At 38.3% G+C, this 57671-nt stretch carries 43 protein-coding genes and 2 tRNA genes (1 of these 45 running past the window's edge); 22 read left to right on the top strand and 23 right to left on the bottom strand.

What is annotated here, in order from left to right:
• From RUH60_RS01470 to RUH60_RS01450, 5 genes are all read left to right on the top strand, one after another.
• Positions 1-4866, top strand: partial view of a GEVED domain-containing protein gene (locus RUH60_RS01470; RefSeq protein WP_313804345.1) — the 3' portion only. The gene continues 723 nt to the left of window position 1, outside the view; only the last 4866 of its 5589 coding nucleotides appear in the window; its start codon lies off the left edge, out of view; its stop codon occupies positions 4864-4866.
• A gap of 587 nt (positions 4867-5453) precedes the next feature.
• Positions 5454-11384 (top strand): GEVED domain-containing protein, encoded by a 5931-nt coding sequence (locus RUH60_RS01465; protein WP_313804342.1) that lies wholly within the window; start codon positions 5454-5456, stop codon positions 11382-11384.
• A gap of 181 nt (positions 11385-11565) precedes the next feature.
• Entirely contained in the window at positions 11566-12153 is a 588-nt protein-coding gene (locus tag RUH60_RS01460; RefSeq protein ID WP_313804339.1) for a hypothetical protein, read from the top strand.
• Positions 12154-12338: 185 nt separating this feature from the next.
• Positions 12339-14303, top strand: a complete 1965-nt coding sequence (locus tag RUH60_RS01455; RefSeq protein WP_313804335.1) for a hypothetical protein — start codon at positions 12339-12341, stop codon at positions 14301-14303.
• Between the two features lie 138 nt (positions 14304-14441).
• Complete coding sequence (locus RUH60_RS01450; protein WP_313804332.1) at positions 14442-15995, top strand: hypothetical protein; 1554 nt, start codon at positions 14442-14444, stop codon at positions 15993-15995.
• Here RUH60_RS01450 and RUH60_RS01445 read toward each other — a convergent pair.
• Positions 15992-16318 (bottom strand): hypothetical protein, encoded by a 327-nt coding sequence (locus tag RUH60_RS01445; RefSeq protein ID WP_313804329.1) that lies wholly within the window; start codon positions 16316-16318, stop codon positions 15992-15994. The genes RUH60_RS01450 and RUH60_RS01445 overlap by 4 nt on opposite strands.
• Before the next feature lie 28 nt (positions 16319-16346).
• Here RUH60_RS01445 and RUH60_RS01440 point away from each other — a divergent pair, with 28 nt between their 5' ends.
• The 5 genes from RUH60_RS01440 (at position 16347) to RUH60_RS01420 (ending at position 21660) form a co-directional block, all read left to right on the top strand.
• Complete coding sequence (locus tag RUH60_RS01440; protein ID WP_313804326.1) at positions 16347-16532, top strand: DUF5522 domain-containing protein; 186 nt, start codon at positions 16347-16349, stop codon at positions 16530-16532.
• Positions 16533-16757: 225 nt separating this feature from the next.
• On the top strand, positions 16758-18743 hold the full coding sequence (locus tag RUH60_RS01435) for a urocanate hydratase (protein ID WP_313804323.1): 1986 nt from the start codon (positions 16758-16760) through the stop codon (positions 18741-18743).
• A 61-nt stretch (positions 18744-18804) separates the two neighbouring features.
• The gene (locus tag RUH60_RS01430) at positions 18805-19338 is read left to right on the top strand and encodes a DUF4136 domain-containing protein (protein WP_313804320.1); all 534 of its coding nucleotides are present in this window, start codon (positions 18805-18807) and stop codon (positions 19336-19338) included.
• A gap of 114 nt (positions 19339-19452) precedes the next feature.
• Positions 19453-19839: a group III truncated hemoglobin gene (locus RUH60_RS01425; RefSeq protein ID WP_313804317.1), complete on the top strand. Its 387-nt coding sequence runs from the start codon at positions 19453-19455 to the stop codon at positions 19837-19839.
• Between the two features lie 63 nt (positions 19840-19902).
• Positions 19903-21660 carry an aromatic amino acid hydroxylase gene (locus tag RUH60_RS01420; RefSeq protein WP_313804314.1) on the top strand — a complete coding sequence of 586 codons (1758 nt, stop codon included), beginning with the start codon at positions 19903-19905 and terminating at the stop codon, positions 21658-21660.
• A 60-nt stretch (positions 21661-21720) separates the two neighbouring features.
• Here the strand turns inward: RUH60_RS01420 and RUH60_RS01415 are convergent, their stop codons facing one another.
• The 11 genes from RUH60_RS01415 to alaS all read right to left on the bottom strand — a co-directional run bounded on the left by RUH60_RS01415 (position 21721) and on the right by alaS (position 33771).
• Positions 21721-22410 carry a DUF4230 domain-containing protein gene (locus tag RUH60_RS01415; RefSeq protein WP_313804311.1) on the bottom strand — a complete coding sequence of 230 codons (690 nt, stop codon included), beginning with the start codon at positions 22408-22410 and terminating at the stop codon, positions 21721-21723.
• A gap of 53 nt (positions 22411-22463) precedes the next feature.
• Positions 22464-24542, bottom strand: a complete 2079-nt coding sequence (locus tag RUH60_RS01410; RefSeq protein ID WP_313804308.1) for an OmpA family protein — start codon at positions 24540-24542, stop codon at positions 22464-22466.
• Positions 24543-24552: 10 nt separating this feature from the next.
• The gene (locus tag RUH60_RS01405; protein WP_313804305.1) at positions 24553-25209 is read right to left on the bottom strand and encodes a response regulator transcription factor; all 657 of its coding nucleotides are present in this window, start codon (positions 25207-25209) and stop codon (positions 24553-24555) included.
• A gap of 1 nt (position 25210) precedes the next feature.
• Positions 25211-27097, bottom strand: coding sequence for a sensor histidine kinase (locus tag RUH60_RS01400; RefSeq protein WP_313804302.1), 1887 nt, complete (start codon positions 27095-27097; stop codon positions 25211-25213).
• A gap of 4 nt (positions 27098-27101) precedes the next feature.
• Positions 27102-27380 (bottom strand): hypothetical protein, encoded by a 279-nt coding sequence (locus tag RUH60_RS01395; protein WP_313804299.1) that lies wholly within the window; start codon positions 27378-27380, stop codon positions 27102-27104.
• A gap of 24 nt (positions 27381-27404) precedes the next feature.
• Positions 27405-27530 carry a hypothetical protein gene (locus RUH60_RS01390; protein ID WP_313804296.1) on the bottom strand — a complete coding sequence of 42 codons (126 nt, stop codon included), beginning with the start codon at positions 27528-27530 and terminating at the stop codon, positions 27405-27407.
• Between the two features lie 205 nt (positions 27531-27735).
• Complete coding sequence (locus RUH60_RS01385; protein WP_313804293.1) at positions 27736-28689, bottom strand: GSCFA domain-containing protein; 954 nt, start codon at positions 28687-28689, stop codon at positions 27736-27738.
• 32 nt (positions 28690-28721) lie between these two features.
• Complete coding sequence (locus RUH60_RS01380; protein WP_313804290.1) at positions 28722-29489, bottom strand: hypothetical protein; 768 nt, start codon at positions 29487-29489, stop codon at positions 28722-28724.
• Between the two features lie 284 nt (positions 29490-29773).
• On the bottom strand, positions 29774-30547 hold the full coding sequence (locus RUH60_RS01375; protein WP_313804287.1) for a hypothetical protein: 774 nt from the start codon (positions 30545-30547) through the stop codon (positions 29774-29776).
• Between the two features lie 128 nt (positions 30548-30675).
• The gene (locus tag RUH60_RS01370; protein ID WP_313804284.1) at positions 30676-31119 is read right to left on the bottom strand and encodes a hypothetical protein; all 444 of its coding nucleotides are present in this window, start codon (positions 31117-31119) and stop codon (positions 30676-30678) included.
• Positions 31120-31134: 15 nt separating this feature from the next.
• Positions 31135-33771, bottom strand: a complete 2637-nt coding sequence (gene alaS, locus RUH60_RS01365; protein ID WP_313804281.1) for an alanine--tRNA ligase — start codon at positions 33769-33771, stop codon at positions 31135-31137.
• Between the two features lie 268 nt (positions 33772-34039).
• On the opposite strand from alaS, the gene RUH60_RS01360 reads away from it, so the two are divergent.
• From RUH60_RS01360 to RUH60_RS01340, 5 genes are read left to right on the top strand one after another with little or no spacing between them, the layout of a single operon-like run.
• Positions 34040-35017: a M23 family metallopeptidase gene (locus RUH60_RS01360; RefSeq protein ID WP_313804278.1), complete on the top strand. Its 978-nt coding sequence runs from the start codon at positions 34040-34042 to the stop codon at positions 35015-35017.
• The gene (locus RUH60_RS01355; RefSeq protein WP_313804275.1) at positions 35017-35346 is read left to right on the top strand and encodes a MerR family transcriptional regulator; all 330 of its coding nucleotides are present in this window, start codon (positions 35017-35019) and stop codon (positions 35344-35346) included. Before RUH60_RS01360 ends, RUH60_RS01355 begins: the two co-directional genes overlap by 1 nt.
• Before the next feature lie 32 nt (positions 35347-35378).
• A complete protein-coding gene (locus RUH60_RS01350) occupies positions 35379-35996 on the top strand; it encodes a LemA family protein (protein WP_313804272.1) in 618 nt (205 codons plus the stop codon).
• Positions 35996-36433 (top strand): TPM domain-containing protein, encoded by a 438-nt coding sequence (locus RUH60_RS01345; protein ID WP_313804269.1) that lies wholly within the window; start codon positions 35996-35998, stop codon positions 36431-36433. Before RUH60_RS01350 ends, RUH60_RS01345 begins: the two co-directional genes overlap by 1 nt.
• Before the next feature lie 48 nt (positions 36434-36481).
• Positions 36482-37240, top strand: a complete 759-nt coding sequence (locus RUH60_RS01340) for a TPM domain-containing protein (RefSeq protein WP_313804679.1) — start codon at positions 36482-36484, stop codon at positions 37238-37240.
• 84 nt (positions 37241-37324) lie between these two features.
• On the opposite strand, the gene RUH60_RS01335 is transcribed toward RUH60_RS01340, so the two are convergent.
• The 3 genes from RUH60_RS01335 to era form a co-directional block, all read right to left on the bottom strand.
• A complete protein-coding gene (locus tag RUH60_RS01335) occupies positions 37325-40105 on the bottom strand; it encodes an outer membrane beta-barrel protein (RefSeq protein ID WP_313804266.1) in 2781 nt (926 codons plus the stop codon).
• Between the two features lie 98 nt (positions 40106-40203).
• Positions 40204-41514, bottom strand: a complete 1311-nt coding sequence (gene der, locus RUH60_RS01330) for a ribosome biogenesis GTPase Der (RefSeq protein ID WP_313804263.1) — start codon at positions 41512-41514, stop codon at positions 40204-40206.
• Between the two features lie 120 nt (positions 41515-41634).
• The gene (gene era / locus RUH60_RS01325) at positions 41635-42519 is read right to left on the bottom strand and encodes a GTPase Era (protein ID WP_313804259.1); all 885 of its coding nucleotides are present in this window, start codon (positions 42517-42519) and stop codon (positions 41635-41637) included.
• A gap of 118 nt (positions 42520-42637) precedes the next feature.
• Here era and RUH60_RS01320 point away from each other — a divergent pair.
• The 5 genes from RUH60_RS01320 to RUH60_RS01300 all read left to right on the top strand — a co-directional run bounded on the left by RUH60_RS01320 (position 42638) and on the right by RUH60_RS01300 (position 45105).
• Positions 42638-42710, top strand: a tRNA-Met gene (locus RUH60_RS01320).
• Between the two features lie 32 nt (positions 42711-42742).
• Positions 42743-42815 (top strand) — tRNA-Met (locus RUH60_RS01315).
• Between the two features lie 46 nt (positions 42816-42861).
• Positions 42862-43314 (top strand): KTSC domain-containing protein, encoded by a 453-nt coding sequence (locus tag RUH60_RS01310; RefSeq protein WP_313804256.1) that lies wholly within the window; start codon positions 42862-42864, stop codon positions 43312-43314.
• A gap of 104 nt (positions 43315-43418) precedes the next feature.
• The gene (locus RUH60_RS01305; protein WP_313804253.1) at positions 43419-43901 is read left to right on the top strand and encodes a DUF1761 domain-containing protein; all 483 of its coding nucleotides are present in this window, start codon (positions 43419-43421) and stop codon (positions 43899-43901) included.
• Between the two features lie 58 nt (positions 43902-43959).
• The gene (locus tag RUH60_RS01300; RefSeq protein WP_313804250.1) at positions 43960-45105 is read left to right on the top strand and encodes a GNAT family N-acetyltransferase; all 1146 of its coding nucleotides are present in this window, start codon (positions 43960-43962) and stop codon (positions 45103-45105) included.
• A 62-nt stretch (positions 45106-45167) separates the two neighbouring features.
• Here RUH60_RS01300 and RUH60_RS01295 read toward each other — a convergent pair whose 3' ends face one another.
• Entirely contained in the window at positions 45168-47072 is a 1905-nt protein-coding gene (locus RUH60_RS01295; RefSeq protein ID WP_313804247.1) for an ATP-binding cassette domain-containing protein, read from the bottom strand.
• Between the two features lie 65 nt (positions 47073-47137).
• On the opposite strand from RUH60_RS01295, the gene RUH60_RS01290 reads away from it, so the two are divergent.
• Positions 47138-47530 (top strand): DUF983 domain-containing protein, encoded by a 393-nt coding sequence (locus RUH60_RS01290; protein WP_313804244.1) that lies wholly within the window; start codon positions 47138-47140, stop codon positions 47528-47530.
• Here the strand turns inward: RUH60_RS01290 and RUH60_RS01285 are convergent.
• The 7 genes from RUH60_RS01285 to topA all read right to left on the bottom strand — a co-directional run bounded on the left by RUH60_RS01285 (position 47527) and on the right by topA (position 57088).
• Entirely contained in the window at positions 47527-48582 is a 1056-nt protein-coding gene (locus RUH60_RS01285) for an FAD-dependent oxidoreductase (protein WP_313804241.1), read from the bottom strand. The genes RUH60_RS01290 and RUH60_RS01285 overlap by 4 nt on opposite strands.
• Positions 48583-48640: 58 nt before the next feature.
• Positions 48641-49558, bottom strand: a complete 918-nt coding sequence (gene gldN, locus RUH60_RS01280; protein ID WP_313804238.1) for a gliding motility protein GldN — start codon at positions 49556-49558, stop codon at positions 48641-48643.
• A gap of 44 nt (positions 49559-49602) precedes the next feature.
• Positions 49603-51144, bottom strand: a complete 1542-nt coding sequence (gene gldM, locus RUH60_RS01275; RefSeq protein WP_313804235.1) for a gliding motility protein GldM — start codon at positions 51142-51144, stop codon at positions 49603-49605.
• 41 nt (positions 51145-51185) lie between these two features.
• Positions 51186-51824, bottom strand: coding sequence for a gliding motility protein GldL (gldL, locus tag RUH60_RS01270; protein WP_313804232.1), 639 nt, complete (start codon positions 51822-51824; stop codon positions 51186-51188).
• 55 nt (positions 51825-51879) lie between these two features.
• Positions 51880-53292 carry a gliding motility lipoprotein GldK gene (gene gldK, locus RUH60_RS01265; protein ID WP_313804229.1) on the bottom strand — a complete coding sequence of 471 codons (1413 nt, stop codon included), beginning with the start codon at positions 53290-53292 and terminating at the stop codon, positions 51880-51882.
• A 140-nt stretch (positions 53293-53432) separates the two neighbouring features.
• Positions 53433-54581, bottom strand: a complete 1149-nt coding sequence (locus tag RUH60_RS01260) for a formimidoylglutamase (protein ID WP_313804226.1) — start codon at positions 54579-54581, stop codon at positions 53433-53435.
• Positions 54582-54586: 5 nt separating this feature from the next.
• Positions 54587-57088, bottom strand: coding sequence for a type I DNA topoisomerase (topA, locus tag RUH60_RS01255; protein ID WP_313804223.1), 2502 nt, complete (start codon positions 57086-57088; stop codon positions 54587-54589).
• Between the two features lie 195 nt (positions 57089-57283).
• Here topA and RUH60_RS01250 point away from each other — a divergent pair, with 195 nt between their 5' ends.
• Entirely contained in the window at positions 57284-57586 is a 303-nt protein-coding gene (locus RUH60_RS01250; RefSeq protein ID WP_313804220.1) for a helix-turn-helix transcriptional regulator, read from the top strand.
• The last annotated feature ends 85 nt before the right edge of the window (positions 57587-57671 follow it).

Below are 57671 nucleotides of genomic sequence, written 5' to 3'. Positions count from 1 at the left end.
GCAACAACCGCTACTCATATAGTTACTGTTGATGGAAACACAGGATTTGACGCAGTAATTGGTGCTTTTACAGCTTGTGGAAGTGCAACTACCCCAACTGGTGGCGCATGTACAGATGCAACCTTTGATGCTGGAGTAGAAACCATGACCTTAACCGGGTTGACTATCGGAAACTGGTATTATGTGCAAGTTTACGATTGGGGCGGAGACCAAATGGCAAATGCTTTTACAATTTGTGTGCAATCTGTAGCGCCATGCACAACACCAACAGCATCACCTACAGCTTTAAACTTAACACCTGTTAGTGGTACTATAAACGGTACATTTACAGCAGCTGCACCTGCCCCATCAAATTATTTAGTTGTTTATAATACAACTGGAGCAACTCCTTCACCAGTAGATGGAACTTCATATACAGTTGGAGGAACTATTGGCGCTGGAAATATTGTAGCCGATATTGATGCGAATACAAACTTCTCGGTTACTGGATTAAATCCAGTAACTACATATTATTTCTTTGTGTTCTCCTACAACAACAATGCTTGTTCAGGAGGTCCACTTTACAGAACAACCGCTCCTGCGACAGCAAACACAACAACAGCAATGTTCTATTGTACTCCTGCACCAACAAGTGTAGACGGTACAGGTATTACCAATTTTACGATGGGAACTATCAACAATACAACTGGAGCTGAAGCAGGGAATTATGGCAACTACAGCGCCATGACCTCAACGCATACACAACTATCTACAGTTAACTTCAGTATTACATTCCAAACTGCTACATATGATTATAATACAAAAATATGGGTAGATTGGAACAATGACGGAGACTTTGCCGATGCTGGTGAAGAAGTATACACTGGTTTATCAACAACAACAAGTCCAAACACATTAAATGGAAGTTTTGTTGTTCCTGCCGGAGCATCAATAGGTAATCACAGATTAAGAATAGGAGCTGCTGACTCTGCAACTCCAATACCATGTTATACAGGTTCATTTGCTGCATACGAAGATTATACAATTATCGTTGCATCTTCTGGTCCTTGTACAACCCCTACAGCACAGCCAACTGCTTTAGTATTAACTCCTGATGGAAACAGTGTTTCTGGAGCATTCACAGCAGCTTCACCTGCTCCAAACAGCTATTTAGTTGTTATGAATACTACAGGCGCAGTTCCTTCTCCAGTAAACACAACCACCTACACAATAGGTGGAACAGTTGGAGCTGGTAATACTGTAGTTGATATTGATTCCAATACTTCTTTTACTGCAACAGGTTTAACACCGTTAACGCAATACTATTTCTTTGTGTTTTCATATAACAATGCCTGTACAGGAGGTCCATTATATTTAACGACTTCACCATTAAATGGAAACACCACAACTTTAGCCGGTTCATACTGTAGTTCAACATCTACTGGTTCATCTTATTTTATTAATCAGTTTTCTACAACTGGTGGTTCTACAAACATTACAAACAATGCTTCTGGATATTCTGCAACGGGATTCGGTAACTTTACCGCAATGAACGTAAGTCAGGCTCCTTATGGCACAGTAAACTTTTCCTTTACACTTACCGGAGGTTCTTCAGGTGTAAACATTTGGGTTGACTGGAATAATGATTTTGATTTTGATGATGCCGGTGAAAAAGTATATGGTTCAAACGGTTATGTAGCCAATGCAACAGGAAGTTTCACCATCCCTTATACTGCTTCTTTAGGAAATCACAGAATGAGAATCCGTTCAAACTATTTGGATTCAACGCCTGATGCTTGCGGAAGCATTACAAGTGGTGAAACAGAAGATTACACTTTAACAGTAACCTCAATGCCTTGTGCTGGAAGCGTTACAACTGTAACTGTAGCTCCTGTTGGAACCACAACTGCTACGGTAAGCTGGACTGCAGCTACACCTGCTCCTGCCAATGGATATGACTACTATGTAACTACTGTCGGAACAATTCCTGGTCCTGGTCAAGCACCAACAGGAAGTGTTGGAGCTGGAGTTACAACTGTAAACTTAACTGGTTTAACCAACAACACATATTATATGGTTTACATCAGAACCCGTTGTGGTGCTGGTGCGGGACAACAAGGTGTTTGGGTTGGACCAACTGGATTTACAACAGGTGTTACAGCTCCATTAACAACAGGTGCTACAATTTGTCAAGGTGCAGCTAGCACAACTGTTTCTGCAAGTGGATCTTGTGCTTCAAATGCTAACTTAGGAACAACTATTAATGGTGCTTGGAACGCAGCAACAGACCCAGTAGCCTTACAACCTCTAATCTTTATTTCAAGTGGGGATCCATGTGCTTTCGACACGGAAACTGCAAACTATACTGTAACCAACTTCCAAATTAGTGTTACTGGAACATATACTTTCGCAATGCCTGACACTGCCGCATATGATGGTATGGGCTACATTGTCACAGGACCATTTACACCAGGTTCTTGTGCAACCGGTACTTGGATTGCAGGTGATGATGACGGAGGTGCTACATCACTTGAAGCTGAAATTACAGCTAACTTGATAGCTGGTGTTAATTACCAACTAATTACTACTGTTTATTCTGCAAGTAACACTACCATTACAAACACTTATTCTTGGAATATTACTGGTCCTGGTTTCTTAACAAATGGCCTAGGTGGCTCAATAGAATGGTATACTTCGGCAACTGGTGGAACACCAATCGCTAACGGAAACTCTTTCAACCCAGTTGGAACTCCTGGTTCAGGATTAGTTAATACAAACACACCTGGAACTTATACTTATTATGCAGCTTGTTCATCAAACGCTGGTGTAAGAACTCCTGCTAACTTTGTAATTAACGGACCAACTGCAGTTATGTCTGGTTCTGGATCAATTTGTAATCCTACAAATAATATTACTGTAACTTTAACAGGACAACAACCTTGGAGTTTTACCTATTCTGACGGAATCAATCCTCCTGTAGCTATTACTGGTGTTACAAGTTCACCTCACGTATTCTCAGTTTCACCTTCTGTAGCCACAACTTACACTCTTTTATCTGTATCAGATGCTTCAGGATGTAGTGCTATCGCGGCTAATAGAACAGGAAGTGCTGTCATCACTGGTGGAAAAACATGGAGTGGAGCTACCAACACTAACTGGAATACTGCTTCAAACTGGTCAGGTGGTGTAATTCCTAACAATACCGATTGTGTTGTTATTCCAAACACCGTAAACAAACCTATCATTTCCGGAGCTGCTTACACTGGTTATGCAGGCAACCTAACAATTCAAAGTGGAGCTACACTTACTGTAAATTCAAACAACAATTTAGCTGTTACTGATTGGGTTAACATTAATGCAGGTGGTGATTTAATCATTCAGGATGATGCTTCGTTACTTCAAACAAACAATGTTGCAAATACGGGAACAGCTCATATTGCTCGTGTATCTGCTCCTATGTATCGTTTAGATTATACATACTGGAACTCTCCTGTTACAACGGCTTCTAACTTTACAGCTGGTAACTTAACATCAGGAACTAACCATATATACCGCTACACTCCTACCCAAGCAGGTGGAAATGGAATCTGGACACAAGTAGCAGCGGCTACAGCAATGAATCCAACTTTTGGTATTATTGCAAGAGCTCCGGGAACATTCCCTACAACAGGTCCTAAACAAACGTTTACTACAAACTTTACAGGTACGCCAAACAATGGAAATATTTTAATGCCTATTTCGAAAGGAACCAATGCAAACGTTGGTAGTACAACGCCAAGTGGCGGATCAACCGCTGTTACCAATGCAGATGACGAATGGAACTTAATCGGAAACCCATACCCTTCGGCTATTGATATTGCTTTATTCTTATCAGATCCAGCTAACACACCGGTTGTTGATGGAACAATTTACCTTTGGACACATAATACTGCTCCAGCGGCGGCTGTAACCGATCCATTCTATGGCAATTATGTTGAAAATTACACTGTAAACGACTATGCAACCGTAAACCAAGCTGGGGCAACAACAACTGCTCCTTCTGGTGGAACAGCTCCGACACAATACATTGCATCTGGTCAATCGTTCTTCATCAGTGCCGATGACGGTATGGCTAACGGAACTACTCAAAATGTGACCTTCCGAAACTCAATGCGTGTTGCAAACCAGAATACTAATTTCTTAAGAGCAAGTAACCCAAGCAGCAACTTTAATGCTGATGGTGTTACTAGCCAGAGAGTTTGGTTAAACTTAGCAGGTAACGGAGGATTTAGCCAAATGTTAGTCGGTTACATTGAAGGTTCTAGCCTTGGATGGGACAGAGGTTTAGACGGAGAAGCTTTAGCAGGTAATGCAGTTCGTTTCTACTCTTTAGGTGCTGACACCAAATTGACAATCCAATCTCGTTTTTGGCCATTTGACCAAACGGATTTGGTCCCACTTGGATACAAAGCTACAGGTCAAGGAAACTACACTATCGGAATCGACCATTTCGACAGTGCTTTCAACAACCAAAATATTTATTTGGAAGACCGTGATTTAGGGATCATCCACGATTTGAAAGCGGCGGCATACAGCTTCACTTCAAACGCGGGAGAATTCGAAAATCGTTTCATCTTACGTTATACTAATACAACTTTAGGAAACGATGATGTTACACTTGAAAATTCTGTAATCATTTATACAGATAATCATTTGAATGTAAAATCAACTTTACAGCCAATCAAAGAAATCAAAGTATACGACGTTTTAGGTAAATTGTTATTAGACAACACTAAAGTAAATGCTAATGAATTTATGGCGGCTACTTTAAGTCCGAAACAAAATGCTTTAATTGTCATGGTTACTCTTGAAGATGGTTCTATAGTAAACAGAAAAGTGATTTTCTAAAAATCCATAACATCTCATAAATTCAAAAAGACCTTTCAAAAAAATGAAAGGTCTTTTTTTCTTTTAAAACTTCATCAATTTATAATTTTGAAAATCTTGTGTTAAAAAAATTATTTTAAAAAATTTGACACAAAAACTGTTGCAAAAAAATATTTTTTGAAATTTTGAAACAACTCTTGTTGCAAAATATTTTTTCTTGTAAAATTGCAACAAGTTTACATCTACACAAAGCTCATTGCTAACATAACTCACTAAAGAAAGTATTCAGGTTTTTCAAAAACCATTATAATAACTTCAAATTCAAAACATTAACTACCAACCTCTTTGATGAAAAAAACTCACTTTGTCGGTAATTTCTATCTTTTCATCAATATTTCTGTCTTTATAAAAATTGACCTAAAAAAAACTTCTAATTTTATTATATCAAACACCACTACAGAATATTTGAGCATAAACTAAAGTTGCTTTGTTTCTATCGTCAAGCAGTGCTCCAATTACTCCATAATACACTTTTACCAAAACAGTAAAAGTTGATTTTGACCCAAACACTATAAACAAACTATGTTCAAAAGTTAAAGGTCAATCGTATGAAAAAGAACAATTACTCAAGTAAAGGAATACTATCGATAAAAAACAATTTATTATCAAACCTGATAGTAATTTCAATTTGCCTTCTTTCAACAAAAGCTTTGGCACAATTCCCTGGAAATGACAATTCCCCAACATTAGGAACACCAAGAACTTTTAATGTTCCAGCAAATGTAACCCACGTAACCGCCACAACTTGGGGTGGCGGTGGCGGTGGCGGTGGCTCAAGTTCTAATGATGACGGTGGAAATGGCGGAGGCGGAGGCGGCGCTACGACTTACTTAAATCTTCCTGCACCAACCGGTACTATGTTTACATATACTATAGGTCAAGGAGGTAATGGTGGTAATTCAGGAGGTGGAACAGGTGGAAACGGGGTTCTTTCAACAATAAACGGAGGCTCAATTTCACTAACTGCTAACGGAGGTACTGGTGGTAGAGGCAATCAGCAACCCCTCAACTTACCTACAAATAGTCAAGGTGGAAGTGCCACAGGCGGTACTGCAAATAACAGTGGAAACAATGGAGCGCTAGGCGGAAACTCCGGTGGTGACGGCGGAGATTCCGGAACTATCAGTGGAGTTTTTGGAGCTGGTGGAAATGGAAATCAGAATGCAGTTGGAGATCCCGGAAGTAATCCTGGCGGAGGCGGAGGCGGAGGCGAAAGAGGATTTGGAAACACCAATCGCGCTGGTGGTGCCGGTGCAAGTGGTAGGGTCACATTCAACTTTATTAGTGTAAGTTCTATCTCAGTAGCTCCAGTTTGCATTGGGGAAACTATCACAATAACCGGAACTAATTTTGCAACTAGCGGAAGTACTACCGTTACCATAAACGGCATTCCTTGTACAAGTGTTACTGTTGTTAACAATACAACCATAACTGCAGTTGTGGCGGCTACAACAACCAACGGAACTGTAATAGTGAGCAATCCAAACGGAATTAATGATGGTCACAGCCTAATCATCAACGCTGCGCCAAACAATCCTCCTAATCCAACCAGCGATTCGCCTCAGTGCAATCCTCCTGGGGTAACTATCACACAATCCGGATCTGCCTCCGTTGGTGAAACATGGTATTGGCAAACTACAGCTAACGGAACATCAACCGCAAATGAAGCAAGCACTCCTTGGGTTGTAACAGCATCCGGAACTTATTATATTCGTTCTTTTGACGGTACCTGTTGGAGTCCTGGCGCTGGAAGCAGAGCTGTGGTTGTCACGCCAATTGCAACAATTACGACGCAACCCGCGACACCATTACCGGTTTGTGCAGGAAATGGCATTGCAACAATTTCAGTAGTTGCGTCAAACGCACTTACCTACAGATGGAGGCTAAATGGGACAAATCTTAATAATGGTGGAGTTTATGCAGGTACAACAACCGCAACTTTAACAATTACAAATCCAGGCATCGCCCTTAATGGCGGTGTTTACGACGTTGTCATTAATGCTGGTCCTTGTGAAACTATTTCAACAACGGTTATTTTAACAGTTAATCCATTACCAGCAATAACTACGCAACCTGTTAACACAACTATTTGTACTGTAGGAACAGGAAATTTCAGTGTTGTGGCTACTGGAAACGGATTGACCTATCAATGGAGAAGAGGCATTACAAACTTATCCGACAACGCTGTCTTCAGTGGAACAAATTCTGACATACTAACCATTACAAATCCAACAACTGGCGATGCTGCAAACAATTACAATGTAGTTGTAAGCAATGTAGAAGGCTGTTCGGTAACATCTGCAAACAGAACGCTTACCGTGAATGTTACTCCAACGATTAACGTTCAACCGGTTTCACCAGCCCCTGTTTGTGAAGGCCAAGGAACCAGAACCATTACAATAAACGCAACAGGTGTAACCTCATACAGATGGCGAAAAAATGGTGTCCTTCTTAATAATGGCGCACCCTACGGAGGAGTAACAACAGCTACTCTAACAATAACCAATCCAACAATGGTTGCGGACGATGATTATGACATCGTGCTAAATGCTGCAACCTGTCCTGTATACTCAAATACCGTTCATCTCACTGTCAATCCATTACCTGTTATTACAGTTCAACCTGTAAACACAACCATTTGTAGTAATGCAACTGGCGGATTCAGTGTAACAGCAACTGGAACTGGTTTAACGTATCAATGGCGAAGAGGAACAACAATTCTAAACAACGATGCCATATACAGTGGTACTACATCGGCAAACTTAGTAATTACAAATCCGACTGCTGGAACTGCGGATAACGATTACAATGTTGTAGTGACAAACGCAAGCGGCTGTACTGCAACAACTCCAAACAGAACTTTAATAGTTACACAGGCAGTTACAGCAGTTGCCGGTACTCCTGCCCCAGCCAACAATGCTACCGGAGTTTGCTATGGCGGATACAATGCACTTTCCCTACTTAATTGGGGGAATGTAGCCAATGCAACATCCTATGAAGTATATTTCGGAGCTGGTGCATTACCCGGAACTCCAACGGCAACAGTTACCAATTCCGATTATACCATACCTGCAGGAACCTTATTACCAAACACAACTTACTATTGGCAGATTATTCCTTTAAACTCCTGCGGAATTACGTCAGGAACACCAATAACGTGGTCTTTTACAACTGCTTCGGGTGTTTGTTACTGCAGCCCATCCTCAGGAACTTTAATAACTGCTTACATTAGTGGTATTACCTCGGTCGGCACACTTAATGATGTTTCAAATGCTCCAACGGGTCGCTCCGGTGGTGGGTTTGGCAACTTTACCAACATCACTATCGCTACGCAAATTGCAGGTGGTGGTATTAACATTAACATTGAGCTTACCGGAAGCAGTGGTCAATTTATTATAGCATTTGTAGACTGGAATTCAGATGGTGATTTTGCTGATGCTAACGAACAAGTCTATACTACAGGCAACATTGCTACCGACGATACTTCTTTTGGCTTCATTGTTCCATTAGCTCAATCAATAGGTAATTACCGCATGAGAATACGTACTCGAAGCTTCTTCGAATCCAGCACAATTGACCCTTGTACAACAGGGTATGCGTCTGGTGAAACCGAAGATTACACTATAGCTGTAGTGCCCGATTGTCCATCAAAAATAACCAGCGTTGTCAACGGTGAAGTTTGCGGTTCAGGAAATACCGTAAATCTGACAGCAGTTGGCACCGGTGGAACAACCGAATACCGATGGTATGCTTCTGATACAGCTCCTACTCCACTTAGCGTAACGCCAACCGGCTCATGGACAACTGGAGTATTAGCTTCAACCACTGTTTTTTATGTAACAGCTTTTAACGGAACTTGTGAATCTCTAACAAGAACTCCTGTTACTGCAACAATAAAACCAACAACCAATATAACTTTCACACCTGACAATCCAATTCTTTGTGGAGATAATCAAGTAATCAGCATCAATGTATCCGGAGATGTTGCAACTGACGAGTTATTCTTTGAGAACTTTGAAAGTGGTATTGGCGGATTCACTGTTACAACTCCAACCAATACGAATGGTGGATCCGATTCTCCATGGAGTGTAAAAACTAGTACTTATGCACCAAATGCTACAACTGTATGGATTCCCGCAATCAATTCAGGGGCATTAGGTACTATTGGAAACCGTTTTGCATTTACAACATCGGATTATCAAAATTCAGTATTAATTACCCGATTAAGTACAAGTTCTAACATTAATACAACAGGATATTCTACTTTAACTTTAACATTCAATCAATACTACTCTTATTATGGAGGTGATAGTGGAATTTTACAAGTTTCTATAGATGGCGGAACAAATTGGACAGATGTTCAAACGTACAATTCTGATTTGGGTTCGGCTTCTAAATTTATTGAAACAACCGCAGATTTAACACCATACACCAACAACGCTTCGTTAAGATTCCGCTTTACTTATAACGGAACTTGGGACGACGGCTGGGCAATAGACAATATAAAACTGATTGGAGTGAGACCGTTAAACACCACCTTCACCTGGTCTGGCGGATCGGTTAGTGCGTTTACGGATGCTGCTTGTACAAATCCATACACCAACCAACCGGTGACTGTTATTTACATTAAGCCTAATCCAATGCAAATTGAATTACCAAGCTGGAATTTCACCGCAACCACGACTCTATCCAATGGTTGTCTGGCATCAAAATCAATATTAATTACAAACAATACTAAAACCTGGGACGGAATAACTACCAATTGGAGCGATCCAAACAATTGGAAACCATCCGGAGTTCCTACAATTGACAATTGTGTAATCATTCCAAGCACATCCATTATTTCTGGAGCAAATTATAATGCGTATGCAAACAATTTAACCATCAAACCTACCGGTTCACTTGAAATTACTTCAGGTAATAATTTAAATGTTCTTAATGCTTTAGATATTAATCCAAACGGTGGTTTTACTATCCGAAATAGCGGTAGTTTAATTCAAACAAACGATGTGCCCAATATCGGGATTATGAATATGGAACGCTTAACACAGCCATTGTATCGATTAGATTACACGTATTGGAATTCTCCGGTAACAACGGCGTCGAATTTCCAAGTGGGCAATCTGACTTCGGGTACCAGTAATATTTACCGATACCTTCCTACGCAGTCCAACGGTAATGGAACATGGCAACAAATCTCGACGGCAACAAATATGAATCCTACAACAGGAATCATAGCCCGAGCTCCAGGGTCTTTCCCAACAACAGGTCCGAAACAGACTTATACAGTAACGTTCACTGGAACACCGAATAATGGCGATATATTTATGCCTATTTCCAAAGGGACTGATGCGAATATTGGCACATCTGTTGGCGGTGCCATCATTACAGCTGCCGATGACGAGTGGAATCTTATTGGAAATCCTTATCCATCGGCAATTGATATTGTCAGCTTCCTGAATCATCCAACCAACATTCCGGTTGTAGACGGAACCGTGTACTTATGGACACACAACACGCCTCCTACAGCGGCAGCTCCGGATCCGTTCTACGGAAATTTCACTTACAATTATACAGCAAGTGATTATGCAACAGTGAATTATTTAGGAAACACAACAACATCTACAGGCGGTACAGTACCTTCAAGATATGTTGCGGCCGGTCAGTCTTTCTTTGTTAGCGCTGATGATTCAATGCTTAATGGATCTACCCAAAATGTACTTTTCAACAATAGCATGAGGGTAACAGGCAACAACAATAATTTCTTAAGAATGTCTGAACCATCAGAATCTTTAACTTCAACTGATTTCAACAAACAGCGAATCTGGTTGAACTTATCGAATAACAATGGCGGATTCAGTCAAATACTAGTTGGATATGCCGAAGGTGCTACTCAAAACTGGGACAGAGGTTTTGACGGAGAAGCTCTGGCCAGCAATGCTGTAAAATTGTATTCTTTAGGAGCGGATAAAAAATTAACTATTCAGGGACGACCTTGGCCTTTTGATCAAAACGACTTAGTTCCAATCGGATTTAAAGCAACTGCGCAAGGCAATTACACTATCGGAATCGACCATTTTGACAATCAGTTTAACAATCAGAATATTTATCTTGAAGATCTTAATCTGAATATTATTCACGATTTAAAAGTGGCGGCATACAGCTTTACATCAATCGCAGGTGAATTTGAAAACCGCTTTGTCTTACGATACACCAATTCAACTTTAGGAAACGACGATGTTACTGCGCTTGAAAATTCAGTAATTATTTATGCTGATGTTAATTTGAATATTAAATCTAATGTTCATCTGATTAAAGAAATCCGAATTTATGATATTTTAGGAAAACTTATGTTGGATAGTACAAAAGTCAACGCAAACGAGTTCAAAGCTGTCTCATTAACATCATCACAAAAAACACTTATTGTTAACATAACACTTGATAATGGTGCAATTGTGAAACGAAAAGTCATCTTTTAACTCTTAAATTAGATTCAAAGGCTCTTATTTTTAGAGCCTTTGCTTTTTTATCGACTTTTATGAGCCTTTAATCCAATTTCAAGTTTTAAAAATGTATTATCCTCTAAAATGGTATATCTTTATCATTCCAAAATCCCAAAGTCACGTTTGATATCAATTGCTAATTTTAAAAGTCAACGATATGAAACGAGAAAAATTACTCTTTTTAACATTACTATTCTTTTTTGGAGTAAGTATTTGTTTTTCACAAGTAGGTATAGGAACTACAAATCCATTGGCAAAGCTCGATATTGATGCTACATCAGATGCGATACCTGCGTTTGCTATAAGACCAGTTGTAAGTGCTCCAACAGGAACGTCCGACGGTCAAATTGCCATGATAGACAACTCCCTTTATTTTTATGATAATACAAGGACAAAATGGTTGAGCTCAGAAACAGTAGCTCTGAATTATAGTAATTCTGGAGATACTGATGATGAATACCTCAACAGTAACAGTGTCAATTCTGGCATTAGAATTCCCTATAACGCAACTTTAATTGCTATTACGGCAAGAGCTTCTGGCGGAGATACCTCACGACAATTTAGAGTAAGAAAAAACGGAAGCACGACTAACCTGTTATCTTTTACAGTTACTACTTTTAATTACTCATCTACAACACAAAATTTAAATTTTGACGCAGGTGATTTTATAAATATTTATGTCGACAATGAGTCTGGAGACATCACAAACCCCACAGTAACCTTATGGTTAAAATGGCGTAAATAATGTTATTTTATTCAGAAAAAAGAAACAATAACAGATTTTTACAACACTATAAGTGTTTCGAGTTATAAAAAAGGTAGTTTTTTTCCTTTTTTTATGTATTTCATCGATTAAATATGCTTTTAGTCGATGAAATGATTTTTTGACAATATACCATAGATATATTCGCGGGCAAAATCGTGAAAACTATGTCCAAATTGCTAATCAAACTAACCTTATTAATCACTTTAATAAGTTCAATTTCAACGGCTCAGGTAGGTATTGGAAACACAACACCTCAAGGCGCTTTAGATGTAACTTCAACTACTGACGGATTATTAATCCCGAGAGTATCTCTAACAGCAACAAACCTAGCGACAGTTACTACCCCTACAACCTCAGAAATGGTCTATAACACCAACACTTCTGCGGCAGGCCCTAATCAAGTTACTCCTGGGTTTTACTATTGGAATGGCGCTTTATGGGTGCGATTAGCAACCGGAAGCAGTAGCGATTGGACTACAACTGGAAATGCAGGAACAACAGCAGGAACAAACTTTGTAGGAACAACAGACGCCCAAGATTTAAGATTTAAAACAAATTCAACAGACCGTCTAAACATTTCCAACACTAACGGACAGGTTCAATCATATTTCGCAGGTACTGCCTCGGCTCCGGCATATTCATGGGATGGAGATTCAAACACAGGTGTTTTTCAATCTGCCGCAGATAATATTTCACTTACTACCAATAGTACAGAAGGGTTCCGCATGCGTAATAACGGAAATGTTACAATCGGAACAACTTATGCTTCGGCTAATGCAGCACCAAACAATGGATTACGCGTACAGGGACAAACTGTAATCAGCAAAGCTTCAGGAGAAGACAGTCGCGATATTTTTTCTGCTCACAATTCAGCAACAGCATACCAAAACATTACGGGCTACCCTAACAATACTGCCGCAAGAGCAATCTCAGGCTATGCAGACGGAAATGGCATAGGCCTTTTCGGGTTTGCTAACAGGAGCGGATATGGAGTTGTTGGATTAACTCAACCTGGAACTATTTCAGCTTTCGTACAATCTGGAGAAGGTGTTTTAGGTCAAGCAGATGGAGCAAGTGGAATCACCAATATCCCAATCGGAGTACATGGAATTATTGACGAAGCAGCAGCTGGTTTACTAACTGCAACACCAGTTTTAGGAGAAAACAACAATATCACTAGAGGTACTGGTTTAGGTGGTGGCGCATACAATTCTGCAGCACCGGCTGCATCCGCAGTTTATGGAAACTTTGCAACCAGAAGCACACCGGCAGGAACAGACTCATATCAATTTGGAGTAGTTGGTGACATTCTTTTATTGGGTGTTGCTTCTCAACCAGATGCAACTGGTGGTGTATTGGGAACAAATTCAGCGGGGAGTTTTGGTATTTTAGGTTACAAATCCAGAGGTGGTGCGAATTTCTCGGTATATGGTGGTACAAATAACGGAAGTGTTGCTGCCGGAAACACAGGAAGATCATCTGTTTCAAACAATCCAAATGACCTTATTGGTTTAGGAATTAACGGAGGCTTCATGGGAGGTTATGTTAAAGGAAATCAATATGGTTTAGTTTCTAAAGGAGAAGAATTTGGTATGTATGTACAAGGGAACACCATTGTAAACAAACCTGTTGTTCAACTGTCCGAAGGCAATGGTGGTGAAAGAACAAAAACCTATTTAGCTTCCTCAACAGAAGTAGACATTACAACAAGAGGTGTTGGACAAATGAGCAATGGTGAGGCTTTTATCGCTTTCAAAGATGCTTTCAAAAATAATGTCTCCAAAAATGAGGCTATCAATGTAACTGTAACACCTACGCAAGAGACAAATGGCGTTTATGTTAGCCAAGTAACTTCAGAAGGTTTCTACATAAAAGAAAATCGCAACGGAAATAGTAATGCTTCTTTCAATTGGACGGCAATAGGAACGCGTTCAGGTTTTGAAAATGGTGTTGAACTTTCTTCGACAGTACTATCCAATCAATTTGATGAAAAAATGAATGGTGTTATGGCTAATGATGGAGGAGAAAAAGAAGCAACACCTATATATTATGATGGAAATAATATTCGTTTCGAAAGAATTCCAGAAGGAATGATTAAGCATGCAAAAAAAGAGGCTCCTAAAAAGTAATTTATCATAATACATTTTAAAACAGGTTTGTAATTCAAACCTGTTTTTTTTTGTACCTCATCGGTTTAATTTGCACATTAAAGACTTTTTATAGTTAAGGTGAAATTTTGGAGTAAATTGAGTAAAAACGATTTAGCCATGAAAACAAAACTACCACTTTTACTATTGGCAATCTTCCTTTGCCATAATCAGATATTATACTCACAAGTTGGTATTGGTACAATTGTACCTGATGCTGCATTAGATGTAACCTCAACAGATAACGGTTTATTGATTCCGCGAGTAGCACTAATAGCAAACAATAGTGCAACACCATTGACAACTCCCACAGTTTCTGAATTGATTTATAACACAGCCACGGTTGGAGGTGTAAATGGCGTAATACCTGGGTACTATTATTGGAATGGAACTCTTTGGATTCAATTATCCACAGGAACAAATAACGATTGGTCTATAACTGGGAATTCCGGAACAACTGCCGGAACTAACTTTATAGGAACAACCGACGCACGTGATTTACGGTTCAAAACAGGTGGCGCAGACAGACTTAACATATCAAACACTAATGGCCAATTTCAATCCTATTATTTAGGAACCGCTGCTGTTCCATCCTTTTCTTGGAGTTCTGACCCTAACACAGGAATATTTAGCCCTGCTGGCGATGTTCAAGGTTTTTCCACTAACGGAAATGAACGAATGAGAATTTTAAACGGCGGGGTAGTCATTGGCAATACAGTTGCATTTGCAGGCGATCGATTTTCATCTTATGGTTTAAACAATGAATACTGTATAAACGCTTATGCAATCGGTTCAGGTGGCGCAGCGATTTATGGAGATGGAGATACTAGTTATGGATATATCGGTTTTACCAACAGTGCTAACCGATCTGCATATTATGGCTCCAACTTACATGCCAACGGTACCGGAATTGTCGTTTCAGGAAACAATATAGGTACATCGTTTCTCGCAGCAGGCTCGGGCGGAGCTTTTACCGGTTCAATAACAGGTAGCGCCTCATTTGCCACAAATAACGGAAGTGGTTGGGGAGTTGTAGGAGCTGGAAATAATCTGGGCGTTACTACTATTGCTGGCGGAGGAGGAGGCGCTTTTTCCGGCAACCAATGGGGCGTTTATGGCAACGCAACCATTACCGGTATGGCGAATGCAGGAACGAACAGGGCGGCTTTTGTTGGAACTTTTAACGAGACCTCAACACCAAGAACAGTTTACTTAGGTGCCCGAATTGGAGGTGTTAATTATAAAGTTTTTGGAACAGGAAGTGCTTCCGTATCTACCACAATGCCCACAAGAGATGGAGAAAGAATTCTTTTTGCTCCGGAGGCACCAGAGAATTGGTTCTTCGACATAGGAGAAGTAACCCTGGTTAACGGAAAAGCAACAGTAACCCTTGATCCGGTTTTTCAAGATTGTATATCCGATTCTAAACCTTTTAAAGTATTTGTACAAGGAGGAGAAAACACAATTGGCGCTATCAGAATTACCCGAAATCAGAAAGAAAAAACATTCATCGTGGAAGACATGGGCGGAGCAAGTAACGGAATTGTCCAATATTCAATTTACGGTATTTGGAAACAAAAAGAAAATTTAAGATTTCCGAAATACGAACAGCCTTTCGAAGTAAAAGAATTAAAAACAGAAACCGTTTCTATAACAAAGAAAAAAAGCAACTAAACATACCTCAAAAACCTCCAAAAAGACCTCCTTTTCAAATAATCGAGATCTTTTTCGTTTTCATAAGCTTCCTGCTCAAAAGAAATATTCCGATAAGCTTCCCTCCTATCTTTCAACGCTATCCATCGAATCAGATATTCCACAAAATACCAGACAAAAAAAGGCAAAACCAGCATTTCGAGTTGTTGCCGAATATGAATCAGCTCATGATTCACAAGCACCTTATTCCCCTTATCCCCTTTTTGCGACAAGACAATAAACGGAAACAAAGTAATTCCGCGAAACCCTTTTGGCGTTAAATATTTAAAGACGAGTACAATCATTCGCTGTAAAGTTCCTAAATTTGTCGGTATGAATGAACAAATCAACCCGAATAATTTAAAAGAGGGTGAAGATTTTTATTACACCCCGGAAGGCTACAAATGTTTCACGGAAAAACACCATTTAAAACGCGGCTATTGCTGCAAAAGTGGTTGCCGTCACTGTCCTTACGGATTCAATAAAAACACAGGTCAAATCAGTAAGAATAAAAAATAATCGGGCGTTCCCCTTCGGGTCGGGCTGTACGCAGTACACGGTACTTTGCTGCCATCCCTAACGCAAACCATCATAACACAACACACAACAACAAAATGGACCACTATTTACAATATTACCGAATCAAAATTCACAAATCCTACCATAGGTCGGATATTCGTTATCCCTAGCGTTCGTACTCTTTTACGAATAAACAGATAAACGAATAACCAAAATAGTAAAGAAATGACTTTTCAAGAACAAATACTGGAAGGAATTCCATCGGTTTTACCACAAGTAAAGCCATACGAAGCCAACATCAATCACGCGCCAAAGCGTAAAGAAATATTAACCGCTGAAGAGAAAAAGTTAGCCATTGCAAACGCATTGCGTTATTTCGAACCAAAGCATCACGCCACGCTAATTCCGGAATTCAAGGAAGAATTGGAAAAATACGGTCGTATCTACATGTACCGTTTGCGCCCTGATTACGAAATGAAGGCTCGTCCTATTTCAGAATATCCAGGAAAATCGGAACAAGCCAAAGCCATCATGCTGATGATTCAAAACAATTTGGATTATGCCGTAGCACAACATCCACATGAATTAATTACTTATGGCGGCAACGGAGGCGTGTTCAGCAACTGGGCACAATACCGTTTAACCATGAAATATTTAGCCGAAATGACCGAGGAACAAACCTTGGTGATGTATTCCGGCCATCCAATGGGACTATTCCCTTCGCACAAAGACGCGCCAAGAGTCGTAGTTACCAACGGAATGATGATTCCTAACTACTCCAAACCGGACGATTGGGAAAAATTCAACGCTTTAGGTGTAACGCAATACGGCCAAATGACAGCGGGAAGTTATATGTACATCGGCCCGCAAGGAATCGTTCACGGAACTACTATTACAGTTTTGAACGGTTTCCGAAAAATCAAAAAGAATCCATCAGGAAACTTATTTGTAACTTCAGGTTTAGGCGGAATGAGTGGTGCTCAGCCAAAAGCAGGAACTATTGCAGGTTGTGTTACGGTTTGTGCCGAGGTGAACCCAAAAATCACCAAAATCCGTCACGAACAAGGCTGGATTCACGAAATCATTGAAGATTTAGACGAATTGGTAGCTCGCGTACGCAAGGCGCAAGAAGCCAAAGAAATCGTATCCATCGCTTATTTAGGAAATATAGTAGACGTTTGGGAAAAATTCGACACTGAAAACATTCACATCGATTTAGGTTCCGATCAAACTTCATTACACAATCCTTGGGCAGGCGGTTATTATCCGGCAGACATTTCTTTTGAAGCCGCTAATGAAATGATGGCTAACAATCCTGAACAATTCAAAACAGAAGTTCAGAAAACCTTACGCCGTCATGCAGCAGCAATCAACAAACACACCGCAAAAGGCACTTATTTCTTCGACTACGGAAACGCTTTCTTATTGGAAGCCTCAAGAGCTGGAGCGGATGTTATGTCCGAAAACCCAACATTAGGAAGAGAATTCAAATATCCGTCTTACGTTCAGGACATTATGGGACCAATGTGTTTCGACTACGGTTTCGGACCGTTCCGTTGGGTATGTTGTTCCGGTAAACCGGAAGATTTAGCCAAAACAGACGCTATTGCTTGTGCCGTTTTAGAAGAAATGATGCAAAACTCACCTTCCGAAATCCAACAGCAAATGGCGGACAACATCCAATGGATTAAAGGCGCACAACAAAATAAATTAGTAGTTGGCTCGCAAGCCCGTATTTTATATGCCGACGCGGAAGGAAGAACCAAAATCGCTGAAGCCTTCAACCAAGCGATTGCCAAAGGCGAAATCGGTTATGTAGTTTTAGGACGTGACCATCACGACGTATCCGGAACAGATTCGCCGTATCGCGAAACTTCCAACATCTACGACGGTTCTCGTTTTACAGCCGATATGGCTATTCACAACGTAATCGGTGATAGTTTTAGAGGCGCAACTTGGGTTTCCATTCACAATGGCGGCGGTGTTGGCTGGGGCGAAGTAATCAATGGTGGTTTTGGTATGGTTCTTGATGGTAGTAAAGAAGCCTCAAGACGTTTAGAATCAATGCTTTTCTGGGATGTTAACAACGGAATTTCAAGAAGAAGCTGGGCCAGAAACGAAGGCGCCATGTTTGCCATAAAAAGGGCGATGGAAACGCAACCTTTATTAAAAGTTACCATCCCTAATATAGTAGACGATTCATTATTATAAAAGTTTAGTGTTTAAGGTTCAAACACTAGACTTTATAGGTTTGAACTTTAAACATAAAAATATGAAAACGCTCAAATTAGTATCATTAACACTACTCTTTATCTTAGGAGCTTGTAGTTCTGTAAGAGTGAATTCTGATTTTGACAAAAATGTCGATTTCAGTCAATACAAAACCTATGCGTATCAGAAAAGCGGGATTGACAAAGCCGAAATTTCCGATTTGGACAAAAAGCGAATCCTTAGAGCCATTGATAACGAAATGACTAACAAAGGAATCTCCAAAAGCGAAGCTCCTGATTTGTTGGTAACCATTTTCACCAAAGAAAGAGAACGCGTAGACGTGAGTCAATACAATGCCGGCTGGGGTTACGGCTGGGGCTGGGGTTGGAATCCGTACCTTTGGGGCGGACGAACTTACGTCAGCACCTCAACTGAAGGAACGTTGTATATCGACATCATTGACGCGAAGAAAAAAGAATTGATCTGGCAAGGTGTTGGCTCAGGTTATCTGACGCAAAACACGGATAAAAAAGACGAACGTATCAACGAATTTGTTTCCAAAATACTCAGTCAGTATCCACCGGAGAAAAAATAAAACATTAACAAAAGCTGCTCATTGGGCAGCTTTTTTGGTTAAAAAAATCACAAACTAACAATTATCATATTTCAACGGTAAATTCGATAGTATCTTTACTTCAAATAGTTTAAAATGAACGATATTCAAAATTTAGACGATATCAAACAAATGGTAAATTCGTTTTATCAAAAAGTACAACAGGACGATTTCATCGGACCCATTTTTAATGAGAAGATTCAAGATCGCTGGCCGGAACATCTAGAAAAAATGTACGGCTTCTGGCAAACAGTTTTATTGGACGTACGAGCTTATTCAGGAAGTCCGTTTCCGCCGCATGCGAATTTACCGGTTCAGAAAGAACATTTTGACCGATGGATTGCCATTTTCACCCAAAACATCGACGAACAATTTGCCGGACCTATTGCCGACGAAGCCAAATGGCGTGCTGAAAAAATGGCTGAAATGTTCAACTATAAAATCGAATACTTTAGAAATGCCAATCAAAAACCGCTAACGTAAAAACCGTTGTAATCTGCAGAAACATTTCATAACTTTACAACGAAATACAACACACCACGAATTATGAGTACGAATTACGAAACCAACCCGTTAATCGAAAGACTTCCCGAACATTTAAAACAGTTCATCAAGCCTCAGGATTACGAAGACTACACTCCTATCAATCAAGCCGTTTGGCGTTATGTAATGCGTAAAAACGTTGATTATTTAGGCAGAGTCGCACACAATTCGTATTTGGACGGTTTACGTCAGACCGGAATCGATATTGAAAGTATCCCGAACATGTATGGGATGAACCGTATTTTAAAAGAAATCGGTTGGGCGGCTGTGGCTGTGGACGGTTTCATTCCTCCAAATGCATTTATGGAATTTCAGGCCTATAATGTTTTGGTAATTGCATCAGACATTCGTCAATTGGAACATATTGAATATACACCAGCTCCGGATATTATCCACGAAGGTGCCGGTCACGCTCCTATTATTGCAAATCCGGAATATGCAGAATATTTACGTCGTTTCGGAGAAATTGGATGCAAAGCGATTTCCTCTGCTCATGATTACGAAATGTATGAAGCTATCCGTTTGTTGTCTATTTTAAAAGAAGCGGAAGGCACACCACAAGCCGAAATCGTAGCCGCCGAAAAACAGGTAGACGATTTGCAGAACAATATGGGCGAATTGTCCGAGATGGCTCAAATTAGAAACTTACACTGGTGGACGGTGGAATACGGTTTAATCGGAACTGTGGACAATCCTAAAATATATGGTGCCGGTTTACTTTCTTCGATTGGAGAAAGCGCTTGGTGTATGACCGATAACGTTAAAAAGTTACCGTATGACATTTCCGCAGCCAACCAGAGTTTTGACATCACCAAACCGCAACCACAACTATTCGTAACACCAGATTTTGCGCATTTAAATTCGGTTTTAGAAGAGTTTGCCAATAAAATGGCCTTACGTACCGGTGGATTGAGCGGCATTCAGAAACTAATTAAATCTAAAGCTTTAGGAACGATTGAATTAAGTACCGGAGTTCAGATTTCGGGCGTTTTTACCAATGTTATTGAACACGACGGCAAACCAGTTTATGTTCAGACTACCGGAAAAACGGCTTTATCGTACAGAGAAAAAGAATTAGTCGGTCACGGAACTAATTATCATGCAGAAGGCTTCGGTTCTCCAATCGGAAAACTGAAAGGCATCAATTTGGCTATTGAAGACATGAGTCCGAGAGATTTACGCGCTTATGATATTTACGAAGGAGAGCAAGTTACTTTAGAATTCGAAGGCGATATTACGGTTCAAGGAGAAATCATTACCGGTTCAAGAAATCTTCGTGGAGAAATTATTGTCATTAGCTTTAAAAACTGCACGGTGAAACATAAAGATACGGTTCTTTTCCAACCGGAATGGGGCACTTATGACATGGCTGTGGGTAAAAAAGTGATTGCTGCTTTTTCAGGGCCAGCTGACGTAAACAGTTTTGATATGATTAGCCACGTTCCGTCATCCAAAACCATCAAACAGAAAAAAACTGCGGAACGCGAAGAATTGGAAACTCTGTATAAAAATGTTCGAGAAATCCGCGAAGGCGTGCATGCGGAAATCACTTTAAAAGAAGCTTTTGCTGCTGTTTCAGCTAACCATCCGAACGATTGGTTATTATCAGTTGAAATTGCGGAATTGGCCGAAAAAGAACATAATACTGAATTAAGTCAAAAAGTATTGAATCACTTGGAAAATGTAAAAACCAACCGTCCGGAAATTGCGCATTTAATCACCAACGGATTGGAATTGATTTTTGACAAAGCAACAGCTTAACAGAAAACGATATAGTATATAAAACAAAAGCTAATTCAGAGAATTAGCTTTTGTTTTTGTTTATCCTTTTATCTTCTCACCCAATTGGGCATCATCCATAACCGGTTCGCCATTGTACTTCAACGTCCAGCCCATGGTATTGGTTAGCAGTAAAATTTTGGAAAGCTCACTGATTAAACGATTTTCAGCATTAGATTTTAAAGTCGATTTCTGAATTTTAGCCATCAAATCAGCTTTTACTTTTTTGTTGATTTTATTGTAATCATCTCCGGTAAAAGGATTCAACTTGCTTTGTTCTACATCGTAAAACTGAATGTCCGGACTTATTTTAATTTCTTCCTTCGGAATACTAGTGATGGTAACCGTTTTGTTGGCTTCATCAATATTGTATTGGATCTGGCGTAAATCGTAAGCAACCGTTACATCAGCATTGATGATGATTAACGCTTTCTTTTCAAAGGAAATCAAATCCATCAAATATTTTTGCTGGTCTTTGTAAGTCATCACCTGAGAAAAATGGCCTTCGGTAACAACTAATTTCCCAACATTCTTAATTTTCTCCTGAATCAGATTAGTATTGTATTCGGTCGTTGCGGTTTCTTTCTCTTTTGTAAAATGTTTATACAACAACACGCCAACTCCGATTAAAATAATCAGATACACTAATTTTCCAGAACGCCCGATAACCTGAATGATTGGAACGAGAATATTCTTTAAAGTATTTTCAATAGAGTTTCCAGAAGAAGCCATAACCGTGTTTTTTAAACGAAGATAAAAAAAAGCTGCTTTGCAGCAGCTTTAATTTACATTTCTAGAATCACGAATTCCACTCTTCGGTTTTGTTGTTTTCCGTCTTCGGTGTCATTGGTGGCAATAAACTTCGTTTCACCATAACCTTTGGCAGAAAGGCGGTCTTTGGCAATTCCTTTCCCGACCAAATAATTCATCACGGCATTCGCTCTGTTGTTTGATAAAGTCATATTATCGGCATCTCCTCCTACCGCATCGGTATGGCCTGAAATTTCGATTTTCATCGCGGCGTTTGATTTTAAAATCGCCAACAATTTATCCAATTCCGCGAAGGATTCCGATAATAACTGATACTTTCCGGAAGCGAAGAAAATGTTGTTCAAACGGATGGTTTCTCCTTTTTCAATCGGATTCAGATACAAATCAACTTCAATTTCTTTGTATTCTTTCAGCTTAGACAAATCTACGTTTTGAGTAACCGCATAATACCCTTGCTTTTCCGCCATAAAACTATAGGCTTCACCATATGGTAATACAATCGAATAACTTCCAGTCGATGGATCTGAAATTGCAGTTCCTAATTCTCTATTGGTTTTTAAATTATTGTATACAATTGGCGCACTCATTACTTTTTTAGTCTTGCTGTCGTATACTTTTCCTTTTACCAAAGCTACCGGATCTTGCTTCACCGTACTTTCAATTTCGTAAATGTCACGGTCTTTACCGATATAAGCTTTATCTCCTTTTGCCGAAAGAAAAATACTCAATTCATATCCTGGCGAATTAATCACATTTCCTAGATTCTCAGGTTGTGACCAATTAGTCCAGCTATCATCAAGTCGTTTGGATACAAATAAATCGTAGGCACCATAACCTTGATGTCCGCGACTGGCGAAGTACAATGTTTTACCATCGGCTGCTAAGAAAGGATTCGCTTCTTCTTCAAAAGTGTTTACTGTTGAACCAAGATTTTTTGGTTTTGACCAAGTTCCATCTTCTTTGGCTGTACTTACATAAACATCTTTAAATCCAAAGCCTTCCGGACGCTCTACCGTCATCAACAGGTATTTGTTATCTGCCGATAAAAAGTAACCTACATAATCATTTTTGTTGACATAATCTTCAATCACAACCGTTTTAGGAATATCCCACCCCATTAATCCTTTTGTTGACATGGAAACTCCTGCTCCTGCCGGATTAATACCATCTGCTGCATATTTATTGCCTAACAAAACTGTGTTGTTATCCGGTGAGGTGGAGATAACGAAATTGTAATCTTTATTGTTTAGCGGACGTCCCATATTTCTGGCTTCTGACCAATTTCCTTGTACGTCTTTAACTGAATACCAGATATCGTCTTTGATACCGTCGATATTCTGATCGTAATCTTTTCTGTCGAAGTATAAAATACTTCCGTCTGCCGAAATTACCGGATTGGTTTCTTCTACTTTCGGATTAGAAACAGTTTCTGGCAATTTTACAAGTTTTAAATTCGGGTTAAAACCAGCCACAACTTTTATATTTCTCGGATATTCGGTTATTTTCAAATCTTCAGCTAAAACAGTTACGCCAGCATCTACGATAAAACCAAAACGGCTTCCGTAATATTTGTTATCACCGGTTTGGTAAACCAAAGCATCATTGATAAACACCTTGAAAATATTGGCGCGTTTCTCTACTTTAATTTTATTTTTCTTGTCTTTCCCCTGCACATTACTGTTCGCTTCCCATTTCTTTTTATAGTGAAAATCACTACTGTAATAGTGGTAAATCTGCAGTTGTTTGTTAGCCGAAAGTTGTACTACACGATAATCAGAATTATCATTGTACATTCCGAAAACTAATCCATAAGTTGCAAATTCGTTAGGTGTTTTGTCTAAAATCAAAGTGGTTTCTAAATCGTAATCGGTATCATCTGGATTATCAATTACCGATTTCCACGTCCATTTGCTATTCTTATCATGTTTGTTCTCCAACTCTAAATTTCCTTTTCTGACAGAAATATTAAATCCATCATTGTTGGAACTCCATTGGTTGGAATCGTTGTCAAACGTATCGTAAAACTTTACGTTTTGTGAAAAAAGATTCATGGCGGTAAAAAAGAATACCGCTAAAAAGTAATAGTTTCTCATGGTTGGTTTTCTAGATTAAATTGTTGTCTTTGGCTTTTTGAACGGCTTCAATTTTGGAATGCACCTGAAGCTTTTTGTATATGTTTTCAATATGTTTACGAATGGTACTCGGTGATAAATATAAATTTTCTGCAATTGCGTTGTAATTCAATCCTTTGCTTAATTGCTCAAGCACTTCAATTTCCCGTTCGGACAGCTTGACTTCCTCTTTTTCTTTCCAATCATTAATATCCATCGGATTACGAAGCAATCGTAAAGTTTTCATGGCAATCGAAGGCGTCATGGCTGCCCCGCCGTTTAGTGTATCGATTATTCCTTCATGGAGTTCTTTAGCCTCCACTTCTTTTAACAGATAACCGTCAGCACCTGCTTTTATCGCTTTAAAAATATTCTCATCATTGTCAAAAACCGTCAGCATGATGACTTTTATATGCGGAAAGCTTTTTTTGAGTTGCAAAGTAGCGGCAATACCATCCATAACCGGCATTTCGATATCCATCAAAACTACGTCTATAGCTGGATTTGCTTTCAGTTTTTCTAAAAATTCCTGCCCATCATAAGCAAAAAAACGGGTGTCCAAATCTTCAAAAAAAGATAGTTTTTCAAAAACCGCTTTGATTAAGAAGGAATTATCATCAGCAATGGCTATGCGTATTTTTCCTATCATATTATTCGTCTAAAGTAATTTTAACTTGCGTTCCCTGAGAATCCGAATCTATAGTAATTGCTCCGCCAACCTCGACAATACGCTTTTTCATATTGTGAATGCCGTTTCCTAAACTGGATGCTTCCGTATCAAAACCCTTACCGTTGTCTGAGATTGTTACGTGAATCTGATTATTCTCTTTTTCGATATTTACAGCAATCAATGTTGCATCGGCATATTTCAAACTATTGTTTACACTTTCCTGAATTACTCGATACAGATAAATTCCCTTCAAAGATGAAAACGACAAGGAATCCGAAATAGCATCACTCAAATTAAATTCAAACTGAATATTGTGGGAAGCCGATTGAGCACTCTCAATGAAATTAGCAATACGCGTTTTCAAGTCAAGGAATGAGATTTCATCTTTGTTCATCGCCCAAATGGTATCGCGAAGTTCCGTTATAGTGCTTCGGGTAAATGTACTGATGCCGGATAATTTGTTCTTCAGTTTTTCATCGTCAATCGAAAAACCATATTTAAGATTTTCAATGGAAGAAATGATAAAAGTCAATTGTGCTCCGATATTATCATGCAAATCCCTCGAAATAGTCAATCGTTGCTCTTGCAATTTATTTTGGGTTTCAATGGAAGCAATAGCATTTTTAAGCTCAAATTCCTGCTCTTGTTGCTTGTTTTTCAGTTTCTGCTGACGCAATAGTAAAATACCCGCCACAACTAACGAAAGCGCAACTAACAAGGCAATAATCAACCAATTTGCTTTTTTCTGACTTTCCATTTTTTGGGCAATCAGTTTATTTTTTGTCAGCAATAATTCCTTCTCTTTCTTTTCATTCTCGTACTTGGCTTCAATATCTACAACGGCTTTGGCTCTATCCGAATGATACAACGAATCTCTGAGCTTGATGTACATTTCCTGATCTTCAATCGTTTTCTCAAAGTTGCGGCGCTTCTTGTTGAACTGAAAACTTTGATAGTAGTAATCACGCATTTTTTCAGCATTTCCGCTTTTTTGAGTATAGGTATAGGCTTTTTCAAACAAGGCCTCCGCTTTGGCAAAATCACCTAAAGCACTCGCAATTGTTCCTAGATTGGTGTAATGTGTTGCATGTTCGTAATCGTAATACGGATTGTCTTCTTTGGTTAAATCAGTAACCACTACGGCGCGTTTAATCCAACCTTCGGCTTCTTTGTATTTTTTTTGCTTTAATAAAGTGTTTCCGATGTTGTTGTAAGTACTCGCCAAGGTTAACGTGTCTTTCCCTTTAATATAATTGAAAACCATTTTGTGGTACTTCAGCGCCAAATCAGGTTTGTTCCAATCGTCGTAGTTGATGGCAATGGCGTTTAAAGCATCATAAATAAAAGTCGGTTCCGATTTTGGGTCTTTCAAGTACATATCTAAGGCTTTTTTTCCATAGAAAACACCCTTTTCAAAATTTTCAAAATCGTGGTAACTCAAAGAAAGCCGGGTATTGAAGTAGCGAACCCACTTTTTGCTTTTGTCGAGTTGTTCCGCTTCTTTCAAACCTTTGAACAAATAAGCAATTCCCTTATCGTACTGCCCTTGCTTTTTATATAGTTTGTTGAAGTTGTTGTAAACCGTAAACAAAGAATTGTAATCTTTAACCTCACGAAGTTTTTTGATGGCTAAATTTCCGTAGTAAACCGAACTGTCTGCATCGCCATAATCCAAATGATGTGCGTTTTTACAGAACAAATATTGTCCTCTGTCGGATTCGGTTTTAATCATCCGTTTGGCTTTCTGAAAATAATAAGCCGAAGAATCTTCCGATGTATAAGCTTTCCCAAGAATAGTTTGAATATCCTGCGCCAACAGATTTGTCGAAACAAATAAAAAAAAGAAAATCGAAGTAATTTTTGACATACCGCTACTGATTGTTTTTAGTTATCCTGCTTAAAAACAAGTGTTGCACATCAAAAATTTGTTCTAAAAATGAATTCAGATAGGTTTTATAATCCGATTCAAAATCTGCAGCAATCCGATTCTTAATTTTCAGCTTACCATTTTTTTGTTGCATCTGCTCTAAAGACGATTGCATGGCTTCCATTTTAAACAAATGACTGCTCTCGTCTTTTTTGGTATCTCTAAGCAAGCTAAAAATAACAAAAATATTCACGATTAAAACGGAAAAAAAGATCAGCGTCATACAGAATTTACTATCAGTTAAAGGTTACCCGTTATTAGCGAGTAAATAAACGTGGGAAATTAAACAAAACAACACCAGTAAGCCAATTAGTAAAACAGCTCCACTCATCATTCCCTGCTCTTTGTTGTTGTGTTTTGAATCTGAAAACATAGGCAAAAAAATTAGTCCTTCAAAAGCAAGTAGGCGTTAAGCGACAAACACAACAACACAACAAGGATTATCAATACAATTAAAATCCTGCTTCTAATTTTTGCAAACTTGTAGTTGTTCCGATTCATCAGTCGCTCCTCCATACCTGTTCAATTTCAGGGTAAAATTGCAGATTTCGGAAAAGCGAATCAATACGGCAGATGCCCTATTTCGTAAAAGTAATGTGTGGCAGCTTTTCTGTAAGCCTTTCTATTTTTGAAGAAAGTACTTCGGAAAATTTCTGAAATTCTTCAGATTGTGAATTAAATGGCCTATGTTCCAGCGATTTTTGAATGGCTTCAACTTCTTTCATCAACGCAAAGCAATCCGAGGCAATTCCAAATTCATAAAATCGCTCCCAAATGTAATCGATAGCTATTTTATTAGGATGCAACATATCTTCAGCATAAAAACGATAATCCCGAAGTTCGTCCATCATGATTTCGTAGGAAGGAAAATAATTAATTGATGATTGGTTATTAATCATTGTATGAATAGCCGAAATCAAATGTGCTTTACTGAGATTATTCTCTGCAAAACCGTCTTTGATGTGGCGAACCGGAGAAACTGTAAAAATGAATTTACAATCAGGATTAACGGAATGCACAAACGTTATGATGTTTTGCAAACTTTCTGAAATTTGATTAACCGAAAGCAATTCTTTGACAAATTCTTTTTGAGGTACTTTGTGACAGTTGGCTACGATTTCGTTACTTTCAACATTTCGGTAAACCCAAGAAGTTCCTAATGTAATTACAAGATGTGTTGCATTGCCAATCCAAGCGTGTGAATTTTCAAGCGCTTGGTTTAAAGTGTTCAAAAAGTCTGTTTTATCCAATCGGCTCACTTCCGAATGCACTTCATAGCAATTCCAACGTTCGTTGTGGTAAAAAATATCGTTTTCAGAGTAATATCGTTTCTCAACAATTCTTTTCACAAGAATTTCAAGCGAAACGGGATTGAAAATAATTCCGAACGGATTAACAAGGTTCTGAAATTTGAAATAGTCAAACTTCTCACCCATATTCTCAGCAAAACAAGAACCCAAAGACACCATTCTTGAGGAATAATCAATCGGAAATTCACTCGCAGAAATGGGTATTTGGGTTCTGAATTGCATACCAAGTTTGTTTTTACAAACTTAGCAATATTTTAATAGGTATACAGAAAAGAAAGCGAACCTTTATTAGCAGAAGAAGGATAATTTTCTCCATTGTAGGTATACTGAACCGATTCAACCTCTGTTGTTCCTCTGGTTACACTTTGAACATTATAATAATTGCTATTTACAGTTATATCATAATAAGCTAACTTGTCAAAACCTGTGATGTTTTTAAATGGAGAATTCTTAGTGTCATAAGAATAATTAAAAACTTGCGTTGCAGGTGAACCGTTCTGAGTAGTGTAATTCTCAACTTTGTTGACACGAATTCCTGATGTAAAAACTTTTCTATCTAGAATCTGTGATGACTGATTTGTAGTCCCTCCGCTGTATCCTTTTACGCTTACAGTACCGTCAGTATTATTTGTATAAATTGCATTATAAGTCGTTACACCCGAAGCATTTTGACGCTTATATTTAATCAATTGATACTGCCTGTTATATTCAAAAATCTCTTTAGAATTTAAAATATTGTCCTGAAAAAAATCTTTACGGATTATCAAATCTCCCGCATAAGTATACACAATTTCTCTACCATCTGAAGAATTAATTTTCAATAATTTAGATCCGTTATATTGATAATCATCAGTAATCATTGTTCCATCCCTTTCAGAAATTGTTGCAATACTTCTTACCAACAAAGCATTGACACTCATTTTTGATGCATCCGTGTCTGTCATTTCAAAATCGTCATCCAAAGAACATGATGCAAAAACGGAAACTAACGCAATTCCTAAAATCAAGCTTACTCTTTTCATAATCATTTCGTGCTGTTTTTAAAATTTTGGTAAATGAATAAAAAAAAACAATACAAAATTACATTTTAACGATTTTTTTTGATTTTAATCAATTAATTATCAATAAGTTACGTAAAAATCTTACTTAAAAAAGACTTCACTACTTTGATAGTTCTAGTAAAACGTTTCAAAGATATCTTTTGCAAAGAGATAAATTCATAATAATTACATAAGTTACTGATATACAGACAAATAAAAAACCCAAATCTTTCGATTTGGGCTTTTATTATATGAAGTATATAAAATTACTCATAAAAAAATTGTAAAGTGGAATCATAGTCATCATTTCCAAAATCATCATACACTCCAGTAAGAGGATAATTCCCAGAATTATATGTATATGTAAACGATTCTTTTGCCATACTGTCTACACTATAACCCATTGTATTATTTAACAACCCAGAATAACCTTCAGTATAATTAGGCAAACCGATTTCAATCTTTGCAAAACCAGTAACATTTTTTAATGGATTATTTTTAGTATCAAAAGTGGTAACCTCTGTCGTAGTATATTCAAACTCTCCTCCCGGTTCTCTTGTGATTACTTTTTTAAAAGGTTGATTACCATCAAAATAAATAGTACCTGTTGCAATTGTTTCTAAACCAGAAGTTGTTACAAACGATACAGTACCATTAGCGTTATAAGTTAAAACATCCTCTTCATGAACAAATTCACCGTGTCTGGTTGTACCAATCAATTTTGAATTAGCATCATATTCATAGGTAATGGTTTCATCCAAATTACCGTCTATATAATATTTTTCTTCCGTTATTAAATCGCCTGTGTAAGTATAAGTAGTTTCTTCAGTAATTGTTCCGTCAATAATCAATGCTTGCTTAACGATTTTATTACCACTATAAGTAAAAGTAAATGTTTCTACTGAACCATCTCCATAAGTCTCAACTATTTTAGTCAATAATCCCGTACTGGATGAGTCATCTGTAGAGCTGTCGGTATCACTAGAACACGAAGCGAACAAAAGTGCCAAAGCACTAAAAGCATAAAAAAGTTTTTTCATTTTTTTTAAATAAATTTTTACAAAAAAACAAAATAGCTTAGTTATAAAAAAACAAAAAACGCTATTTTTTGTTATAAAAAAGCTCAAACCTAACAGATTTGAGCTTTATACTTAACCAGCAGATATTCTTAACTTCGTGTTGCGTGAATTCTATACACAAATTCGCCTTCAGGCTCTGTTACAGTTTGTATCAAAATCAGTTCTTCCGTAGTAATCGATTCAATCAAAAAAGTATCTTGATAATCCATCTGTCCTTCCAGATATGAAAAAACGGTCAATTCATTTCCACTCAAATACCATTTTGAAGTTTCAATATCATCCGCACATTGGTAATTAGCACCATGAAAAATTAAATCATCATCCAACAGAAATTCCTGATAATCTCTGTGAGTAGGACATTCGTTATCATAATTTTCAAAAGGTCCGCCGTTGGCTGTTCCTCCTTTCAAATACCATTTCCCCAATAAATTAGTTTCGTTAATCTCTAATTGTTGTGCATTTTGATTATCATCAGAGTTACACGCCATCAAAAACAACGCACTAATGCTCAGTAAAAAAAACTTAATTTTCATATCTTATTTACTCAATTATTTTACAAAATCAACTGCTCTTTCCAAGGCTTCTTTAATTCCTTCAACATTTTTACCCCCAGCTGTTGCAAAGAACGGCTGTCCTCCACCACCTCCTTGAATATATTTTCCAAGTTCACGAACTACTTGCCCGGCATTTAACCCTTTGCTTTCTACCAATTCTTTAGAAATGTAAGACGTTAGCATTGGTTTATCATCTGCTGCTGTTGCTAAAAGTAAGAATAGATTATCCTTGTTCTGACCTAACTCATATGCTAAATCTTTTGCTCCATTGGCATCTAAATCTACTTGAACCGCTAAGAAATCGATTCCGTTGATAGTTTGCAGTTGAGCAGCGAATTCCCCTTTTAGGTTTTTCGCCTTCTCTTTTAATAACGCTTCGATTTGTTTTTTCAGTTTCGCGTTTTCATCCTGTAAAGAAACCACAGACTTGATTACGTCCTGCGGATTTTTCAACGTTTCTTTAATTTCTTTCAAAGCCGATTCCTGCGCTGCAAAAAACTGTTTCACCGCATCATTGGTAATCGCTTCAATACGACGGATTCCAGCTGCCACAGCACCTTCACTCGTAATTTTAAAATGCCAGATATCTGCAGTATTTCTAACATGAATTCCTCCACACAACTCCATGCTTTCGCCGAATTTGATAGCACGAACATTATCACCATATTTTTCTCCGAACAACGCCATAGCGCCTTCTTCAATTGCTTGTACAAATGGAATGCTTCTTCTTTCGATTAACGGTAATTGCTCCTGAATTCTCGCGTTTACGAAATCTTCAACTTGTTGCAATTCTTCATCGGTAACTTTTGCGAAATGCGAGAAGTCGAAACGTAAATAGTTTGGTGCTACCAACGATCCTTTTTGCTCTACGTGCGTTCCTAAAACCGAACGCAATGCCTGATGCAACAAATGCGTCGCTGAGTGATTGCTTGCCGTATGGTTTCTTAAATCTGTATTTACTTTTGCCTGAAAAGTTCCGTTTACGTTCTCCGGTAAACTTTTCGCGAAATGCAGAATTAGATTGTTTTCTTTTTTAGTATCGATAATGTCGATGATTTCATTCGCCGAAGCCAAAATTCCTTTATCGCCAACCTGTCCTCCACCTTCCGGATAGAATGGTGTATTATCTAAAACGATTTGGTATAATTTTCCGTCTTTTTTAGAATCTACTTTTCTGAAACGGGTTATTTTTACTTCGTTTTCGGTTTGGTCGTAGCCTACAAACGTTTCTACATTTCCAGGAATTAAAACAGTCCAATCTTCCGTTGAAACTTCTGAAGCTGCTCTTGAACGTGCTTTTTGCTCTGCCATCGATTTGTCAAATTCTGCTTCGCTGAACGACATGCCTTTTTCTTTCAAGATAAGTGCTGTCAAGTCTTTTGGAAAACCGAACGTATCGTACAATTCAAAAGCTTTTTCACCAGAAACTTCGCTTCCTTTCGTTTCAGCAACTACATTTTCCAATAACTGCAAACCTTGATCTAAAGTTCTTAAGAACGAGGCTTCTTCTTCTTTGATTACGTTGGATACCAAATTTTTCTGTGCCACGATCTCCGGGAAGAAAGCGCCCATCTGATTTGCCAACACCTCAACCAATTGATAAATGAACGGCTCTTTTGTGTCTAAAAACGTAAATCCGTAACGAATCGCACGACGCAAAATACGACGGATTACATAACCCGCTCCTCCGTTTGAAGGCAACTGACCGTCTGCAATAGCAAAGGCTACCGCACGAACGTGGTCTACGATTACGCGAATGGCAATATTGGTTTTGTTTTGCTCCTCGCTAATGTCTTTGATTTCGTTGGTGGTATATTTTTCACCTGTAATTTGTTCAATTTTAGCAATAAGTGGCGTGAACACATCGGTATCGTAATTCGAAGTTACGCTTTGCATTGCCATACACAAACGCTCGAAGCCCATTCCGGTATCTACGTGTTGTGCTGGTAATTTCTCCAAAGAACCATCCGCTTTACGGTTAAATTCCATGAATACGTTGTTCCAGATTTCTACTACCTGCGGATGATCGGCGTTTACTAACTCACGACCGGAAACAGCTCCTCTTTCCGCATCGGTACGCAAATCGATGTGAATTTCAGAACAAGGCCCACAAGGTCCCTGATCACCCATTTCCCAGAAGTTATCTTTTTTATTTCCTAAAATGATTCGGTCTTCCGAAACGTATTGCTTCCAGATATCGAAAGCTTCTTGGTCGAAAGGCACGTTTTCCGCCGGGTTTCCTTCAAACACGGAAACGTACAAACGGTCTTTGTCCAACTTCAACACTTCCGTTAAGAATTCCCAAGCCCAAGCCAAGGCTTCTTTTTTGAAGTAATCGCCAAAAGACCAGTTCCCCAACATTTCGAACATGGTATGATGGTACGTATCAAAACCTACATCTTCCAAGTCGTTGTGTTTTCCGGATACACGAAGACATTTTTGCGTATCGGCGATTCTTGGTGATTTTGGTGTTCCGTTTCCTAAGAAAAACTCTTTAAACTGAGCCATTCCGGAATTGTTAAACATCAAAGTCGGATCGTCTTTTAAAACGATTGGCGCAGAAGGCACAATCAAATGTCCTTTGCTCTGAAAAAAATCAAGGTAAGCCTTACGAATGTCTTGTGATTTCATTTTTTTATTTATTTCGCGATGGTGATTCGCGTTATTTTAATTCACTTCCAAAAAATAAAATGGTTACTCTCCTAGCCCTGATTGAGCGGTTAGCTCACAATTTTAATTGTGACTAGTAGCGAAAGCAGGAATAAGGATCACAAATAAGCCAAATGTTTCGCTTCAAAAACCAAATAAATTGAAACATTTTTTAAATTTGTTCGTATAACCCTTACAACCGGTTAACCAACACCATTTTACAAGCTGCAAAAATAGTATATTTTAGAACATGTCGAAGGTAAAATATGTTTACGATCCCGAAAAATTAGCCTATCGGAAAATTAAACCGAAGAAAGGGCGAAAGTTCGGCTATTTTGCACTGTTTTTGGTGGCTTCGGCACTGTTTGGCTTTTTGTGTTTTGTGGTGCTTTTGAATACCTCGTATTTTGAAACGCCAAAAGACAGAATGATGGCGCGTGAAATTGACAACATGAAAATCAATTATGCGCTTTTAAACAAGCGAATCGATGCCTTGAACGAAACGATGGGCGATTTGGAAGACCGTGACAACAATGTGTATCGCTCTTATTTCAACAGTTCAACCGCGAATGAAGAATTGCGAAAAGGCGAAGAACCGACTAAAAACCGTTACAAAAAATTGGAAGGTTACAACAATTCAGATTTGGTGATTAACACGTCGAAACGGTTGGATATAATTTCGAATCAGATGGTTTTTCAGTCGAAGTCGTTGGATGAAATTGTGAAACTGGCAAAAGGGAAAGAGAAATTGTTGGCGGCGATTCCGGCGATTCAGCCCGTTAAAAATGAAGAATTGAAGCAAATGGCATCCGGTTTTGGTTACCGAAGCGACCCGTTTACCAAAGTTCGTAAATTTCACAAAGGCATGGATTTTACGGCACGAACCGGAACACCAATTTATGCGACTGGCGACGGCGTGGTGGAACGAGCTGATGCGTCGCTTTCAGGTTACGGAAATCATATTGAAATCCGTCATGGTTATGGTTACAAAACCTTATATGCGCATTTGAGCAAATACAAAGTAAAACCAGGACAAAAAGTAAAACGCGGCGATGTAATTGGTTACGTGGGAAGCACCGGACGAAGCGAAGCACCACACTTACATTACGAAGTGTATCAGAATGGCAAAGTAGTGAATCCGTTGAATTTTTATTACGGCTCGATATCCGCCAAAGAATATGTTTTAATTTCACAAATCGCGAATCAGGAAAATCAATCTTTAGATTAATGCATTTAGACTTACCAGAAAAAAGATATTACAGCATTGGCGAATTAGCCAAAGCTTTTGACGTGAACGCTTCTTTAATCCGCTTTTGGGATAAGGAATTCGATATTTTAAAACCGAAAAAGAACGCCAAAGGCAACCGCATGTTCACACCGGAAGACGTAAAAAACCTGCAATTAATTTACCATTTGGTCAAAGAACGCGGCTTTACCTTAGACGGTGCCAGAGTCCATTTGAAAGAAGGACAGAAAAAAACGCTGGATAAATTCGAAATTATCAGTAAATTAGAAGCTATCAAAGTACAGTTAACGAATATTAAAAACGAATTATAATCATCTAAAAACAACCTTAAAATCAAACACTTATGAGAAAATGGTTAATCCCCGTAGGTATAATTGTAGTAATCATCTTTGCTTTATACAGTTGGGCAAAAGGCGTAAACAACAATGCTGTAACTTTAGGCGAAGGTATTAAAGAAGCTTGGGGTAACGTGGAAACATCCTACCAAAGACGTAATGACCTTATCGGAAACTTGGTTAAAACCGTTAAAGGTGCAGCCGATTTCGAAAAAGGAACTTTAACAGCCGTTATTGAAGCCCGTGCAAAAGCAACGCAAATGACAATTGACCCAAGTAACATCACACCGGAGCAATTGGCACAATTCAATCAGGCACAAGGTGGTGTTAGTTCTGCATTATCTAGATTATTGGTAACAGTGGAACAATATCCGAACTTAAAAGCCAATGAAAACTTTTTGAAATTACAAGACGAATTAGCAAGCACGGAAAATCAGATTTTGACAGCACGTACACGTTTCAACGAAGCTGTTAAACCATACAACACGCACATCAAAACTTTCCCTAACAGCTTATTGGCAGGAATGTTCGGATTTACGGAAAAAGCGTATTTCGACGCAGTTGCCGGTGCTGAAAAACCAGTAGAAGTAGAATTCGATTTCAACAAAACTGAAGAGAAAAAATAATGTCTTTAACCGAAGATTTTCTAAGCCCGGAAGAAGAAAAGGAAATTGTTCAGGCGATTTCTGAAGCAGAAAAAAACACGTCCGGAGAAATTAGAGTTCACATCGAAGCACATACAGAAAAACCTCCGCTCGAAAGGGCTCAGGAGGTTTTTCATTCTTTAGGCATGGATAAAACTTTGGCCAGAAACGGCGTTTTGTTTTACATCGGTGTCCAAGACCATACTTTTGCCATTATTGGTGACGAAGGTATTGACAAAGCTGTGGAAGATGATTTTTGGGATTGCACCAAAGACATTGTCATCGATCATTTCAAAAACAAACGCTACAAACAAGGTTTGGTCGATGGTATTTTAAGAGCGGGGAATCAACTGAAAAAATACTTTCCTTACCAAAGTGACGACACGAACGAATTAACTAACGAAATCTCAAAAGGCTAAATGATAAATTTCGTTTTAAAAATCGTCAAATTGCTCCTTTTTAGCGCTATGCTTTTGCTTAGCCAATTGGGAATTGCACAATATAAAATTCCGGATGTTCCTGATTTTCAAACTTCGGTGTACGATTATGCCAATGTTTTAAGCAAGGAAGAAGCCAAGCAACTGGAAGATAAACTGATTCGGTATTCCGATAGTACAACCACGCAAATTGTTTTTGTTTCTATTGAAGATTTGCAGGGAGAAGATATCAGTCAGCTCGCTACAAATTGGGGACAAAAATGGGGCTTTGGTCAAGCTAAAGAAGATAATGGTGTTTTCATCCTTTTATCCAAAAACAACCGAAAAATTCATATTGTAAACGGTTATGGTGTTGAAGACCGATTGACCGCAGGAATGACCGGTGAAATCGTTCGCGACATTATCATTCCTGAGTTCAAAGCCGGAAGTTATTACAATGGTTTAGACAAAGGCGCTGATGCCATATTTGAAGCGCTGAACGGCAAATACAAAGGTTCCCGAATTGCTGACAAATCTGATGGTATTGATCTTGGTAAAGTCATTTTCTTTATCATTATTTTTATCATCATCATTATCATTCTTTCCAAAAACAACAAAGGAGGCGGTGGTAGCGGTGGTCGTTACGGCGGTCCTGATTTAGGCGATATCATCATCTTGAGCAGAATGGGTCGCGGCGGATTCGGAGGAAGTTCCGGAGGAAGCTTTGGCGGCGGATTCGGTGGTGGTGGTTTTGGCGGTGGCTTCGGCGGCGGTGGTTTCTCTGGTGGAGGTGCGGGCGGAAGCTGGTAATCAGTTTTCAGTCGCAGTTTTCAGTAAACATTTTTAATAAACAGATAAAAAAAAGAGATTGCTTTCGCAATCTCTTTTTTTATTTTAATGCATCATAAAGCGGTCACCTTTTTTCTCTTTTCCGGCAAACTTTTCAATTTTATAGGTTAAGGAGAACATCGCATAACGCTTCAATACGGTATTTTGTTCATCTCGAATGGTCGTTGCTGAAATTGTACGGGTTGCACTTTGATTCTGATTCAACACGTCGTACACTTTTACTTTTGCCGTGAATTTTTTATCTAAGAAACTGTAGGACAAACTGGTGTTCCATAAGTAAAAATCTTTCTTGAAACCATCAGCAATATTAGAGTTGTAATTATAACTGAAGTCATTTCCGAAAACCCAATTTTTAGGCCAGTAATTCGTGGTTTGCAAACCAACCTGATGTTGGAAATTTGAAGCGTTATCTACTACGTAATTGGTATAATTCGTTCGGTTTAACACATAACTGTAAGTTGGGGCAATCGTTAGCAATTCGCCATATTCGTAAGTAAAATTCGCTCTCGCTCTCCATCGGATTCCAAAAGCTTCATACAATTCGCTGTTGGTAAATCCTTTATTCATCGATAAATTCACACCAGTTCCTGCGCCAAACTTAAACGTATGCGCTTCTTTTTTAATCGTTTTATTGAAATTAATCCCTGACCAAGTATAGTAATTCCCTTGAACATTTTCATAAGTCGTCGTACGCTTACCGTTAGATTCAATCGTAGAAGATGAAACATATTGCGAATCATAATAATTTCCACCGATATAAAAACTGTAACCTGATTTTGCTACATAATCGTAATCATTAAAACTCGCATACAAATAATGACGCTTGTTCAAATCCAGATTTTCATTCCCTTCAAAAGTATTCAGAGGATTGGACACATCTTCCACTGGCATCATTTGATTGGCAGACGGCAAGTCGTATTCATAATTGTACATCGCCCAAATACTTTTCGATTTTGCCAGTTTCCAATAGATGTTCGAATTCACTGAAGGAAAAACAAAGTTTCTGTTCAATACAGTATTAATTCCTAAATAAGACGAATTGGCATCAAAATTAATTATGGTTGTTCCACCGATTACATTCAGATGAAAATCTTTTTTATTAATGCTAAATCCGGCTTTCGGATTTGCAATTCGGGCTGTTGAGGCGATGTAATTGGTCAAGACATCATTTTCAATGGAATAGGAATCTGAAACCGCATCGTAGTCAAAAGCTTTTCTGTTGTTAGCCGATTTTTGCCATTCGTAAGTCATTCCTACATTAACGGTCAGTGAATCTTTTAACGGTTCACTATAACCCACTTCAACTGAATAATTGTCGGTAGCATTTTTCGATTTCCTCACCTGATTCCGAATATCGTCCGGGTCGGTTCCCTGATGAAAAATGGTCGCCGAATTGTTAAACGAGTCCATTTCATCTTTATTATTAGTAGTTTCAATCGAAGTGTTCAAAAAACGTCCTTTTCTCTTGAAAGATTTATTAAGATACAACTTGTTTTCAAAATTATTTCCTTTGCTATCATCGAAAGTTTCTGATGTACTTTCGTTTAACAAACCATCGTTTTCATCGGTTGAAGACTGATATGATTTTTCACGATCTTTCCCCGATGAGTTGGAAAACCTAGGAATATAAACAATTGTTGTAGTTGAATCAATTTTGTATTGCAACTCCATGCTTGCCTGATGACTGAAACGGTCTGATCTACTTTCCGATTCCGATTCTGTTGTAAATGTACCGCTCGGCAAAAAGTTTATCTGCTTTGATCTTCGATTGTTTTTATTATGCTGATCGGAGAAAAAGTAACTGGTTTGAGCCTCAAAATTTTTAAACCATTCGTCCGAATAATTAATTCCAACCATATCCGATTGCGTGATTCCGCTTCCGCCGCCAAAACGCATTCCGTTAATCCCGAAAGAACCATTGTCGTTGTAATATACCGAACGATTTCTTCCACCTCCCATGTTATCAAAAATCTCGTCCATGGAAAATCCGGTGGAATTTATATTGTTGGATGAAGCCAGAACGCTAAATTTTGTTTTATTCTTGAAATAATTCACCAGCGCGCTACTTTCATAACGATCATCAGTTCCGTAGCCGCCCATAAATTTCCCGAAGAAACCTTTGTTTTTATCTTCGTCAATCGTCAAATTGATACTGGTATTATTTCCGGAAGCACTCTGACCGGACAATTCTTCTTTCTTGGTTTTGGTGTCGCTAACCTGTACTTTGTTGATGATGTCGGCCGGTAAATTCTGCAAAGCGATTTTTCCGTCTTTGTCGAAAAAAGGCTTTCCGTTGACTAAAATCTGGTTTACCTCTTTCCCGTTTACTGTAATTTTTCCTTCGTTGTCAATTTCCACACCAGGCAATTGCTTCAACAAAGTTTCCATATTGGAATCCGGTCGCACTTTGAACGATGCGGCGTTAAACTCCAAAGTATCTTTTTTAATTCGGATGGGCGGTGCTTCGGCTTTTACTATAATTTCCCCTAACATTTTGGCTTCTTCCAAGAGCGTAATTACGCCGAAATCTTTATCACCTTCAATTCCATTCAAATCCACTTTATGATTCTGAAAACCCGTCATGGAAACTTTTAGGGTTAACGGATCTTCCATCTTTTTAATTTTAAAGGAAAAGTTTCCGTTTTTATCGGTGATAGTATAATCAACCAAAGAAGAATCTTTTGCTTTTGAAAAATAAACCGTTACAGCTTCCAACGGAAGTTTGGTCTTATCTTCAATGATTTTCCCTTTTAAAGTAACTGAATTTTGGGCCATCGCACCCACTGAAAAAAATACGGCAAGTAGTAATAGTAGCTTTTGGAACATTAGTTAAAAAAAATTGCGGTTAAATGATTTCTCATATTAACCGCGAATTAAGGGTTTTATTATGTAAGAATTTTATTTGTTTAAAAAACTTTAACAGTTTATTTCTGTCGGAAGTAAATATCAATCGGAACGCCTTCAAAATTGTAGTTTTGACGCAACTGATTTTCGATAAAACGACGGTACGGATCCTTCACATACTGCGGTAAATTCGCAAAAAACACAAACTGAGGCGTTAGCGTCGGCAACTGCATACAATATTTAATTTTGATGTACTTTCCTTTTAAAGCCGGCGGCGGTGTACGCTCAATAATCGGCAGCATCAATTCGTTGAATTTCGATGTAGAAATACGCTGTTTTCTGCTTTCGAATACACTAACCGCTGTTTCTAAAGCTTTCAATAAACGCTGCTTCGTTAGTGCAGAAACGAATAAAATCGGCACATCGGTAAACGGTTCAATTTCTTTACGGATTCTTGCTTCATAATCGCGAGCCGACATCGTGTCTTTCTCTACCAAATCCCATTTGTTTACCAAGATTACGATTCCTTTGCGGTTTTTTTCAGCCAACCAGAAAATATTCTGATCCTGTCCTTCAAAACCACGGGTTGCATCAATCATCAAAATACAAACATCGGAATGTTCAATCGCACGTACGGAACGCATCACCGAATAAAACTCCAAATCTTCTTTCACTTTGGCTTTTCTTCGAATTCCCGCAGTATCTACCAAGTTGAATTCAAAACCAAAACGATTGTATTTGGTATCGATAGCATCACGAGTTGTTCCGGCAATATCGGTTACCACAAATCGGTCTTCACCAATTAACGCATTGATGAACGATGATTTTCCAGCATTCGGACGACCTACCACACAAAAACGTGGCAACGGATTTTCGTCTTCCATTGCATCCGGTAATTCTGGTAATACTTTCACCAACTCATCTAACAATTCTCCAGTCCCACTTCCGTTCATACCGGCAATGGTAAAGTATTCGCCTAATCCTAAATTGTAGAATTCTACCGCATCTTTAACACGCATAGCGTTGTCTACTTTATTTACAGCCAATAAAATCGGCTTAGTAACTTTACGAAGTAATTTGGCAACTTCTTCGTCCATCGGTGTGATACCTTCTTCAACATCCACCACAAAAATGATGGCATCGGCTTCGTCAATAGCCAATTCTACCTGCTTACGGATTTCGCCTTCAAAAATATCATCCGAACCTTTGATGTAACCACCAGTGTCGATTACCGAAAATTCCTTTCCGTTCCACTCACTTTTTCCGTAATTTCTATCACGCGTCACACCGCTCACCGAATCTACGATGGCTTCTCTTCTTTGAATCAAACGGTTAAAAAAAGTAGATTTTCCTACGTTTGGTCTTCCGACAATGGCTACGATATTGTTCATTTGCTGATATTTTGCTGCAAAGTTAGGTTAATTAACTTGAAGTTGAAAGAGATAAGAGAAAAGGGATTAAGCAAAAGGAAAAAATCCTATCCCTTATCCTTCTTATCTTATGCCTTAAATTTATTTCTGATTGTATCCTAATCGACGTAATTGAAAAGCATTGCTTCGCCAGTCTTTGCTCACTTTTACAAACATTTCGATGTGAATTTGCTTTCCGAAGAATTTCTCCAAATCTTCACGCGCTTGAATCCCTACTTTCTTAATGGCTGCACCTTTGTGCCCGATGATGATTCCTTTTTGCGTATCGCGTTCTACCATAATCAAGGCTTTAATACGAATGATGTTGTCATCTTCTTTAAACTCTTCGGTTTCCACCTCACACGCGTATGGAATTTCCTTGTCGTAGTTCAAAAGGATTTTTTCACGAATGGTTTCGTTTACAAAGAAACGCTCCGGTTTATCCGTTAAGGCATCTTTAGGATAATACGGAGGTGATTCCGGTAGCAATTCAATGATTCGGTCGAAAACGGTACTTACATTGAAGTTTTCTAAAGCGGAAATCGGGAAAATTTCGGCATTCGGCACTTTCTCTTTCCATAAATTAACCTGTTCTTCCAATTGCTCCTGATTCGATTTATCAATCTTATTCAACAGAAGTAAAACCGGAATTTTAGAATGGATGATTTTATTGAAAAAGTCTTCGTCTATCAGTTCCTTCTCACCTACTTCTACCATGTACACCAACACATCAGCGTCTTCAAAAGCGGATTTCACGAAATTCATCATGGATTCCTGCATTTCATACGCCGGCTTGATAATTCCAGGTGTATCGGAAAACATAATCTGAAAATCATCTCCGTTCACAATTCCTAAAATACGGTGACGGGTAGTTTGCGCTTTTGATGTAATAATCGACAATCGCTCACCAACAAATGCGTTCATTAGTGTGGATTTTCCAACATTTGGATTTCCGATGATGTTTACAAAACCTGCTTTGTGTGACATGGTAAAAAAATTAGCGTACAAAGGTAGTCATATCAAGCGAATAGACGAAAGAAATCAATATTATTCTAAATAAAACTTGTTTATTCAAATATTCGTTGTACTTTTGCACCCGAAACATCGCGGGATAGAGCAGTAGGCAGCTCGTCGGGCTCATAACCCGAAGGTCACAGGTTCGAGTCCTGTTCCCGCTACTAAGAAAATATTGAGAATACAAACCGTACAGCGCGGGATAGAGCAGTAGGCAGCTCGTCGGGCTCATAACCCGAAGGTCACAGGTTCGAGTCCTGTTCCCGCTACTAGATGAAGCCATTCAGCAATGAGTGGCTTTTTTATTTAAAAATCATGAACACAAAGAAAATTGCTGAATACCGCAGCTTACTTAACGTAACCAAAACGGCTACACTAAAAGAACTGAAAACCATTTACAGAAACAGTATGAAGGAAGACCATCCCGACACTATTGCTGATCCTGTACAACGTTTAGCAGCCGAAGAAAGAAGCAAACTGGTTATCGAAGCATATCATTTTCTGGTAAGCATTGCTCCGGAAACTTTAGCAAAAGACAAAGACGAATACATTAAAACCATCACCACGTCTTCCATCATGGAATTTTATATGGATAATGGGGTTTTATTCATCAGTTTTTTAGACGGCAATCAGTTTGAATATTTTGGCGTTCCGAAAAACACCTACATCAAAATGATTAATGCGGATTCACCGAATCGTTTTGCCAAACGTCATATCTTCAACGAATTTACCTACCGAAGCTCCAGCAAATTGGTTGCGGCAGAATAAATTTCACACAAATTAATAAAAACCATCAACGAAAGTTGGTGGTTTTTTGTTTTAGATGTGTTTTTATTTGTTAAATTTGAGTCTAACCAAAAACAAAACACTTTATGGAAATTAATTTCTTAGCACTATTACTAGCTGCAGTTTCAACGCTTGTTGTGGGATTTATTTGGTACAACCCTAAGGTTTTCGGAACCATTTGGATGAACGAAACAGGCATGACCGAGGAAAAAGCCAAACAAGGCAACATGATTAAAATCTTCGGAATGTCTATTGTGTACGCGTTCTTTCTTTCTTTCATTTTACAAATGCTAACCATTCATCAGTTTGGAGCTTTGGGAATGATTGGTGGTGATCCTGCAGTTGCAAAAGAATCCTATACCGCATTTATGGCTGATTACGGAGACGCTTTCCGTACTTTTAAACACGGTGCTTTGCACGGATTTATGACAGGATTATTCTTCGCAATTCCTTTAGTTGGAACCAATTCTTTATATGAAGGCAGATCTTGGAAATACGTATTGGTAACCGGAGGTTTCTGGACCGTATGTTTCACTATTATGGGCGCTATCATCTGCGGAATGAAGTAAGAATTAACATTTTATTATAAGACAATCGCTCTACCTTTGTAGGGCGATTTTTTTGACTTTGAACACCACTACATTTAAGATTTTTTCGAAAATTTCCGAACTCCCAGAAAATTGGGATGTTGTCGCCGTGGAAAACGCTTTTCTGCAAACACCGTATTTAAAGGTTTTGGAGAATTCCGCACCTACGAACATGCAATGTTTCTACATCGGTATTTATCAGGCAAACGAACTGATTGGGGTTGCTTTGGCACAATACCTGAATTTACTAAAACTGGAATCGTTTGGAGAGCGCGACAAATGTTTGAAAACAGCCGTTCGGAATTTCGTGTTTAAAAATTTCGCTGGACACGTTTTGTTTTTAGGAAACAATATGATTACCGGACAAAACAGCTACACTTTCAGCAAAGAACTTGACACACAAACGATTTCAAAGGTTTTAAAAGATTGTGCCGATGCTTTAATTGTTTACTTCAAAAAGCAAAACATCAACATTCATCTGGTTTCGTTTAAGGATTTTTACCAGTATAAAGCTTCAGAACTTAAACGTTATGATTTTGCTTCGGTTTATGAATTCAATACGCAGCCGAACATGATTTTCGAGCTATCGGATAATTGGAAAACCAAAGAAGATTATGTTGCTTCCTTTTCAAAAAAGTACCGCGATCAATACAAACGGGCGCATAAAAAATGTGAAAGTATACTATTAAAGGAATTATCGTTAACAGAAATCATCGCACAGGAAGAACACATTTACGAATTGTACCATCATGTAGCTAAAAATGCACCTTTCAATACTTTTTTCTTAGCTAAAAATCATTTTTCAAGTTTTAAAGAACAACTGAAAGATCAATTCGTTTTGGCGGGATATTTTCTGGAAGACAAATTAATCGGATTTCACACCTTATTGTTGAACGGAACGGTTTTAGAAACATATTTTTTAGGATATGATTCCGAAGTGCAGAAAGAAAAAATGCTGTATTTAAACATGTTGTACAACATGACAGAATATGGAATCAAAAACAAATTCAAAAAAATCATCTTCGGACGAACGGCTTTGGAAATCAAAAGTTCTATTGGCGCCGAACCTGTGATGATGTCCGGATTTATCATGCACCGCAACAAACTCATCAACAAGTACATCGGAAAGATTTTTACCAAGTTGGAACCTGAAACCGAATGGCAACAACGGCATCCGTTTAAATAAGCAGACAGTGTTCAGTGTTCAGTCAGCAGTATGTTTTTTCACCTAAAACACTGATCACTAATTTACCCTTCCAATTCCATTTGAACAGTTTCCCAATCTTCGAGCAATTGCTCTAAGTCTTTCTTTTTCTTTTCGTAGGCTGTAAAAAAGGAAGCGTCCTGCATCAACTTTTCGTAGTTTTCGGCTAAGGCTTTGTCGTCTTTTTGAATATCGGTTTCCAATTGTTGAATCTGACTTTCAATTTTACTCAACTTATTTTGAAGCGATTTGTTCTTTTTCTGATCTTCGTAAGACAAGGCTTTGTTCTCTTTCGGAGCTTCTTTCACCACCACATCCTTCTTCTCTACTTCCCGCATGTTTTGCACGTTGCGCTGCTCCAGGAAAAAGTTAATATCACCTAAATATTCGCGAATTTTTTGGTCTTTGAATTCATAAACGACATTGGCCATTCCCTGAAGAAAATCACGGTCGTGGGATACCAACATCAAGGTTCCTTCAAATTGCTGCAATGCGGCCTTTAAAACGTTTTTCGATTTGATATCTAGGTGATTCGTCGGCTCGTCCATAATCAACACGTTAAACGGCTGCAAAAGCAATTTACAAAGCGCTAAACGGTTACGCTCGCCTCCGGACAAAACTTTTACTTTTTTCTCCACATCATCACCGCGAAATAAGAATGCTCCCAACATATCGCGTACTTTGGAACGGTTCGTATCGGTTGCGGCATCAGTCATAGTATCCAAAAGCGTCTTTTCGCCGTCTAGATATTCGGCTTGGTTTTGGGCAAAATAACCAACTTGAACATTGTGACCTAATTTAATGTTACCTTGATAGTCAAATTCATTTAAAATCGCTTTTACAAAGGTGGATTTCCCTTGACCGTTTTGGCCGACAAAGGCTATTTTGCTCCCGCGTTCTACTAAAAGCGAAATGTCTTTCAGAATAGTTTTCTCTCCGTAGCTTTTGGTTACATGTTCCGCTTCTACAACCACTCTTCCAGGTGTTACGGAAACCGGAAATGAAATGCTCATTACGGAATTATCGTCTTCGTCTACTTCAATTCTTTCGACTTTATCCAACTTCTTGATTAAAGATTGTGCCATGGACGCTTTGGACGCTTTGGCACGGAATTTTTCGATTAATTTTTCCGTTTCTTCAATCTTCTTTTGCTGATTTTTCTGCGTAGCTAGTTGTTTCTCGCGAATCTCCTGGCGCAGCACCAAATATTGGGAATAGGGTTTGTTATAATCGTAAATCTTACCTAAGGAAATTTCAATGGTTCTGTTGGTTACGTTATCCAAGAACATTTTATCGTGGGAAATGATCATTACGACTCCCGGAAAGGATTTCAGAAAACTTTCCAACCAAATGATACTTTCGATGTCTAAGTGGTTCGTTGGCTCATCCAGAAGCAGAATATCATTGCTTTGTAACAACAATTTTGCTAATTCGATTCTCATGCGCCATCCTCCGGAAAATGTATCGGTTTGATTATCGAAATCTTCGCGTTTGAAACCTAATCCCAACAACACTCTTTCGGTATCTCCTACATAATTGTATCCACCTAAAATTTCATAATGATGCGTCACATCGCTTAATTGTTCAATCAATTCGGAATATTCGGCACTTTCATAATCGGTTCGGGTGACCAACTGATGATTGATTTCGTCCATTTTGAATTCGGCTTGCTTGATTTCCTCAAACGCCTGATACGCTTCTTCCAAAACGGTTCTTCCTTGCACAAAATCGATATCCTGACGCAAAAAACCAATACGCACTTCTTTTTCAGTGGCAATACTTCCGGTATCGGGTTGCATGTCCCGGGAAAGAATCTTCAACATGGTTGATTTACCTGCGCCATTCTTTCCAACCAAACCAACTCGGTCACCCGCACCCAAACGAAAAGTTACTTCCTCAAACAGATACGTTCCACCAAAAGAAACCGATAAATTGTGAATATTAAGCATATTTTGTGACTAATGTTACTGAAGGACTTCTTCGAAAAAAGTACCTTTACTGAAATTTTTTGCAAATGTTAAAAAAAGGATCGAAACTGAACAGCATTTTAACAGGAAGTTGTCCGAAATGTCAGGAAGAAAGTATGTATCTGGAAAACAATCCCTACAAAATGGGTTCTATATTCAAAATGCGCGAAACTTGCAGCCATTGTGGTACGCGTTATAAAATTGAACCTTCCTTTTTTTACGGCGCAATGTATGTAAGTTATGGCGTTGGAATTGCTTTTGGCGTGGCGGCTTTTATTATCAGTTATCTTTTTATTGGCGCCAACCTTAAAACTTCGTTTATAGCAATTATTGCTACTCTAGTTGTTTTTATGCCGGTTATCATGCGTTTGTCGCGAAACATTTGGATTAACTTTTTCATACACTATGATGAAAACTGGAAAAACAATAAAGGAGCTTAATGAGCTCCTCTTTTTTTATAAAAACGTTTAACGTCAATTTGATGGTCTAAAGGCTTCGCTTCCTCCAGATGTTCAAAAAGCTCTTTGGCCAGCCATGGACCCAACATTACACCGCGAGTTCCCAAACCATTAAGAATGTGCAAACGTGGATGTTCCGGATGTGTTCCGACCAAAGGTCTGCGGTCGTTAACTGTGGGACGTACACCAGCCAAATGTTCCACAATTTCAAAATCGCAGGAAATGATTTCTTTGAGATTGTCGATTAACTCTTGTTTACCTTCTTCTGTTGGACTATCGGTTTTATCATCCCAGTTGTAAGTAGCACCAACTTTGAACAAATGATTCCCAAGCGGAAGAATGAATACCGAAGACTTCAAAACCACATCCAAATCCAATTCTGGTGCTTTGATGACTAAAAGCTCTCCTTTGGTACCATCTAAGGGCAAATCATTGAAATAAGGATTTTGCTTTAACCCAAAACCATCTGCAAGTATAATATGTTTATAATGTTCGCCTTGATACTCGACATAATCTTCGTGAAAAACTAATGCTTTATAATCAAACTCACCAGTACACAACAATTCATTTTCCATCAGAAACTGACAATAGCTTTCAAGCAACGTTTCAGTATTGATATAGCCAGTTTGTAAGACTTCGCCATATCCAAATTCTGATGTGATTGCAGCAAACTTTTTAGATATAAGCTTAGTAGATAAAAATGGAGTAAGTTTTGGTTTATCGGCTGCTAAAAACCAATTGTTTTGCTCTTCAATGGACGCTAATTTTCGGTATACTGGCAAACAAAAATCAAATTCAACCCCAAGGCGCTTGGAAATTGTCTCGTAAAATGGTTTTGCGTATTGCAATTGTTCCGTTGCCATCCATACTTGGCTGAAACGTTTCAATATAACGGGATTGTACAAGCCGGCAGCTACTTTAGAAGATGAAAAAGCAAAGTTGTCAATAACCCGAAACGATTTATTGCTCACAAAAGCAGTTTCCGCAAAAGAGATTCCTGCCAAACCCGAACCAACAATCAAATAATCTATCATAGCGCAAAAATAAAAAACTCCTGCCGAATGACAGGAGTTTTTATAGTATTTTGGAATATTAGTAATTCCACATGTCCATTTCGAAGTTACGAATCTTCTCTTTTACACGTTCTGATTCTAATAACTGCATCTGAGCATTTTCTTTCATGTACTGTTCGATAGTTCTGTCTCCGTAAACGTTCTCTTCTTTGTAAATCACACCGCTGAAACGACGTGCATTTAACAAGTGGTCAAACGTAATTGGCTGAGCAGAGTTTTTATCGTTGAATGCTTTTGCTTTGTGTAATTCTTCACGAACAGCTGGGAAATAAACCCAGAACAATTCAATTACGTCAGCATTATCATTTCCGATATCTCTTGCTTCAGGAGAAACAGGACAAATCCCCAACAATCTGTATTTTAACTCACCTTGACGTTTGTCAAAATACCAATAACCTTTCACTTTGTAACCTGAAATATCAATAGCCGTCAAGTCTCTCTTATCGATAAACTGAGGATCAAGTGTTCTTGATTTCTTCACCATATAATCATCATAGTAAGTATTGATTTCATCTCTACCTGCCTGTGTTGTATCTACATAAGTGAACGACGATGACATATCTTTCAAGGTTTTCTTAGTGTTGAAATAATCGTCAGCATATACTTCTGTAATAACGCTGTCTCTGATTCCTTTCAAAAGAACATCGAATAAAGAACGTCTGTCTTTACCAATATTAGCAGTATCAATTGGATAGTATAATGGAAAGTTTACACGCTCATCTAAGTCAATGATTTCCCAAGTAGTTTTACCCATTAACACATCACGGTCGTGAACGTATCCGTAAGGTAACGGCTTATCGTTATCAGCATTCATCTGTGCAGCTGTCTTTTTACCAATCTCATCCGGAGTTTTGGCATTTAAAAGGTTCGACTGCGCAAAAGAAGTATAACTCCCTGCCACTGCGAAACATACTAATAAAAGTTTTGTCAATTTCATGTTCAAAAATTAAAGTTATTTAAGCTGGGCTTACTTAATAAACATTATTGAATTTCGTAAACAACCGGAGCTGTTTTACCAGTCACAATGTTAGCTGTAACACCAACGATTTTTGTTTTAATATCAGAGATAGTCACCTGATCTCCACGTCCAGCTCTAGCTAAAGCAGCTTTACACTGAGCATTTACTCTATCACCATTTACAATTACAGCAGCTTGACCTGGAACTTTAAATGTAAATTGTGTTACCTGGAAGTTTAAGTCATACAAGAAATCATCTAATCTAGCAGAAACTTGAGACACTTCTAAACGAGATTTAGCTCCTTTAACAACTCCTGTTGTTCCACCAATTGCACCAACTGGAGGAGGAATGTTTTTAATACGGAAAACTTTCTTGTCAGAAACAACTTTTCCATCAGGTAACTTACCGCTAGCAGTAATCGTAACTTCAGTACCAGAACCAGGGTTCATGTTGTATTTACCTTTTCCAGCTGGTGACAAACCAGGTCCAGAAGCAGTTACTTTATCTTCAGCGATACCAGCAAATGAAATTGTCATTGGGTTAGGTAAACCTCTATATACAACGTTCATTTTATCAGCAGAAATGTTCGCTGAGTTTGGACGAGGTACAACTACGTATTTACCTTCGAATTTCAATGGAATTTCTTTACCATCTTCTAAGAAACCAAATTCTCCAGAGATGTTTTGCTCTCCAACACCACCAGCAGTCATCGAGATAACAGCTTGTCCGTTTTCGATTTTTCCAGGTCCTTTGAAAGAAGTTGGTTGTGTGTTAGCATCATAACGACCTAATACAACTTTACCTTTAACTTGCTCACCTTGGAAATAAGCATTTTTCTCTAATACAACGATAGCTTGGAAGTTTTTCATAGAAGCAGCTTGCTTCAATGCATTTCCTAAGAATAAGTTGTAAGCTCCAGCTTCAGTATTCTTAACATCATTTTGCAATGAAGTAAATAATGTTAAAGTTGATACTGCAGGGAAACCTTTAGTTTTATAGTCTAAGAATTTCTTCTTAACACCTTCTCTGTCTGTGATATCAGCTGTTGAAAATTTCTTTTCAATTTCTTTGATGAAAGGAACATATTTAACATCTGCACCTAACACTTTTTTGATATCAGTAACATATTTGTCAATTCTTGTAACAATCTCAGTTCCTCTTGGGCTATATCCGTCACCAGAAAACCATTTTTCGTCAATAGTAGACTTGTCCATTGCCTCGAAAGGTAATTTTCCAGTTTTCTCATCAACTTCAATACCTTCAGTAACTTCAGCCTTAACTGACTCTAAGAAAGCTGTAAATTCTTTTGAAATTTTAGAAACCTCTTGCGCTTTTTTAGCTGGTTCAGCATACTTAGCAGGCTCATCACTTGCTTTTGTATTTAAAGCTGACAACAAAGTTTCATTTGATTGCTCTGCTAATTTGTTTGACTCATCAAATTTATCATTGAAATTACCAAAAGCTGTCAATACTTCTTTTGACATGTTTAATGCCAACATCGCGATGAAAACCAAGTACATTAGGTTAATCATCTTCTGCCTAGGGGTTAATTTTCCTCCTGCCATTTCTTCTAATTAGTTTTTAAAAGTTAATATTAAGAAACCAATTAGCCTCTGTTACTCATTGCAGAAAGCATTCCGCCATATACATTGTTTAATGAAGATAAGTTAGCAGTCAATGATTGCATTTGATCTTTCAATTTCAAGTTGTTTTCAGCAACTTCTTTGTTGATATCAGCATTACGTTGAGCACTTTCTAACTGTACTTTATACATGCTGTTTAAAGTTTCTAACTGAGAAGCAGCAGTTCCCATTTCTTCAGCATATTTTTTCTGAGAAGCGATAGCATCAACAGTAGGAGCCATATTTTTAGCAGCACCTTCAAAGTTTTTAATGCTGTTTCCTAAGCTAGCCATTAACTCACCGTCAATTTTAGCTTCTTTCAACATGTTGTCTAATTTTTGAGATAATAAACCTTGAGCTTCAGTTGGGTTTTCAGCTTTTTTAGCATCTCTCTTTTTAACCTCTCCTCCAGCTAATTCTGGGTAAACCAAAGTCCAATCCAAATCTTGTTCAACTGGATCAAACGCAGACAAACCAAAAATTAACGCCTCAGTCAATAGACCTACAATCAACATCGGACCAGCTCCAGGCCAGTGCATTAACTTAAATAATGCTCCAACGATAACTACTGCCGCCCCCATACCATAGGCGAAGTTCATAACTTTTTTAGGTAATAATGCCATAATAAATAAATTTAGTTAGTTAAGTTAATATAAAAATTGGTTAATTTTTCTTCAATTATTTTGGCTCAGTAGCCGTATTACTAGTACCCATGTAATCTTGTACAGTTCTGAATCCGATGTACGATCTTGCAGAATCTGCATATTCGTAATCACGAGTACTAACCTGTAAGAAGTAAGCAACATCTTTCCAAGAACCACCACGAGTTACTTTTCTCTGATTAGTCTGATCTGGAACATTAGGATTCATTGTTGATACATACTCATAAGCTGCAGCATCATATGATGAATCTGTCCACTCAGCTACGTTACCTGCCATATTATACAAATGGAATTCATTCGGCTCGTAAGACTTAGCTTCAACAGTATATAAAGCTCCGTCAGCAGCATAATCCCCACGGTTTGGCTTAAAGTTAGCTAAGAAACAACCTCTGTCGTTTTTAGCGTAAGGACCTCCCCAAGGATAAGTTCCTGATTCAAGACCACCTCTAGCAGCATATTCCCATTCTGCTTCTGTAGGTAAACGGAAAGAGTTTACTTGATCTCTACCTTTTTTCTTTTTGATATAAGCATTCTTATTCAAAGTTCTCCATGCACAAAATGCTTTTGCCTGCTTCCAAGAAACCCCTACTACAGGATAATCTCCGTAAGCCTGATGCCAGAAATAATCATTATGCATTGGCTCATTATAAGAATACGCAAAGTCTTTAATCCAAACAGTTGTATCAGGATAAATCTGAATATTTTCAGTTTTAATATACTTACCTCTCTTCGTTCTGCTACTTCCAACAGATTTATCTTTAGCAGCAGCCTGAATATCCATCCAAGTGTAACGGAACTGTAATTTAGAAACATCAAACGTTCTTAACCCATTATACGATTCTGATGCAGGTAAATACAAAGAGTCCATCACCTCAACATAATGCTCATCTGGATATTTCTGAACATCATTATGCAATTTCACTTTTCTATTCAAACGTCTTCCCGCATACGGATCCTCATCGGTTCCTACACTATAGTAGTTCTCATACATATACTTATCATATGCAGACATTTTTTCAGGGTCCTGATCTTTAAACGCGAAATCACCAATACTTCCACCTTTTCCACCTTTTCCGTCTCCACCACCCGGCTTCGCACCTTGCTCATCAGCCAAGATAGCCAAGCGAGTTCTTGTGATTGAATCTTTCACCCATTCTACGAATTGACGGTACTCACTGTTAGTAATTTCCGTTTCATCCATGTAAAAGGAACGAACAGTAACTGTTTTGGTCGGAGCATCTCCTACTGCAGCTAAATCGTCATCCGATTTACCCATAATAAAGGCACCACCAGGAACCAAAGTCATCCCAAATGGCTTCTCTGGATGCCATTTTCTTCCTTTAACTCCTACTAGCTCTCCTCTGTCGTTCTTGTGACAGCTACTAACGATTAATGATAAAAGTGCTGTTAACGCTATGAACTTCTTCATATAAATTTGGGTTAATTATATACACATTTTTAAGGGCGTAAACCTATTTATTTATTTTCAAAAAAACAATTTTTTTCCTAAAAAAAACTTAAAAAACCAATTTTCGCCTATTAATTCCTAATTATCAGTACTCATCGTGTTTAAATTAGATTCTTTTTCTGAGCTTTCCACCACCTCTCAGGGATTTCATGATTGGTTGCTCCTAAATAATCTTCATACGTACACGGTAATAACGTACTTCTTTTAATTTTATTGTTAATGTTTGTTAAAAAAGGCACTTCAATCCACCATCTCTCCGTTTTATCACTCTTATAGAAGATTAATTCTTCGTCTTCAAGCGGAACAATATACCTTAAATAATCTTCTTTACTACCATACGGATATTCGTTTGAGCGATAATGATACCCCTCGATAAAGTACCACAACACCTGAGAAATCAATACGGATTCCGATTCAGTATAGCGATGATTGAATATTCCAAACGAGGTAACCTTATCGCTAATCCCTGAATAGCGCGAAAGTACACAAATTTCTTTTCCATCAAAGCCATTAGGCATAAAATTCACAAAATTTCCTGAATCACACGATTTTACTGCATTTAAATCTAAAGTTACAAGATCCGCATCACGAAAAACCGGCTCTGCAATTGCCGAATTCTTTGAAACTTCACCCAAACGATAGGCATCAAAGTACATTTTCTCAATTAAATCGATTTCTTCCTGTGAATTATAATAGGTCTGATACCCAATATTACTGTAATTAAACAAATTGTTCGGCTCTTCTACAACCATTTTCGAAAGATACGAGTTGGCTGGTAGTCCCGCTTCTTTAGCAAAATCAAACTTACTATCAATTGCAACGACGTTCACCATCTGCTCCAATTGGTCGTAGGCTCGGTACATCGCATAGGTTAAATCCTGAGAACCACCAATTACAACCGGAATAACTTTGTTTTTAATCAATTCCGTTACTGCAACTTTCAATACATAATACGTATCTTCCAATGAATTTCCGGGTACAATATTCCCTAAATCAACAATATTCGCATGCCAATTACCTGGATACATACTGTAAAATTCTTTTCGGAAGTGTGTCAAATCGGGAGCAACATTTCCAAAACCTAATCCACGGTCTTCCAAAACACCAATAATGGCAATCGCCGCCTTTTCAACGTTTGGAAAATCTGTCGAGGAATGAAAAACAACCTTCTTTCCTAACGACTGATTGCTCAATCCGTTTACAAACTCCAGAAAATCATCTTCCAGCGGCTGGAAAAAATCAAATGCCATACGTATTATTTCTTTTTAGCGGTGGTTTTCTTTGCCGTCGTCTTTTTAGCAGCTGTTTTTTTGGCTGGCGCTTTCTTCTCGATAAGTTCTTTTACTTGTTCCAGAGTCATTTTTGACGCATCGACATCTTTGCTTAATTCGATTTTAACCTTTCCCTTCAGAATCACCGAACGTCCCCAACGGGCTTTTTCCACACGAATTCCTTCGTCTTCCCAATTGTGAATTACTTTATCGATGTCTTTCTGCAATTTTTCCTCTATTAATTCTGCAACATCAGATTGGGACAAATTATCGAAATTATATTTTTTATTGACGTTTATGAACATGCCATTCCATTTGATGAAAGGTCCAAAACGACCAACACCTTTCTGCACTTCCATGTTTTTATACATCGCAATCGGCGCATCGGCTTGTTCTTTTTCCTGAATCAATTCTGCAGCGCGCTCGAAGGTAACATCCAACGGTTCTTCCCCTTTTGGCAAGGAAATAAAAATTTTACCGAAACGAACATAAGGTCCGAAACGACCATTATTCACTTCCACTTCTTCTCCTTTATAAGTTCCTAATACTTTTGGCAGCAAAAACAGATTCAAAGCATCTTCTAACGTTATGTTTCCGATGTTTTGCTCCGGACGTAAACTTGCGAAAATTTTATTTTCGTCGTCGATATCGCCAATCTGAGCCATCGGACCAAACTTCCCTAAACGAACCGAAACTTGTTTACCTGACTTTGGATCAACTCCCAAAATACGCTCTCCGGTTTCACGTTCTGCAGTAGTTTCAACTTTGGATACGATTGGATGGAAATGATTGTAAAAATCCTTCATCATTTTTGCCCATTCGATATTTCCTTCCGCAATTTCGTCAAAATCCTGTTCCACTTTCGCAGTGAAATTATAATCTAAAATCGCTTCAAAATTCTTTACAAGGAAATCCGTAACAATCATACCAATATCAGTCGGTACCAATTTTCCTTTGTCAGAACCTACATTTTCTTTTAAAGTTTCTGTATTAATTTGAGAATTCTTCAGAGTCAGCGTTTGGTATTTTCGCTCCTGTCCTTCAAAATTCCCTTTCTCCACATAATTTCTGTTGATAATTGTCGAAATAGTTGGCGCATAAGTCGATGGACGTCCGATACCTAATTCTTCCAACTTTTTAACCAATGAAGCCTCTGTATAACGAGCGGCAGCTCTTGAAAAGCGCTCCGTAGCTGTAATGATTGTATTTGCAAGCTTTTCATTTACTTTTAGAGCCGGCAACATTCCTTCTTGCTCTTCCTCCTCATCATCATGTCCTTCTAAATAAACTTTTAAGAAACCTTCAAATTTGATGACTTCACCCGTTGCAGCAAAAAGTTCTTTATGATTGTTAGCTTCAATTTTCACATTCGTACGCTCTAACTGCGCATCACTCATTTGAGAAGCTAATGTTCTTTTCCAAATCAAATCGTACAAACGTGCCTGATCACGATCAATATTCACCGAATGCAACGACATGTCCGTCGGACGAATGGCCTCGTGCGCTTCCTGAGCACCTTTCGATTTTGTAGCGTAATTTCTAGGTTTGCTGAATTCTTTTCCGTAAGATTTAATGATTTCAGCCTCAGCGGCAGCCATCGCTTCATTGGAAAGATTCACGCTATCTGTTCTCATATAGGTAATCAATCCGGCTTCGTACAAACGTTGCGCCATCATCATCGTAACACCAACTGGAAAATACAGCTTACGCGCCGCTTCCTGTTGCAAAGTTGATGTAGTAAACGGCGCTGCCGGTGATTTTTTAGTCGGTTTGGTTTCTAAATCCGACACCTTATATATAGAACCAATATTTTGCTTTAAGAAGTTTTCTGCTTCTTGTTTAGTTGCAAAGTTTTTAGGCAACTTGGCTTTTACTGTTTTTCCGGCTTCGTTGGTAAATTCTGCAGATACGCTGTAAGAAGCTTCGGCTTTGAAATTCTGAATTTCTCTTTCACGCTCCACAATCAAACGAACAGAAACGGATTGCACACGTCCGGCAGACAATCCTCCTTTTACTTTTTTCCAAAGCACTGGTGATAATTCGTAACCTACCAAACGGTCTAATACTCTACGGGCCTGTTGTGCATCTACCAAATTATAATCAATCCCTCTCGGATTTTCAATGGCTTTTTGAATAGCCGATTTTGTGATTTCGTGAAAAACGATACGCTTGGTTTTTTTCTCGTCTAATTTCAACTCTTCCGCCAAGTGCCATGCAATAGCCTCTCCTTCGCGGTCTTCATCGGAAGCCAACCAAACAGTTTCAGCTGTTTTAGATAAATCTTTAAGTTTTTTTACCAAAGCTTTTTTATCGGACGAAACTTCATATTTCGGTTTGAAATTATTAGCTACATCCACTCCTATTTCTTTAGAGGGAAGATCTGCTATGTGCCCATAACTGGACTCAACCTGATAATCTTTCCCCAGGAATTTTTCTATGGTTTTTGCCTTGGCAGGCGACTCAACGATTACTAAATTCTTTGCCATTTACGCTTTAATTTGAACCGCAAAAGTATAGGAATTTTTTAAATATTGACCTTTTGCAATTTTTAAAAGCACATTTTGTCGATTATGTGTTATATCCTAAAACAATATTCTCTTCAAAATCATCAGTAATATTTTTAAAGAAAAATCTTAACTAATTATTTTTTTGACTATTTTTGTCAAAATACTTTATGTCTTATGAAATCTTTTGCCGACAAAATCAAGAATGCTCGCGAAGAAAAAAAATTGCTGTTACGACAAGTTGCTGCAGCTTTAGAAATTGACCAAGCTATCATCAGCAAATTTGAAAGAGGCGAGCGAAAACCGTCTAAAGAACAGGTTGAAAGGTTTGCTACTTTTTACAATTTGGACAAAACGCAATTAATCACTGATTGGTTAAGTGATAAAATAGCTTACGCTTTATATGAAGAAGACAACTTTACCGAAGTTTTAAAAGTTGCCGAAGAAAAAGCACGTTATTTAAAAAACAAATCCAAATAGACAAACAACGCACTTAATTATCCTCCAAAAACTATGAAATGGGAAGCCAAAATAATCCGTCTTAATGGAGAAGACCGAATCGGAG

The organism is Flavobacterium sp. (genome assembly GCF_032153895.1).
Taxonomy (GTDB): Bacteria; Bacteroidota; Bacteroidia; order Flavobacteriales; family Flavobacteriaceae; genus Flavobacterium.
Note: the sequence above shows the minus strand (reverse complement) of the source record. Positions and strands in the feature narration are given on the sequence as shown.

Bases quoted from the DNA above. Each gene is read 5' to 3' on its own strand.
- RUH60_RS01465 (WP_313804342.1), top strand. From the start codon at position 5,454: ATGAAAAAGAACAATTACTCAAGTAAAGGAATACTATCGATAAAAAAC.
- RUH60_RS01460 (WP_313804339.1), top strand. From the start codon at position 11,566: ATGAAACGAGAAAAATTACTCTTTTTAACATTACTATTCTTTTTTGGA.
- RUH60_RS01455 (WP_313804335.1), top strand. From the start codon at position 12,339: ATGTCCAAATTGCTAATCAAACTAACCTTATTAATCACTTTAATAAGT.
- RUH60_RS01450 (WP_313804332.1), top strand. From the start codon at position 14,442: ATGAAAACAAAACTACCACTTTTACTATTGGCAATCTTCCTTTGCCAT.
- RUH60_RS01445 (WP_313804329.1), bottom strand. From the start codon at position 16,318: ATGATTGTACTCGTCTTTAAATATTTAACGCCAAAAGGGTTTCGCGGA.
- RUH60_RS01440 (WP_313804326.1), top strand. From the start codon at position 16,347: ATGAATGAACAAATCAACCCGAATAATTTAAAAGAGGGTGAAGATTTT.
- RUH60_RS01435 (WP_313804323.1), top strand. From the start codon at position 16,758: ATGACTTTTCAAGAACAAATACTGGAAGGAATTCCATCGGTTTTACCA.
- RUH60_RS01430 (WP_313804320.1), top strand. From the start codon at position 18,805: ATGAAAACGCTCAAATTAGTATCATTAACACTACTCTTTATCTTAGGA.
- RUH60_RS01425 (WP_313804317.1), top strand. From the start codon at position 19,453: ATGAACGATATTCAAAATTTAGACGATATCAAACAAATGGTAAATTCG.
- RUH60_RS01420 (WP_313804314.1), top strand. From the start codon at position 19,903: ATGAGTACGAATTACGAAACCAACCCGTTAATCGAAAGACTTCCCGAA.
- RUH60_RS01415 (WP_313804311.1), bottom strand. From the start codon at position 22,410: ATGGCTTCTTCTGGAAACTCTATTGAAAATACTTTAAAGAATATTCTC.
- RUH60_RS01410 (WP_313804308.1), bottom strand. From the start codon at position 24,542: ATGAGAAACTATTACTTTTTAGCGGTATTCTTTTTTACCGCCATGAAT.
- RUH60_RS01405 (WP_313804305.1), bottom strand. From the start codon at position 25,209: ATGATAGGAAAAATACGCATAGCCATTGCTGATGATAATTCCTTCTTA.
- RUH60_RS01400 (WP_313804302.1), bottom strand. From the start codon at position 27,097: ATGTCAAAAATTACTTCGATTTTCTTTTTTTTATTTGTTTCGACAAAT.
- RUH60_RS01395 (WP_313804299.1), bottom strand. From the start codon at position 27,380: ATGACGCTGATCTTTTTTTCCGTTTTAATCGTGAATATTTTTGTTATT.
- RUH60_RS01390 (WP_313804296.1), bottom strand. From the start codon at position 27,530: ATGTTTTCAGATTCAAAACACAACAACAAAGAGCAGGGAATGATGAGT.
- RUH60_RS01385 (WP_313804293.1), bottom strand. From the start codon at position 28,689: ATGCAATTCAGAACCCAAATACCCATTTCTGCGAGTGAATTTCCGATT.
- RUH60_RS01380 (WP_313804290.1), bottom strand. From the start codon at position 29,489: ATGAAAAGAGTAAGCTTGATTTTAGGAATTGCGTTAGTTTCCGTTTTT.
- RUH60_RS01375 (WP_313804287.1), bottom strand. From the start codon at position 30,547: ATGAAAAAACTTTTTTATGCTTTTAGTGCTTTGGCACTTTTGTTCGCT.
- RUH60_RS01370 (WP_313804284.1), bottom strand. From the start codon at position 31,119: ATGAAAATTAAGTTTTTTTTACTGAGCATTAGTGCGTTGTTTTTGATG.
- alaS (WP_313804281.1), bottom strand. From the start codon at position 33,771: ATGAAATCACAAGACATTCGTAAGGCTTACCTTGATTTTTTTCAGAGC.
- RUH60_RS01360 (WP_313804278.1), top strand. From the start codon at position 34,040: ATGTCGAAGGTAAAATATGTTTACGATCCCGAAAAATTAGCCTATCGG.
- RUH60_RS01355 (WP_313804275.1), top strand. From the start codon at position 35,017: ATGCATTTAGACTTACCAGAAAAAAGATATTACAGCATTGGCGAATTA.
- RUH60_RS01350 (WP_313804272.1), top strand. From the start codon at position 35,379: ATGAGAAAATGGTTAATCCCCGTAGGTATAATTGTAGTAATCATCTTT.
- RUH60_RS01345 (WP_313804269.1), top strand. From the start codon at position 35,996: ATGTCTTTAACCGAAGATTTTCTAAGCCCGGAAGAAGAAAAGGAAATT.
- RUH60_RS01340 (WP_313804679.1), top strand. From the start codon at position 36,482: ATGCTTTTGCTTAGCCAATTGGGAATTGCACAATATAAAATTCCGGAT.
- RUH60_RS01335 (WP_313804266.1), bottom strand. From the start codon at position 40,105: ATGTTCCAAAAGCTACTATTACTACTTGCCGTATTTTTTTCAGTGGGT.
- der (WP_313804263.1), bottom strand. From the start codon at position 41,514: ATGAACAATATCGTAGCCATTGTCGGAAGACCAAACGTAGGAAAATCT.
- era (WP_313804259.1), bottom strand. From the start codon at position 42,519: ATGTCACACAAAGCAGGTTTTGTAAACATCATCGGAAATCCAAATGTT.
- RUH60_RS01310 (WP_313804256.1), top strand. From the start codon at position 42,862: ATGAACACAAAGAAAATTGCTGAATACCGCAGCTTACTTAACGTAACC.
- RUH60_RS01305 (WP_313804253.1), top strand. From the start codon at position 43,419: ATGGAAATTAATTTCTTAGCACTATTACTAGCTGCAGTTTCAACGCTT.
- RUH60_RS01295 (WP_313804247.1), bottom strand. From the start codon at position 47,072: ATGCTTAATATTCACAATTTATCGGTTTCTTTTGGTGGAACGTATCTG.
- RUH60_RS01290 (WP_313804244.1), top strand. From the start codon at position 47,138: ATGTTAAAAAAAGGATCGAAACTGAACAGCATTTTAACAGGAAGTTGT.
- RUH60_RS01285 (WP_313804241.1), bottom strand. From the start codon at position 48,582: ATGATAGATTATTTGATTGTTGGTTCGGGTTTGGCAGGAATCTCTTTT.
- gldN (WP_313804238.1), bottom strand. From the start codon at position 49,558: ATGAAATTGACAAAACTTTTATTAGTATGTTTCGCAGTGGCAGGGAGT.
- gldM (WP_313804235.1), bottom strand. From the start codon at position 51,144: ATGGCAGGAGGAAAATTAACCCCTAGGCAGAAGATGATTAACCTAATG.
- gldL (WP_313804232.1), bottom strand. From the start codon at position 51,824: ATGGCATTATTACCTAAAAAAGTTATGAACTTCGCCTATGGTATGGGG.
- gldK (WP_313804229.1), bottom strand. From the start codon at position 53,292: ATGAAGAAGTTCATAGCGTTAACAGCACTTTTATCATTAATCGTTAGT.
- RUH60_RS01260 (WP_313804226.1), bottom strand. From the start codon at position 54,581: ATGGCATTTGATTTTTTCCAGCCGCTGGAAGATGATTTTCTGGAGTTT.
- topA (WP_313804223.1), bottom strand. From the start codon at position 57,088: ATGGCAAAGAATTTAGTAATCGTTGAGTCGCCTGCCAAGGCAAAAACC.
- RUH60_RS01250 (WP_313804220.1), top strand. From the start codon at position 57,284: ATGAAATCTTTTGCCGACAAAATCAAGAATGCTCGCGAAGAAAAAAAA.